At 62.2% G+C, this 57,320-nt stretch carries 52 protein-coding genes (2 of these 52 only partly in view); 22 read left to right on the forward strand and 30 right to left on the reverse strand.

All coding sequences use genetic code 11. The features are described 5' to 3' along the window. Together CKW35_RS09810 and CKW35_RS09815 are read left to right on the forward strand one after the other, a co-directional pair. A protein-coding gene (locus tag CKW35_RS09810; RefSeq protein ID WP_095115795.1) for a septal ring lytic transglycosylase RlpA family protein crosses the window boundary here: on the forward strand, positions 1–198 show its 3' portion. Its footprint begins 177 nt before the window's first position; 198 of the gene's 375 nt are visible here — the last part of the coding sequence; its start codon lies off the left edge, out of view; the stop codon is at positions 196–198. 60 nt (positions 199–258) lie between these two features. Then, positions 259–1,302 (forward strand): calcium/sodium antiporter, encoded by a 1,044-nt coding sequence (locus tag CKW35_RS09815; protein WP_024717620.1) that lies wholly within the window; start codon positions 259–261, stop codon positions 1,300–1,302. 95 nt (positions 1,303–1,397) lie between these two features. On the opposite strand, the gene CKW35_RS09820 is transcribed toward CKW35_RS09815, so the two are convergent. The 4 genes from CKW35_RS09820 to CKW35_RS09835 all read right to left on the reverse strand — a co-directional run bounded on the left by CKW35_RS09820 (position 1,398) and on the right by CKW35_RS09835 (position 5,779). After that, the gene (locus CKW35_RS09820) at positions 1,398–2,759 is read right to left on the reverse strand and encodes an amino acid permease (protein WP_023048012.1); all 1,362 of its coding nucleotides are present in this window, start codon (positions 2,757–2,759) and stop codon (positions 1,398–1,400) included. A 53-nt stretch (positions 2,760–2,812) separates the two neighbouring features. Next, positions 2,813–3,754: an AEC family transporter gene (locus tag CKW35_RS09825; protein ID WP_016485013.1), complete on the reverse strand. Its 942-nt coding sequence runs from the start codon at positions 3,752–3,754 to the stop codon at positions 2,813–2,815. A gap of 208 nt (positions 3,755–3,962) precedes the next feature. Continuing rightward, positions 3,963–4,523 carry a response regulator transcription factor gene (locus CKW35_RS09830; protein ID WP_095115797.1) on the reverse strand — a complete coding sequence of 187 codons (561 nt, stop codon included), beginning with the start codon at positions 4,521–4,523 and terminating at the stop codon, positions 3,963–3,965. Continuing rightward, the gene (locus CKW35_RS09835; RefSeq protein ID WP_016485012.1) at positions 4,523–5,779 is read right to left on the reverse strand and encodes an ATP-binding protein; all 1,257 of its coding nucleotides are present in this window, start codon (positions 5,777–5,779) and stop codon (positions 4,523–4,525) included. The genes CKW35_RS09830 and CKW35_RS09835 overlap by 1 nt, the downstream gene beginning before the upstream one ends. Positions 5,780–5,979: 200 nt before the next feature. On the opposite strand from CKW35_RS09835, the gene CKW35_RS09840 reads away from it, so the two are divergent. The 9 genes from CKW35_RS09840 (at position 5,980) to CKW35_RS09880 (ending at position 17,691) form a co-directional block, all read left to right on the forward strand. Then, entirely contained in the window at positions 5,980–6,696 is a 717-nt protein-coding gene (locus tag CKW35_RS09840; RefSeq protein WP_016485011.1) for an SIMPL domain-containing protein, read from the forward strand. 346 nt (positions 6,697–7,042) lie between these two features. Next, complete coding sequence (locus CKW35_RS09845) at positions 7,043–8,668, forward strand: ABC transporter substrate-binding protein (RefSeq protein WP_095115799.1); 1,626 nt, start codon at positions 7,043–7,045, stop codon at positions 8,666–8,668. A 145-nt stretch (positions 8,669–8,813) separates the two neighbouring features. Continuing rightward, positions 8,814–10,406, forward strand: a complete 1,593-nt coding sequence (locus CKW35_RS09850) for an ABC transporter substrate-binding protein (protein WP_060517620.1) — start codon at positions 8,814–8,816, stop codon at positions 10,404–10,406. A 228-nt stretch (positions 10,407–10,634) separates the two neighbouring features. Further along, positions 10,635–12,014 (forward strand): OprD family porin, encoded by a 1,380-nt coding sequence (locus CKW35_RS09855; RefSeq protein ID WP_060517632.1) that lies wholly within the window; start codon positions 10,635–10,637, stop codon positions 12,012–12,014. Between the two features lie 80 nt (positions 12,015–12,094). Continuing rightward, positions 12,095–13,705 (forward strand): ABC transporter substrate-binding protein, encoded by a 1,611-nt coding sequence (locus CKW35_RS09860; RefSeq protein ID WP_095115801.1) that lies wholly within the window; start codon positions 12,095–12,097, stop codon positions 13,703–13,705. Between the two features lie 91 nt (positions 13,706–13,796). Further along, a complete protein-coding gene (locus CKW35_RS09865) occupies positions 13,797–14,807 on the forward strand; it encodes an ABC transporter permease subunit (protein WP_016485006.1) in 1,011 nt (336 codons plus the stop codon). Between the two features lie 10 nt (positions 14,808–14,817). Beyond that, positions 14,818–15,744 carry an ABC transporter permease subunit gene (locus CKW35_RS09870; RefSeq protein ID WP_016485005.1) on the forward strand — a complete coding sequence of 309 codons (927 nt, stop codon included), beginning with the start codon at positions 14,818–14,820 and terminating at the stop codon, positions 15,742–15,744. A 10-nt stretch (positions 15,745–15,754) separates the two neighbouring features. Next, the gene (locus tag CKW35_RS09875; protein WP_070086796.1) at positions 15,755–16,723 is read left to right on the forward strand and encodes an ABC transporter ATP-binding protein; all 969 of its coding nucleotides are present in this window, start codon (positions 15,755–15,757) and stop codon (positions 16,721–16,723) included. After that, positions 16,723–17,691, forward strand: coding sequence for a peptide ABC transporter ATP-binding protein (locus tag CKW35_RS09880; RefSeq protein WP_095115803.1), 969 nt, complete (start codon positions 16,723–16,725; stop codon positions 17,689–17,691). The genes CKW35_RS09875 and CKW35_RS09880 overlap by 1 nt, the downstream gene beginning before the upstream one ends. A 223-nt stretch (positions 17,692–17,914) precedes the next feature. Here the strand turns inward: CKW35_RS09880 and CKW35_RS09885 are convergent, their stop codons facing one another. Continuing rightward, positions 17,915–18,814 carry a hypothetical protein gene (locus tag CKW35_RS09885; protein ID WP_016485002.1) on the reverse strand — a complete coding sequence of 300 codons (900 nt, stop codon included), beginning with the start codon at positions 18,812–18,814 and terminating at the stop codon, positions 17,915–17,917. Positions 18,815–19,025: 211 nt separating this feature from the next. On the opposite strand from CKW35_RS09885, the gene CKW35_RS09890 reads away from it, so the two are divergent. From CKW35_RS09890 to CKW35_RS09905, 4 genes are all read left to right on the forward strand, one after another. After that, a complete protein-coding gene (locus CKW35_RS09890; RefSeq protein WP_095115805.1) occupies positions 19,026–19,826 on the forward strand; it encodes an AraC family transcriptional regulator in 801 nt (266 codons plus the stop codon). Positions 19,827–19,890: 64 nt separating this feature from the next. Next, the gene (locus tag CKW35_RS09895) at positions 19,891–21,297 is read left to right on the forward strand and encodes an FAD-binding oxidoreductase (protein ID WP_024717617.1); all 1,407 of its coding nucleotides are present in this window, start codon (positions 19,891–19,893) and stop codon (positions 21,295–21,297) included. A 33-nt stretch (positions 21,298–21,330) separates the two neighbouring features. Then, positions 21,331–21,672: a cupin domain-containing protein gene (locus CKW35_RS09900; RefSeq protein WP_016484999.1), complete on the forward strand. Its 342-nt coding sequence runs from the start codon at positions 21,331–21,333 to the stop codon at positions 21,670–21,672. Between the two features lie 52 nt (positions 21,673–21,724). Beyond that, on the forward strand, positions 21,725–22,804 hold the full coding sequence (locus tag CKW35_RS09905; RefSeq protein WP_060517629.1) for a polyamine ABC transporter substrate-binding protein: 1,080 nt from the start codon (positions 21,725–21,727) through the stop codon (positions 22,802–22,804). 131 nt (positions 22,805–22,935) lie between these two features. Here CKW35_RS09905 and CKW35_RS09910 read toward each other — a convergent pair whose 3' ends face one another. Continuing rightward, complete coding sequence (locus CKW35_RS09910) at positions 22,936–24,519, reverse strand: peptide chain release factor 3 (RefSeq protein WP_060517631.1); 1,584 nt, start codon at positions 24,517–24,519, stop codon at positions 22,936–22,938. Between the two features lie 557 nt (positions 24,520–25,076). Here CKW35_RS09910 and CKW35_RS09915 point away from each other — a divergent pair. The 4 genes from CKW35_RS09915 to CKW35_RS09930 are packed head-to-tail and all read left to right on the forward strand — an operon-like array spanning position 25,077 to position 28,522. Beyond that, the gene (locus CKW35_RS09915; RefSeq protein WP_016484996.1) at positions 25,077–25,796 is read left to right on the forward strand and encodes an ABC transporter permease; all 720 of its coding nucleotides are present in this window, start codon (positions 25,077–25,079) and stop codon (positions 25,794–25,796) included. 7 nt (positions 25,797–25,803) lie between these two features. After that, positions 25,804–26,718 carry a glycine betaine ABC transporter substrate-binding protein gene (locus CKW35_RS09920; protein WP_016484995.1) on the forward strand — a complete coding sequence of 305 codons (915 nt, stop codon included), beginning with the start codon at positions 25,804–25,806 and terminating at the stop codon, positions 26,716–26,718. Then, positions 26,715–27,368: an ABC transporter permease gene (locus CKW35_RS09925; protein ID WP_016484994.1), complete on the forward strand. Its 654-nt coding sequence runs from the start codon at positions 26,715–26,717 to the stop codon at positions 27,366–27,368. Before CKW35_RS09920 ends, CKW35_RS09925 begins: the two co-directional genes overlap by 4 nt. Further along, the gene (locus CKW35_RS09930) at positions 27,365–28,522 is read left to right on the forward strand and encodes a betaine/proline/choline family ABC transporter ATP-binding protein (RefSeq protein WP_095115807.1); all 1,158 of its coding nucleotides are present in this window, start codon (positions 27,365–27,367) and stop codon (positions 28,520–28,522) included. Before CKW35_RS09925 ends, CKW35_RS09930 begins: the two co-directional genes overlap by 4 nt. Positions 28,523–28,663: 141 nt before the next feature. Here the strand turns inward: CKW35_RS09930 and CKW35_RS09935 are convergent, their stop codons facing one another. The 3 genes from CKW35_RS09935 to CKW35_RS09945 all read right to left on the reverse strand — a co-directional run bounded on the left by CKW35_RS09935 (position 28,664) and on the right by CKW35_RS09945 (position 32,681). Continuing rightward, the gene (locus tag CKW35_RS09935; protein ID WP_095115809.1) at positions 28,664–31,093 is read right to left on the reverse strand and encodes a TonB-dependent receptor; all 2,430 of its coding nucleotides are present in this window, start codon (positions 31,091–31,093) and stop codon (positions 28,664–28,666) included. A gap of 107 nt (positions 31,094–31,200) precedes the next feature. Further along, positions 31,201–32,163 carry a FecR family protein gene (locus tag CKW35_RS09940; RefSeq protein ID WP_095115946.1) on the reverse strand — a complete coding sequence of 321 codons (963 nt, stop codon included), beginning with the start codon at positions 32,161–32,163 and terminating at the stop codon, positions 31,201–31,203. A gap of 20 nt (positions 32,164–32,183) precedes the next feature. After that, on the reverse strand, positions 32,184–32,681 hold the full coding sequence (locus CKW35_RS09945) for a sigma-70 family RNA polymerase sigma factor (protein WP_016484990.1): 498 nt from the start codon (positions 32,679–32,681) through the stop codon (positions 32,184–32,186). Positions 32,682–33,175: 494 nt separating this feature from the next. Here CKW35_RS09945 and CKW35_RS09950 point away from each other — a divergent pair, with 494 nt between their 5' ends. Then, the gene (locus tag CKW35_RS09950) at positions 33,176–34,339 is read left to right on the forward strand and encodes a type III PLP-dependent enzyme (protein WP_012270610.1); all 1,164 of its coding nucleotides are present in this window, start codon (positions 33,176–33,178) and stop codon (positions 34,337–34,339) included. 51 nt (positions 34,340–34,390) lie between these two features. Here the strand turns inward: CKW35_RS09950 and CKW35_RS09955 are convergent, their stop codons facing one another. The 3 genes from CKW35_RS09955 to CKW35_RS09965 all read right to left on the reverse strand — a co-directional run bounded on the left by CKW35_RS09955 (position 34,391) and on the right by CKW35_RS09965 (position 36,428). Next, positions 34,391–34,807 (reverse strand): hypothetical protein, encoded by a 417-nt coding sequence (locus CKW35_RS09955; protein ID WP_054833427.1) that lies wholly within the window; start codon positions 34,805–34,807, stop codon positions 34,391–34,393. Between the two features lie 169 nt (positions 34,808–34,976). After that, positions 34,977–35,744 (reverse strand): tetratricopeptide repeat protein, encoded by a 768-nt coding sequence (locus tag CKW35_RS09960; protein ID WP_016484988.1) that lies wholly within the window; start codon positions 35,742–35,744, stop codon positions 34,977–34,979. Positions 35,745–35,747: 3 nt separating this feature from the next. Then, positions 35,748–36,428 carry a Fe2+-dependent dioxygenase gene (locus CKW35_RS09965; RefSeq protein ID WP_060517636.1) on the reverse strand — a complete coding sequence of 227 codons (681 nt, stop codon included), beginning with the start codon at positions 36,426–36,428 and terminating at the stop codon, positions 35,748–35,750. A gap of 221 nt (positions 36,429–36,649) precedes the next feature. Here CKW35_RS09965 and CKW35_RS09970 point away from each other — a divergent pair, with 221 nt between their 5' ends. Together CKW35_RS09970 and CKW35_RS09975 are read left to right on the forward strand one after the other, a co-directional pair. After that, complete coding sequence (locus tag CKW35_RS09970; protein WP_095115811.1) at positions 36,650–38,941, forward strand: TonB-dependent siderophore receptor; 2,292 nt, start codon at positions 36,650–36,652, stop codon at positions 38,939–38,941. 97 nt (positions 38,942–39,038) lie between these two features. Next, positions 39,039–41,594 (forward strand): sulfite reductase flavoprotein subunit alpha, encoded by a 2,556-nt coding sequence (locus CKW35_RS09975; RefSeq protein WP_016484985.1) that lies wholly within the window; start codon positions 39,039–39,041, stop codon positions 41,592–41,594. A gap of 128 nt (positions 41,595–41,722) precedes the next feature. Here the strand turns inward: CKW35_RS09975 and CKW35_RS09980 are convergent, their stop codons facing one another. The 18 genes from CKW35_RS09980 to CKW35_RS10065 all read right to left on the reverse strand — a co-directional run. Next, positions 41,723–42,514 (reverse strand): amidohydrolase, encoded by a 792-nt coding sequence (locus CKW35_RS09980; RefSeq protein WP_095115813.1) that lies wholly within the window; start codon positions 42,512–42,514, stop codon positions 41,723–41,725. Next, complete coding sequence (locus CKW35_RS09985) at positions 42,502–43,650, reverse strand: pyridoxal phosphate-dependent aminotransferase (RefSeq protein ID WP_095115815.1); 1,149 nt, start codon at positions 43,648–43,650, stop codon at positions 42,502–42,504. The genes CKW35_RS09980 and CKW35_RS09985 overlap by 13 nt, the downstream gene beginning before the upstream one ends. 210 nt (positions 43,651–43,860) lie before the next feature. Beyond that, entirely contained in the window at positions 43,861–45,324 is a 1,464-nt protein-coding gene (gene der / locus CKW35_RS09990) for a ribosome biogenesis GTPase Der (RefSeq protein ID WP_095115817.1), read from the reverse strand. 116 nt (positions 45,325–45,440) lie between these two features. After that, positions 45,441–46,583, reverse strand: coding sequence for an outer membrane protein assembly factor BamB (gene bamB, locus CKW35_RS09995; protein WP_003248513.1), 1,143 nt, complete (start codon positions 46,581–46,583; stop codon positions 45,441–45,443). Continuing rightward, positions 46,584–47,225 carry a tetratricopeptide repeat protein gene (locus tag CKW35_RS10000; RefSeq protein ID WP_016484981.1) on the reverse strand — a complete coding sequence of 214 codons (642 nt, stop codon included), beginning with the start codon at positions 47,223–47,225 and terminating at the stop codon, positions 46,584–46,586. 39 nt (positions 47,226–47,264) lie between these two features. Continuing rightward, on the reverse strand, positions 47,265–48,554 hold the full coding sequence (gene hisS / locus CKW35_RS10005) for a histidine--tRNA ligase (protein WP_016484980.1): 1,290 nt from the start codon (positions 48,552–48,554) through the stop codon (positions 47,265–47,267). Positions 48,555–48,579: 25 nt separating this feature from the next. Continuing rightward, positions 48,580–49,689 carry a flavodoxin-dependent (E)-4-hydroxy-3-methylbut-2-enyl-diphosphate synthase gene (gene ispG, locus CKW35_RS10010; RefSeq protein ID WP_016484979.1) on the reverse strand — a complete coding sequence of 370 codons (1,110 nt, stop codon included), beginning with the start codon at positions 49,687–49,689 and terminating at the stop codon, positions 48,580–48,582. A 3-nt stretch (positions 49,690–49,692) separates the two neighbouring features. After that, entirely contained in the window at positions 49,693–50,709 is a 1,017-nt protein-coding gene (locus CKW35_RS10015; RefSeq protein ID WP_060517642.1) for a RodZ domain-containing protein, read from the reverse strand. After that, complete coding sequence (gene pilW, locus CKW35_RS10020; protein WP_016484977.1) at positions 50,706–51,467, reverse strand: type IV pilus biogenesis/stability protein PilW; 762 nt, start codon at positions 51,465–51,467, stop codon at positions 50,706–50,708. Before pilW ends, CKW35_RS10015 begins: the two co-directional genes overlap by 4 nt. A gap of 14 nt (positions 51,468–51,481) precedes the next feature. Further along, positions 51,482–52,627, reverse strand: coding sequence for a 23S rRNA (adenine(2503)-C(2))-methyltransferase RlmN (rlmN, locus tag CKW35_RS10025; RefSeq protein WP_016484976.1), 1,146 nt, complete (start codon positions 52,625–52,627; stop codon positions 51,482–51,484). Between the two features lie 28 nt (positions 52,628–52,655). Further along, positions 52,656–53,081, reverse strand: coding sequence for a nucleoside-diphosphate kinase (gene ndk, locus CKW35_RS10030; RefSeq protein WP_012316140.1), 426 nt, complete (start codon positions 53,079–53,081; stop codon positions 52,656–52,658). Positions 53,082–53,169: 88 nt separating this feature from the next. Then, positions 53,170–53,370, reverse strand: a complete 201-nt coding sequence (gene iscX, locus CKW35_RS10035) for a Fe-S cluster assembly protein IscX (protein ID WP_016484975.1) — start codon at positions 53,368–53,370, stop codon at positions 53,170–53,172. A 10-nt stretch (positions 53,371–53,380) separates the two neighbouring features. Beyond that, entirely contained in the window at positions 53,381–53,722 is a 342-nt protein-coding gene (gene fdx / locus CKW35_RS10040; protein WP_016484974.1) for an ISC system 2Fe-2S type ferredoxin, read from the reverse strand. Positions 53,723–53,725: 3 nt separating this feature from the next. Next, positions 53,726–55,588 (reverse strand): Fe-S protein assembly chaperone HscA, encoded by a 1,863-nt coding sequence (gene hscA, locus CKW35_RS10045; protein WP_016484973.1) that lies wholly within the window; start codon positions 55,586–55,588, stop codon positions 53,726–53,728. Between the two features lie 42 nt (positions 55,589–55,630). Beyond that, positions 55,631–56,152, reverse strand: coding sequence for a co-chaperone HscB (hscB, locus tag CKW35_RS10050; RefSeq protein ID WP_016484972.1), 522 nt, complete (start codon positions 56,150–56,152; stop codon positions 55,631–55,633). Between the two features lie 8 nt (positions 56,153–56,160). Next, entirely contained in the window at positions 56,161–56,484 is a 324-nt protein-coding gene (iscA, locus tag CKW35_RS10055; RefSeq protein WP_003248536.1) for an iron-sulfur cluster assembly protein IscA, read from the reverse strand. Positions 56,485–56,512: 28 nt separating this feature from the next. After that, positions 56,513–56,899: a Fe-S cluster assembly scaffold IscU gene (gene iscU / locus CKW35_RS10060; RefSeq protein ID WP_003248539.1), complete on the reverse strand. Its 387-nt coding sequence runs from the start codon at positions 56,897–56,899 to the stop codon at positions 56,513–56,515. Positions 56,900–56,945: 46 nt separating this feature from the next. Further along, a protein-coding gene (locus tag CKW35_RS10065; RefSeq protein ID WP_016484971.1) for an IscS subfamily cysteine desulfurase crosses the window boundary here: on the reverse strand, positions 56,946–57,320 show its end. It continues 840 nt past the right edge of the window; only the last 375 of its 1,215 coding nucleotides appear in the window; the start codon falls outside the window, past its right edge; the stop codon is at positions 56,946–56,948.

Genomic DNA, 57,320 nt, shown 5'->3' on the forward strand with positions numbered 1-57,320 from the left:
GCCCACCGCAACCTGCCGTTCGGCACCCGCGTACGGGTCACCAACACGGCCAACCAGCGCAGTGTGGTGGTGCGCATCAACGACCGTGGCCCGCACACCCGCGGCCGCCTGATCGACCTGTCTCGCGCCGCTGCAGAAAAAATCGGCATGCTCCGTAGCGGAACGGCACGCGTGCGAGTACAAGGGCTTAGCGACTGACGCGACAGGAGTCCGACCATTTTCGACTTGGCCACCCTTCCCACCTTCAGCCTGTTGCAACTGGGCATTGCCCTGCTGCTGCTGGTCGGCGGCGCCGAATTGCTGGTGCGCGCAGCGCTGCGCCTGGCTCAGCGCCTTCATGTTCGCCCGTTGATCATCGGCCTGAGCCTGGTGGCCTTCGGCAGTACAGCACCACAACTGACCGTGAGCCTGCAGGCGGCCTATCAGGGCGCGCCGGATGTGGCGGTCGGCAGCGTGATCGGCAGCAACATCTTCAACGTACTGGTCATTCTTGGCCTGGCCGCGCTGATCATCCCGCTGCGTGTGTCGCGCCAGCTGGTGCGCCTGGACATTCCGCTGATGATCCTCGCCAGCGGCCTGGTCTATGCCTTGTCCGCCAACGGTTACCTGGGCCGGGTGGAAGGGGGGCTGCTGCTGCTTGGCCTGGCCGGCTACCTGGCAATGCTCTGGCACCAATCGCGCCACTACGCACGCACTTACCCCGCGCCGGACACGGCAAAATCCAGCGCCAGGCGCTTCTGGTCAGGCACGCTGCTGCAGGTGCTGGCCGGCTTTGGCCTGCTGAGCCTGGGGGGCCACCTGCTGCTGGAGGCCGCCGTGGAGGTTGCCACAGACCTGGGGCTGTCCGAGCGCATCATCGGCCTGACCGTCGTCGCCATCTGCACATCCTTGCCAGAGCTCGCCGCCGCGCTGATCGCGGCCCTGCGTGGTGAACGGGAAATCGCCGTGGGCACCGTGATCGGCAGCAACCTGTTCAACCTGCTGGCAGTGCTGGGCCTGACCGCGCTGATCACCCCTGTGCCGCTGTCGATCTCGCCCAACGCCCTGGCCTTCGACCTGCCGGTTATGCTCGGCGTCGCCGCGCTAAGCCTGCCGGTGTTCTATTCCGGCTACCGCATCACCCGCGCCGAAGGCCTGGTGTTCCTTTGCCTGTACCTGGCCTACGGCCTGCACGTGGCGGCGTTCACCATGGGCATGCCGCTGGCCGGGCGCCTGGAGCGGTTGATGCTGTTCTATGTGCTGCCTGTGCTCGCGGTGGTGCTGCTGTATACCACCGTGCGCGCCTGGCGCCGGCAGCATTGATCGGGCCATGTCATCTGGCGCATGCCTTAAGCCTTGTGTCGCCCTTACGATCGAGCGCCGCGCGGGCGGCGCTCGATCTCACAGGCGATACAAATCTAACGGCGAACCTGCCGAGCCTTCTTCAGCTTGAAGGCCACCCACAGCACGGCAATCCATGCCGGGATCAGCATCACCGAGATGCGAATCGGCGGAGTCAGGTACATCACCACCAGAATCAGCACAATGAACGCCAGGCACAGGTAGTTGGTCAGCGGGTGCCCCAGGCTCTTGTAGAACGGGGTAATACCGGCCGCCAGCTTGGCCTTGCGGAACTTCAAGTGGGTAATGCTGATGCTCGCCCAGTTGATCACCAGCGCCGACACCGCCAGGGCCATCAGCAAGCCAAAGGCCTCGCCCGGCATGAGGTAGTTGATCACCACGCACAGCCCGGTCGCGAAGGCGGACACGCCCAGTGCAGTCAGCGGCACGCCGCTGCGGCTGACTTTCAGCAACTGGCGCGGTGCGTCACCCTGGCTGGCCAGACCAAACAGCATGCGGCTGTTGGCGTACACGCAGCTGTTGTAAACCGACAGCGCAGCCGTCAGCACCACGATGTTGAGGATGGTTGCCACCAGGTCGCTGTCCAGCTCGTGGAAAATCATCACGAACGGGCTGCCACCCTGCACGACCTTCTGCCACGGGTACAGGGACAGCAGCACCGCCAGGGCACCGATGTAGAAGATCAGGATGCGGTACACCACCTGGTTGGTGGCCTTGGGGATACTCTGGCGCGGGTTGTCGGCCTCGGCAGCAGTGATACCCACCAGCTCCAGCCCACCGAACGAGAACATGATCACCGCCAGCGCCATCACCAAGCCGCTGACACCGTTAGGGAAGAAGCCGCCGTACTGCCACAGGTTGGCCACGCTGGCATCCGGGCCGCCATGGCCGCTGCTCAGCAACCAGGCGCCGAAGCCGATCATGCTGACGATGGCCACTACCTTGATCAGGGCGAACCAGAATTCCATTTCGCCGTAGACCTTCACCTGGGTCAGGTTGATCAGGTTGATCACCACAAAAAATATCGCCGCCGTGGCCCAGGTGGGGAATTCCGGCCACCAGTACTGCACGTAGATACCCACGGCCGTCAGCTCGGCCATGCCAACCAGTACATACACCACCCAGTAGTTCCAGCCCGACACGAAGCCTGCAAACTCGCTCCAGTACTGGTGGGCAAAGTGGCTGAAGCTACCGGCCACCGGCTCTTCCACCACCATTTCACCCAGCTGGCGCATGATCAGGAAGGCCATCAGGCCAGCGATGGCATACCCCAGCAGTACGGAGGGCCCGGCCAGCTGGATGGTCTGGGCGATGCCCAGGAACAAGCCGGTACCGATGGCCCCGCCCAGCGCGATCAGCTGGATATGGCGATTCTTCAGCCCGCGCTGTAACTGCTCGGGCTTGCTCTGGTCTTGCATGAAGTGTCCTTTAGCTCAGTGAGGCTGTTTTTGTGTTGTTTGCAGTCAAGGATCTAGATCCATCCGCCCCACTGCAAGATGAAAATGCCGATATTGGTGGTGATTGCCGCCATTAAGGTGGTGATCACGATGATCGACGCAGCCAGCTCATGGTTGCCGTTGGCCGCCCGCGCCATGACGTAACTGGCAGCTGCGGTCGGGCTGCCGATGTACAGGAACAGGATACCCAGTTCGGCCCCGCGAAAGCCGCACAGCCAGGCACCGAGGGTGCCGGCCAGCGGCAGCCAGACCATCTTTACCAGGCTGGCGTCGATGGCCAGCCGGCCGCTGTCGCGCAGCGCCGCCAGCGACAGGGTGCCGCCAATACACATCAATGCCAGCGGCAGGGTCATCTGTGCCAGGTAATCACCTGAAGTAAGCAGCCAGTTAGGGAGCGGCACCTGGCCGTAAGCCATGGGTGTCGCGACCAGCACGCTGATGATCAGCGGGTTGCTTAAAATGCTCTTGCAGATGCTCCACGGGTCGGACTTGAGGTCCGGGCTGTACACCGCCAGCACCACTGCCGACAGCGAGTTGTACATCAGGATGACCAGGCCGGCGAGCACTGCACCCAGCGAAATACCGTAGTCGCCGTAAAGGCTGGCAGCCAGGGCCAGGCCGATCACGCCGTTGTTGCCGCGGAACGCGCCCTGGGTATAGATGCCCCGGTCGGCCTGCGGGCTACGCCAGATGGCCATGCCCCAAGCGACGCCGAAGCCCACCAGAGTGGCGACGATGAAGTAAAGGATGACACCGGGCTTCACCGCAGCAGCCAGGTCGGCGTGGTAAATGCCGAGGAACAACAGCGCAGGCATGCAGACGTTGAACACCAACTGCGAGGCAACGCGGTTGAAATTATCGTCGATCAGACGGATGCGTTTGAGCAGCACGCCCATGAACAGCATGGCGAAGACAGGTGCCGTGATGTTCAGCGTCTGGATAAGAAGGGCGAGCATGCGCAAGCGATCCTGGAGAGGTTGCCGTTAGGTGGCTAATGATACGCCAACGGCTGGTATTTGCGGGGATCGCGGGCTTGTAGAAAAATTTCTGTCAGTGCCGGCCTCTTCGCGGGACAAGCCCGCTCCCACAGGTATCGCACAAATCTTCAGACCTGTTCAGGACCTGTGGGGAGCGGGCTTGCCCCGCGAAGAGGGCAACGCGGACTCAGCGCCGGACCGGGCGCTTCTGCAGCTTGCGCTGCAAGGTCCGGCGGTGCATGCCCAGCGCACGTGCGGTGGCCGAGATGTTGCCCTCGTGCTCGTTCAGCACGCGCTGGATGTGTTCCCACTGCAGGCGGTCGACCGACATCGGGTTTTCCGGCACCAGGGTATCCAGGTCGGTGTGCTCCGACAGCAATGCTGCCAGCACATCATCGGCGTCAGCCGGTTTGCACAGGTAATTGCAGGCGCCGCGCTTGACCGCTTCCACCGCCGTGGCAATGCTCGAGTAACCGGTCAGGATCACCACGCGCATTTCAGGGTCCAGCTCCAGCAGCTTGGGCAGCAGCACAAGGCCGGAGTCACCGTCCATCTTCAGGTCCAGCGTGGCGTAATCTGGCAGGTCCTGCTGGGCCAGAATCAAGCCTTCCTCGGCCGAACTGGCGGTGCTCACGCGGAAACCGCGACGGCTCATTGCCCGGGCCATGACCCGGATGAAGGTGGCATCGTCATCCACCAACAGCAGGTGCGGCAGCTCTTCGCTTTCGACCTGGTTTTCTTCGCTCATCATTCATCTCCTCGCTTGCCATAGGGCAGGCGCAATTCGGTCAGGGTGCCACCCTGTTCATGACTATAGAGTTTCACCGAACCGCCCGCACGGGTCACGCTGGCCTTGCTCAAGAACAGGCCCAGGCCGAAGCCTTTGCCTTTGGTGGTAATGAAGGGTTTGCCGATGGCTTCGGCAATGGCCGGCGGCACGCCAGGGCCATGGTCACGGATACTGATGACGATGTCCTGAGCGTCCCAGTCCAGGCGCACTTCCAAGTCATCGGGGCAGGCATCGGCTGCATTGTTCAACAGGTTCAGCAGCGCCTGGGTCAGGTCTGGTGGTGGCGTCAGGCGCGGCACTTTGCCATCGCGCAACCGCTGGAAGCGGTAGCTGGCTTCCGGGCGCATCAGGTGCCAGCGGTTCAGCGCCTCGTCCAGCCAGGCGGTCACCTCCTGCTCCACGATCGCCAGGCGGCGGTTGGCTTCGGCGGCGCGCACCAGCTGTTGCAAGGTCTCTTTGCACAGCTTTACCTGGTCCTGCAGGATCTGCAGGTCTTCCTGCAGCAGCGGGTCGGTGTGGTCCTGACGCATTTCGTTGATCAGCACGCTCATGGTCGCCAGTGGCGTGCCCAGCTCATGGGCAGCACCGGCGGCCTGGGTAGCCACGGCCAGCAGTTGCTCATCGCGCAGGCTTTCTTCACGCCGCTCGGACCGCAGTTGCTCCTGGCGGCGCAGCTCTTCGGCCATGCGTGCGGCAAAGAAAGTGATCACCGCCGCAGCCAGGGCAATGCTCAGCCACATGCCGTAGACCTGCATCTTGTCCCGCGCCATGGGCAGGCCCTCAAGCGGGTAGAACTGCACCAGCAGCAGGCTGTAGGCGGTCAGGGCGATACCCGACAGAATCAGCGAATACAGCCACGGCAAGGTCACTGCGGCAATCGCCAGCGGTACCAGGTAATACGACACGAACGGGTTGGTCGAGCCGCCGGAGTAATACAGCAAGGCACTGTGGATCAACAGGTCACAGGCCAACTGCAGGGCGTACTCCATTTCGGTGACGGGCAGCGACAGGCGCAAGCGCAGCGCGGTGAAGGCACACAGCAGCGACGACAAAGCCAAGGTGCCCGCCAGCGACAGCCACGGCAAGGGTAGCAATTCGGTCCAGTAGGCGACGCCCACGGAGCCAGCCTGGGCAGCCAGGACCAGGACCCGGATGACGGTCAGGCGCCAAAGGTTCTGGCGGGTAGCAGATAGCGGTTGTACGGCGGCGAGCATGAGCTCTCCTGATGAGTGCTCCAGAAAATCGGCTGGAGTATACCGAAGCCGGGCGCCTCGCTGCAGCGCTGCGGCAAAGCGCCACAGTTTGTCACAGGTTCATGATGGCACTTTTGAACCCACTACACTGTTGCCGGTCTGATGGGCCATGCGTGGAATGATGGCCAAACCCCACGCCTTTTATTGCCAAGGAGTACCACATGCAAATCCCACGTCGCGGCGCCGCCCTGATTCTGTCCTGCGGCTTGCTCGCCAGCCTGCCTGCGCTGGCTGCCGATGAGCCACGTTACAACCAGGTATCGCTGCGCGCTGAAGTGAGCAAGGAAGTGCCGCGCGACCTGATGGTCGTGACCCTGTACAGCGAAGCGCAGAACAGCGACCCGGGCAAGCTGGCCAAGCAGATCACCGAAACCATGAACAAGGCCGTGCAGCAGTCGCGACAGGTCAAGGACGTGAAGATCAGCCAAGGCAGCCGCAACAGCTACCCGGTGTATGACAGCAAGGGCCAGAAGATTACCGGCTGGCGCGAGCGCGCCGAGCTGCGCCTGGAAAGCGACAACTTCCCGGCCCTGTCCCAGCTCACAGCCGACCTGCTGCAAGAGCTGAAAATGGGCGGCATGGACTTCTCCATCGCACCGGCCACACGCAAGGCCAGTGAGGATGCATTGCTCAAGGACGCCGTCGATGCCTTCAAGGCGCGTGCTCAACTGGCCACCGAGGCGCTGGGCGGCAAGGGCTACAAAGTGGTCAGCCTGAACCTCAACAGCAGCGGTTACCCGCGCCCGTACCTGCGCAGTGCGCCAATGGCGATGAAAGCCATGGGGGCCGACGAAGCAGCGCCAGCGCCGGATATCGAGGCGGGCACCAGCGAAGTGAGCATGAATGCTGATGGCCTGATCGAAGTGCAAATGCCCTGACAGCCACGAGCTTCAAGCGGCAAGCTTCAAGTTGACTGTGAACCCGGTCTGCTGTGGCTTGCTGCTTGCCGCTTGAATCTGCTTTTCAGACATTTCCTACGCAACACCCAGGTGCGTCCTACGTTTATCACCGCCTAGAAACATCGCGCAAAATGCCATCATTTTGCCTGCGCAAACGTTTAACTTCGCCTAAAGTTATACTGATGCGACATCCATGTACGCCCGTACCACTTTTCCGGCGCCAACTATCCTTATACCTGTTGCATTGGGAACACCCCCTGCATAAGTATCCTCAGGTCGGCTCACGAGGCCACCTCATCCAAAAAATGACAACAATGAGGCCACCATGCTCAAACACGCAGTCATTCCGTTCCTGCTTGGCGCAGGCTTGCTCACCGGCGCGCCGTCGGTCCTGGCCGCGTCCAACCTGGTGTTTTGCTCAGAGGGCAGCCCGGCCGGTTTTGACCCGGGCCAGTACACCACCGGGACCGACTTCGACGCCTCGGCAGAGACCGTGTTCAACCGCTTGACCCAGTTCGAACGAGGCGGTACTGCAGTTATCCCGGGCCTGGCGACCAAGTGGGAAGTGTCCGACGACGGCAAGACCTACACCTTCCACCTGCGCGAAGGCGTCAAGTTCCATACCACCGACTACTTCAAGCCCAGCCGGCCCTTCAACGCCGACGATGTGCTGTTCACCTTCAACCGCATGCTCGACAAGGATCAGCCGTTCCGCAAGGCCTACCCTACCGAGTTCCCGTATTTCACCGACATGGGCATGGACAAGAACATCGCCAAGGTGGAAAAGCTGGACGAGCACACGGTGAAGTTCACCCTTAACGAGGTCGACGCTGCGTTCATCCAGAACCTGGCCATGAGCTTCGCTTCCATCCAGTCCGCCGAGTACGCCGACCAATTGCTCAAGAACGGCAAGGCCGCCGACATCAACCAGAAGCCGATCGGCACCGGCCCGTTCGTGTTCAGCAAGTACCAGAAGGACGCGCAGATTCGCTTCAAGGGCAACAAGGACTACTGGCAGCCCGAGGACGTGAAGATCGATAACCTGATCTTCGCCATCACCACCGATGCCTCGGTACGCATGCAAAAACTGAAGAAGAACGAGTGCCAGGTCACCCTGTTCCCGCGGCCGGCCGACATCGAGCCGCTAAAGGCCGACAAGCACCTGCAGATGCCCCAGCAAGCCGGGTTCAACCTGGGCTACATCGCCTACAACGTGATGGACAAGATCAAGGGCAGCAACGAGCCCAACCCCATGGCTCAGCTGAAAGTGCGCCAGGCGCTGGACATGGCGGTGGACAAGAAGAAGATCATCGAGTCGGTCTACCAGGGCGCCGGCCAGTTGGCAGTCAATGCCATGCCGCCGACCCAGTGGTCGTATGACGACAGCATAAAGGACGCCCCCTTCGACCCCGAAAAAGCTAAACAGCTGCTCAAGGAAGCCGGCATCAAGGAAGGCACCGAGATCACCCTGTGGGCCATGCCCGTGCAACGCCCATACAACCCCAATGCCAAGCTGATGGCCGAAATGCTGCAATCCGACTGGGCCAAGATCGGCATCAAGGCCAAAATCGTCAGCTATGAATGGGGCGAGTACATCAAACGCTCCAAAGGTGGCGAACAAGGCGCCATGCTGATTGGCTGGAGCGGCGACAACGGTGACCCGGACAACTGGCTGGGCACCCTTTACGGCTGCGATGCCGTCGACGGCAACAACTTCTCCAAGTGGTGCTACAAGCCCTACGACGACCTGATCAAGCAGGCCAAGGCCACCTCCGACCAGGCCAAGCGCACCGAGCTGTACCAGCAGGCGCAGCACATTCTCAAGGAGCAGGTGCCGATTACCCCGATCGCCCACTCCACCGTGTATCAGCCCATGAGCGCCAAAGTGAAGGACTTCAAGATCAGCCCGTTTGCGCTGAACGCCTTCTATGGCGTAAGCGTGGACAAATAGGGTAACTCCAGCACCCGCCGTCTGGCGGGTGCCTTGCCCCCTTCCCCCTCTTCATGTCGTCCCGCGGCTATCCGCTGCGGGGTGGGCGAACTGTTGCCGCCATTCGCACCCCGAGGCGGCGCAAACAGCTGAAAAAGGACTTGCCATGCGTCACGCGACCCGTCTTTCAACCTTGCTGGCCCTGGGCCTGATGAGCCAATCCCCGGCCCTGTTGGCGAACAACCTGGTGTTTTGCTCCGAGGGCAGCCCCGCCGGCTTCGACACCGCCCAGTACACCAGCGCCACCGACAACGATGCCGCCGAGCCGATCTACAACCGCCTGGTCGAGTTCGAGCGTGGTGGTACTGCCGTGCACCCTGCCCTGGCAACCCGCTGGGAAGTATCCGACGATGGCTTGCGCTATACCTTCCACCTGCGTGAAGGGGTGAAGTTCCACAGCAACAAGGCCTTCTCCCCAAGCCGCGATTTCAACGCCGACGATGTGCTGTTCACCTTCAACCGCATGCTCGACAAAGGCCACCCGTTCCGCCAGGCCTACCCTACCGAATTTCCTTACTTCATCAGCATGGGCCTGGACAAGAACATCGCCCATGTCGAGAAGATCGACCCGCTGACTGTGGCATTCACCCTGAACACGGTCGATGCCGCGTTCATCCAGAACCTGGCCATGAGCTTCGCCTCCATCCTCTCCGCCGAATACGCCGGGCAACTGATGGCCAGCGCAAGACCGAGCGACATCAACCAGCAGCCCATCGGCACCGGGCCGTTCGTGTTCCAGCGTTATCAGAAGGATTCGCAGATCCGCTACAAAGGCAACAAGGAGTACTGGGCGCCGGATGAGGTGAAAATCGACAACCTGGTGTTCTCGATCAACATCGACCCTTCGGTACGCATCCAGAAACTGCGCCGCAACGAATGCCAGGTCACCCTGCACCCTCGCCCGGCCGACCTGCCAGCGCTCAAGGCCGACAGCTCGCTGCGGGTATTGCAGCAACCAGGCTTCAACCTCGGCTACATCGCCTACAACACCCAGCACCCACCGTTCGACCGGCTGGAGGTGCGCCAGGCGATGGACATGGCTGTGAACAAGAAGGCCATACTCCAGGCGGTGTATCAGGATTCCGGCCAACTGGCAGTCAACGCCATGCCACCGACCCAGTGGTCCTATGACGAAAGCCTCAAAGACGCGCCCTACGACCCGCAAAAGGCCAGGCAGCTGCTGCAGCAGGCCGGCGTCAAACCTGGCACCGAAGTCACCCTTTGGGCCATGCCGGTGCAACGCCCTTACAACCCCAACGCCAAGCTGATGGCCGAAATGCTCCAGGCAGACTGGAACAAACTCGGGTTCAAGGTGCGCATCGTCAGTTACGAATGGGGCGAGTACCTCAAGCGCATGAAAAGCGGCGAGCACGACATCGCCCTGATTGGCTGGACCGGCGACAACGGTGACCCGGACAACTGGCTAGGCACCCTCTACAGCTGCGATGCCATCGGCAGCAACAACTACTCGCTGTGGTGCGACCCGCAGTACGACAGCCTGGTCAAGCAGGCCAAGCAGGTCACAGACCAACCGCAGCGCAGTGCGCTGTACCGGCAGGCCCAGCAACGGCTCAAACAGCAGGTGCCGATTACGCCGGTGGCGCATTCCACAGTTAACCAGCCGCTCAGCATCAAGGTTTCTGAGTTCAAGGTCAGCCCGTTTGGGCGCAATGATTTTTCCGGTGTGAGTGTTGATTAAGCGTTAGCCAATACCGGCCTCTTCGCGGGCAAGCCCGCTCCCGCAGGATCTCTACAGGTTCGGACCTTGCGCCCTATCTGTGGGAGCGGGCTTGCCCGCCAAAAGGCCAGCACAGGCAACACAACGCCCCCTTTTAGCCCGGCGACCCCGGGCAACTCTGGCAACACCGCAGCAAAAAACCCGGCCCACAAGGCCGGCAATAACTAGAAAGCAATGGGAGCTTCAACCTTGAAAGTACCAACCCTGAGCGCACTGGCCTTATCCATCAGTGCATTTTCCACCGTGGCCCAGGCCGATCCGCAAAGCCAGGACTACATTCCGCTCACCCTCAAAGGCAGCAGCGCGCAGGCGCAAGCCAGCGGCTTCATCGACGGCCAGAGCCTGTCCGGCAGCACCCGCAACTGGTACGCCCGCGAACGCGCTGCACGCGCCCCGCTGTGGAAGTACTACAAGAGCGACGGCACCCGCCACCCCACCCACAGCCGGGAAAACTGGCTGCAGGGCACCATCCTCAACTACAGCTCCGGTTTCACCCAAGGCACCGTGGGTTTCGCTGTCGAGGCCGCTGGCTATAACGCCATCGCCCTGCAGCAGAGCCGCGAAGCGATTGCCGGCCCCAACAACCGCACCCTCACCCACAGCGATGGCGACCCCGTCGGCCAGTGGAGCAAACTGGGCCTGGGCAACATCAAGGCGCGCGTGTCCAACACCACCCTTACCCTTGGCCGCCAGTCGGTGGACACGCCCATGATCGCCTACATCGGCAACCGCGCCCTGCCATCGAGCTTCCAGGGCGCGTTCCTGCACAGCGCCGAGTTCGACAACCTGAGCCTCGATCTGGGCACTTTCGACCGCGTTTCGCCACGCACCGAACAAAGCCTTAGCAAGTTTCGCAGCGAATACGGCGCCACCGGCGTGGAAACCGACCGCGCCAGCACTGCCGGCATCAATTACCAGCCGTTCAAAAGCCTGAGTACCAGCCTGTATGCCACCCAGGTAGACGACTTCTGGAACCAGTACTACTTCGGCGCCAACCACGTGCTCGGCGACAGCGCAGTGCTCAGCCTGAGCACCGGCCTTAACTACTACAAGACCGTCGATGCCGGCAGCCGGAAAATGGGCAAGATCGACAACGACACCTACAGCCTGTCGCTCGGCCTGACCCACCAGGCCCATACCCTCAGCGCCTCGTGGCAGCAGGTGAACGGCAACGAATACTTCGACTACCTGCACGAAACCAACGGCATCTACCTGGCCAACTCGTTGTTGTCGGACTTCAACGGCCCCAACGAGAAGTCGCTGCAGCTTTCCTATGTATTGAACATGGCGCCCTACGGCGTGCCAGGGCTGAAGTTCAACCTGTACAACGCACGCGGCTGGGGCATTGACGGGACTCACTACCGCGGCACCGCCTACGACGTGAATGGCCTGAACGGCGAAACCCACTACGAGTGGGGCATCGGCACCAGCTACGCGGTGCAGAGCGGGCCGCTGAGAGACACCAGCATCCGCGCGACCTACACCACCCACCGCGCCAGCAAGGCACAGGGTGACGGCAGCCTGGACGAGTTCCGGGTAGTTACCACCATTCCATTCAACATTCTTTGACCGCTGGCGCCACGGTCCCCTTCGCAGCGGGCCGTGGCGGCTACGCTGGAATCAATGCAAAAGCAGGGAGTGTTCAACCCATGCAGAGAGCTTTCATCAAATCGCTACCGTTACGCCTTGCCCTCGCCACGCTGGTGCTAGGCAGCGCAACGCAGCTGGCAGCCAAACCGCTGGTGGTCTGTACCGAGGCCAGCCCGGAAGGGTTCGACGTTGTCCAGTACACCACCGCGGTCACACTTGATGCGACGTCCGAGACACTGTTCAACCGCCTGGTCGACTTCAAACCAGGCACCACCGACGTCCAGCCGGCACTGGCCGAGCGCTGGGACATATCGCCAGACGGGCTGACCTACACCTTCCATCTGCGCCAAGGGGTGAAGTTCCACACCACCGACTACTTCGAGCCGACCCGCGACTTCAACGCCGACGATGTGTTGTGGAGCCTCAACCGCCAGCTTGACCCGCACCACCCATGGCACGACAAAACCAGCGTCGGCTACCCGTATTTTGAAAGCATGGCCTTCAAGCAGCTGCTCAAATCGGTGATCAAGACCGACGACCACACCGTGGTGATCACCCTGGCCCGGCCGGAAGCACCGTTCCTGCATGACATGGCCATGGGCTTCACCTCGATCTACTCCGCCGAGTACGGTGACCAGTTGCTCAGGGCCGGTAAAACCGCCGAGCTGAACAGCAAGCCGGTCGGCACCGGCCCGTTCATCTTCCAGCGTTACAACAAGGATGCGCAGGTCCGCTTCAAACCCAACCCAGACTACTTCCGCGGCAAACCGCCGGCCGACGCGCTGGTGTTCGCCATCGCCACCGACAGCAACGTGCGCCTGCAGAAGCTGCGCGCCAACGAATGCCAGGTCGCGTTGTACCCCAAGCCGGATGACGTGCCATCGATCAAGGCCGACCCGAAACTCAAGGTCGCCGAAATCGAAGCGCTTGTCACCGGCTACATCGCCATGAATACCGAGCACAAATACCTCAGCGATGTACGCGTGCGCAAAGCCATCAATATGGCGTTCGATCGGCAGACTCATGTCGACCAGCTGTTCGGCAAAGGCAACGCGCTGGTGGGTGTGAACCCCTACCCACCGACCATGCCTGGCTTCAACACCGCCAACCAGAACCCGCCCCGCGACCTCGCAAAGGCACGCGCCCTGCTCAAGGAAGCTGGCGTACCGGAAGGCACGGTGATCACACTGTTTACCCGCAACGGCGGTGGCATGACCAACCCTAACCCGCGCCTGTCGGCCGAGATGCTGCAGGCCGACCTGAAGCAGATCGGCCTGCAGCTGGATATCCGCGTGATGGAATGGGCCGAAATGCTGCGCCGTGCAAAAAATGGCGAGGCCGACCTCGTGTCCACCGGCTGGGCTGGCGACAACGGCGACCCCGACAACTTCCTCACCCCGCTGCTCAGTTGCGACGCCGCCAAAACCGGCGAGAACTACGCCCGCTGGTGCAACTCGAAATTCCAGGAGCTGATCACCCGTGCCCGCGAGGTGGTCGACAACGACGAGCGCGCAAGGCTCTATAGCGAGGCATTGAAGGTGTACGATGACGACCAACCCTGGATCAGCATGGCCCATCCAAAGATGTTCACCGCCATGCGTGACAACGTGGAGGGCTACGTGATCAGCCCTCTGACCAACAATAACTTCGCCACCACCAAGGTGAAGTAGAACAACAACGACCGCCGGCAACCCACACGGGGACCGGCGGCATTGCCGTACCGGGCTGATCGCCCCGCGGCCTGATGAGGTAACCCCGACAATGTTGAGTTTTATTGCCCGGCGCCTTGGCCTGCTGATACCGACCTTTTTCGGCATCACCTTGCTGACCTTTGCGCTCATACGCCTGATCCCCGGCGACCCGGTGGAAGTCATGATGGGCGAGCGCAGGGTCGATCCCGAAATGCACGCCCAGGCCATGGAGCGCCTGGGCCTGAACAAGCCACTGCCGGTCCAGTACCTGGACTATGTCGGCAAGCTGGCCCAGGGTGACCTCGGCGAATCGCTGCGCACCCGCGAAAGCGTGTGGACCGAGTTTCTCACCCTGTTCCCGGCCACCCTGGAGCTGGCCTTCGCCGCCCTGCTGTTCGCCGGTATCGTCGGCCTGCTGGCCGGGGTGATCGCCGCGCTCAAGCGCGGTTCATTGTTCGACCACGGGGTGATGGGCATTTCCCTGGCCGGCTACTCGATGCCGATCTTCTGGTGGGGCCTGATCCTGATCATGTTCTTCTCGGTGAGCCTGGGCTGGACCCCAGTGTCCGGGCGCATCGACCTGCTCTACGACATTGAGCCGAAAACCGGCTTCATGCTCATCGATACCCTGCTCAGCGACGAAGAAGGCGCCTTCAAGGACGCGGTGATGCACCTGATCCTGCCGGCCATCGTGCTGGGTACCATCCCGCTGGCAGTCATCGCCCGCATGACCCGTTCGTCGATGCTTGAAGTACTGCGCGAAGACTACATCCGCACCGCCCGCGCCAAAGGCCTGTCGCCGGCCCGCGTGGTGTTCGTGCACGGCCTGCGCAATGCCTTGATTCCGGTGCTGACCGTGTTCGGCCTGCAGGTCGGCACGCTGCTGGCCGGTGCGGTGCTGACCGAAACCATCTTTTCCTGGCCGGGCATCGGCAAGTGGCTGATCGAAGCCATCGGTGCCCGTGACTACCCCGTGGTCCAGAACGGCATCCTGTTGATCGCCTGCCTGGTAATCCTGGTCAACTTCGTCGTGGACATCCTCTACGGCCTGGCCAACCCACGCATCCGTCATCAGCGCTGAGGCCTTCGCCATGACTAGCCCGATTGCAAAATCCGTGTCGCCGGCCAGCCCGGTGGACCAGAGCCTGCTCTACCCCTCGCCGTACAAAGAATTCTGGCAAGCCTTTGCGCGCAACAAAGGCGCAGTGATGGGCCTGGCCTTCATGTGCCTGGTGGTGTTCTGTGCACTGTTCGCGCCGTGGGTCGCCCCGCATGACCCGAGCGAGCAGTACCGCGACTTCCTGCTGACCCCGCCGGTATGGCTGGAAGGCGGCACCTGGCAGTTCATCCTCGGCACCGACGAACTGGGCCGCGACCTGCTTTCGCGCCTGATACAGGGGGCGCGGCTGTCGCTGCTGATCGGCCTGTCGTCGGTGGTGATGTCGCTGATCCCGGGCATCCTGCTGGGCCTGCTGGCCGGCTTCTTCCCGCACATCCTCGGCCCATCGATCATGCGCCTGATGGATGTGATGCTGGCCCTGCCCTCCCTGCTGCTGGCCGTGGCCATCGTCGCCATCCTCGGCCCAGGCCTGATCAACACGGTAATCGCCATCGCCATCGTCTCACTGCCCTCCTACGTGCGCCTGACCCGGGCTGCGGTAATGGTTGAACTGAACCGCGACTACGTCACCGCCGCACGCCTGGCGGGTGCCGGGCTGCCACGGCTGATGTTCGTCACCGTGCTGCCCAACTGCATGGCGCCACTGATCGTGCAGGCTACCCTCAGCTTCTCTTCAGCGATCCTCGATGCTGCCGCGTTGGGCTTCTTGGGCCTGGGCGTGCAACCACCCACCCCGGAGTGGGGCACCATGCTGGCTTCGGCCCGTGACTATATCGAGCGCGCCTGGTGGGTGGTGAGCCTGCCCGGCCTGACCATTCTGCTTAGTGTGCTGGCAATCAACCTGATGGGCGACGGCCTGCGCGATGCGCTGGACCCGAAACTCAAGAACGCCGCCTGAGGAGAACGCCATGTCACTGTTGCAGATCAACAACCTGAACGTGCGCTTCGGCGACGCCAATGCCGTACCTGTCGTCGATGGCCTGGACCTGTCGGTGGAGGCTGGCGAGATCCTGGCCATCGTCGGCGAATCCGGCTCGGGCAAATCCGTGACCATGATGGCCTTGATGGGCCTGATCGACGCCCCCGGGCGCATCACCGCCGATGCCCTCCGTTTCGACGGCACCGACATGCTCAAGCTCAGCGGCCGCCAGCGGCGCAAGGTGGTGGGCAAGGACATCGCCATGGTCTTCCAGGACCCGATGACCGCCCTCAACCCCAGCTATACCGTGGGCTACCAGATCGAAGAAGTGCTGCGCCAGCACCTGGGCCTGACGGGCAAGGCCGCGCGCCAGCGTGCCCTTGAGCTGTTGAAAAAGGTCGAGATCCCAGCTGCGCAAAGCCGCCTGGATGCCTATCCGCATCAGCTGTCTGGCGGCATGAGCCAGCGTGTGGCGATTGCCATGGCCATTGCCGGCGAGCCCAAGCTGCTGATCGCCGACGAGCCGACCACCGCACTGGACGTGACCATCCAGGCGCAGATCATGGAGCTGCTGGTCAACCTGCAGAAGGAGCGCAACATGGCGCTCATCCTGATCACCCACGACCTCGCCGTGGTCGCCGAAACGGCCAAGCGGGTATGCGTGATGTACGCAGGCGAAGCCGTCGAGGTGGGCCAGGTGCCGACGCTGTTCGACGTGCCCGCCCACCCCTACAGCGAAGCCCTGCTGGCGGCGATCCCCGAGCACAGCATCGGCGCCGAGCGCCTGGCCACCCTGCCTGGCATCGTCCCTGGCCGCTACGACCGCCCCGTCGGCTGCCTGTTGTCGCCGCGCTGCCCCTATGTGCAGGACAACTGTCGGCGCCAGCGCCCTCCCCTCGATCCCCAGGCTCACAGCCTGGTGCGTTGTTTCTACCCGTTGAACCAGGAGGTGGCGTGATGGCCGTCGTTCTATCTGCGCGCGAGCTTACCCGGCATTACGAAGTCTCCCGCGGCCTGTTCAAAGGGCACGCCCTGGTCCGTGCGCTGAATGGCGTATCGTTCGAACTGGAAGCCGGCAAGACCCTGGCGGTGGTCGGCGAGTCGGGCTGCGGCAAGTCCACCCTGGCCCGCGCCCTGACCCTGATCGAAGAGCCGTCGTCCGGCTCGCTGCAAATTGCCGGCACCGAGGTGAACGGCGCCAGCAAGGCTGAGCGCAAGCAACTGCGGCGCGACGTGCAGATGGTGTTCCAGAGCCCCTACGCCTCGCTCAACCCACGGCAGAAAATTGGTGACCAGCTGGCCGAGCCGCTGCTGATCAACACCTCGCTGAGCAAAGCCGAACGGCGCGAGAAAGTGCAAAAAATGATGGAGCAGGTGGGCCTGCGCCCCGAGCATTACCAGCGCTATCCACATATGTTCTCTGGTGGCCAGCGCCAGCGTATCGCCTTGGCCCGAGCGATGATGCTGCAGCCAAAAGTGCTGGTGGCGGACGAGCCGACCTCGGCATTGGATGTGTCGATCCAGGCGCAGGTACTGAACCTGTTCATGGATTTGCAGAAGGAGTTCAACACCGCCTACGTGTTCATCTCGCACAACCTGGCGGTGGTGCGGCATGTGGCCGATCACGTACTGGTGATGTACCTGGGGCGACCGGCAGAGATGGGGCCGAAAATGGATATTTACGAGCGGCCGCTGCATCCCTATACCCAGGCGCTGCTGTCGGCAACACCTGCCATTCACCCGGATCCGCTGAAGCCGAAGATCCGCATTGTCGGGGAGCTGCCCAACCCGTTGAACCCGCCAGATGGGTGTGCGTTTCACAAGCGCTGCCCGTATGCGACGGAACGCTGTGCCAAGGAGGTGCCGGCGTTGCGGCAGGTGAGTAGCCGGCAGGTGGCTTGCCACTATGCCGAGCAGTTCCTGTAGATGACCGGGGGCGCTCTGCGCCCCATTCGCAGCACAAGGCTGCACCTACAAGGGACCGCGATAACAGGGGATATCGCGGTCGTCTGTAGGAGCAGCCTTGTGCTGCGAATGGGCCGCAAAGCGGCCCTCTCGGTCAATGCATGAAAATGGCAATCAGGATGATGACCGGGATCGGTACACCAAGCATCCAGAGCAGTATCGAGCGCATGTCAGTTCTCCTTGCTTAACGTTGAATGGTGCGATGGGCTACGTATTCGCCTTCCAGCCACTGCACCTGGTCACGGCGGCGACCACCGTAGAGCGCTGCAAGGCTGGCGAAGAAGGCGCCACACAGCAGCGCGACGAAGGTCCACAGCGCTGTCCAGGCAGCGACCTTGGCGGCGGTATCAGCGGCTTGTTTGGCCTTCAGCTTCAGCTGTTGCACCTGGCCCATCACCTGATCGACACGGGCTTCGGCTTCGGCCTGGGTCAAGCGCGTACGCTGGGCCACCAGCTGCGCCAGGTAGGTACGGTCTTCGGCAGGCAGCGCACCATCGCTGGCAATGCCTTTGGCCAGGATGCGTGCGGCCACGCCATTGGCTGCATCCTCGCTGACCGGCGCCGGGCCATCCCCACGGAACAGGCTATCGACGAAATAGCCCATCGAATCGTTGTTGTCACCGGACGCCGCGGCACCACCGGCAGCGGCCGATACGGTAGCCGCCTGCGAAGCTGCACTGGCACCAGCGCCCACCAGGTTGCCCGCAGCACCCAGCACCAACATGGCAGCCACCAGAGTTGCTACGGCCCAGGACAGGAAACCATGCGCGGTATCGCGGAAATACACTTCATCGCCATGCAGGTTGGCCCATTTCACCCGCAGCCGGCCGGCAATGTAGCCGCCCAGGCCCGAAGCGATGATCTGCGTCAGCAGCAGCCATACGATGGTGGAAATGCCCAAGGCTTTTGCACTCGCCCCCTCGTCTGCCCAAGGTGAAGTGGCTGCAAAGCCAAGCCCTGCACCAAGGACCACCAGGATCAGAGACAAGGCAGCTGCAGTAGCGGCGCCAGCGAAGATCGCAGCCCAGGAAACACCTGAGCGGCTTTGTGAATCGACAGCGGGATAGTCGGCAGGGGTGATCATGATGTTTTCGCCTTAAGTGGTTAGCGACAAGTCCATTCGCGCAGTAACCTTTGCAGCGGCTGTGCCAGTTGTGACAAAAAATTAACCCATTGAAAAACAGTAAGTTGGAAAAACGGATTAATTTTGAATCGTGCAAATTGCGCGACTGGGCCCTGTGCATCAGGTGTTCTGCATTCTTGTCGCAAACTTGGCAACGAGGCATCATTCACCCATGACGCTCCCTGATGGCCCTGCCCACACCCCGATTACCGCAGACACGGTGCTGCGCTATCACCTGTGCTGGAAGCACCGCGATCTAGACGGCGTGATGGCGCTCTACCACCCTGACATCCAGTACCACGACTTCTTCCAGAACCGCGTGCTCGGCTACCAGGAGCTGCGCGACTACGTCCGCGCCTGCCTGCCCCATGAGGCCGGCGAAGACATCGTCCACAGCGACCGCATCCGCGTCGACGGCTGCACAGCGTTCATCCAGTACCAGGTCACGGTCCAGGGCGGTGACGGCCTGGTAGCGTTCAAGTCCAGCGAAGCGATCACCGTCAAGGACGGGCTTATCTGGCAGGTCAACGAATACGCCACGCTGGTCCGCCACAACGGCACCCGCCACGCCAGCGCAGGCCCGCGCCCGGCAACCAGTCGCCTGGGCCTGTCACCCCGGCAGTTGTCGACCATGGCCCAGGACCTGGAGCACTACTTCCAGCGCAAGCGCCCCTACCTGAACGCAGAACTGAACCTGCAGCAAGTCGCCGACGCCAGTGGCTACAGCCGCAACCAGATTTCCTACCTGCTGAACCAGGTGCTGGGGCAAAGCTTCTACCGCTACGTCAACCAGGCCCGCCTGCAGCACCTGATGGCCAGCCTTGACGATGACAGCGTCGAAGCGACGATCGATGAGCTGGCCTTCAGCGCCGGCTTCAACTCGCTGTCGGCGTTCTACAAGTGCTTCCGTGAACACACCGGGTTCACACCCAAGGCTTACCTGAAGCAATTTTCCCTGCGTGCACGCACGTAAGACAGCGGCCGGCCCACATCACTAGGATCGCCCACAGACCTTGACGGATGTGGAGTCGAACCCGATGCAACCCCTGCGCACGATAAGCCTGTGGATGGACCAGCTCGACGAGCCACTGTGCGCCCGCCCGGCCCTGCGCGAAGACCTGCACGCGGATGTGTGCATTATCGGCGCCGGCTACACAGGCCTGTGGACCGCCTACTACCTCAAGCGCCAGGCGCCACAGCTGAACATCGTGGTCATCGACGCCAACATTGCCGGTTTCGGCGCCTCTGGGCGCAATGGCGGCTGGCTGATGGGCAACCTGTTGGGCGAAGACCGCCTGCTGGCCACCCTGTCGCCCCAACAGCGCCGCGCCAGCATCGACCTGCTACACGGCATACCCGATGAAGTACACGCAGTGCTGCAGCGCGAAGGCATCGACTGCGACTACCGCAAAGGGGGTGTGCTGTACTGCGCGGCACGCTACCCGGAGCAGGAGCGCAGCCTGCGCGCCTACCTCGACGACCTGTATCGCCAAGGCATGACCGAGGATGACTACCGCTGGCTACGCCCCGAGCAGTTGGGCAGCCAGCTGCGGGTCAGCAATGCGTTTGGCGCCATCTACAGCCCGCACACCGCAACCATCCAGCCGGCCAAGCTGGTGCGCGGCCTGGCGCGCGCGGTCGAAGCGCTGGGTGTGCCGATCTACGAAAACACCCCTGCAATCGATTGGCAGCCCGGCGAAGTGCGCACCCCGCTGGCGCGCATTCGCTGCCAGTGGATGGTGCCCGCTGTTGAAGGCTATGCGGCCAGCCTGCCGCCGCTGGGCAAGCACCAGTTGCCTGTGCAGAGCTTGCTGGTGGCCACCGAACCGCTGCCGGAGGCCACCTGGGAGCAGATCGGCCTGAGCCAGGGCCAAGCCTTCAGCGAGAGCAGCAGGCAGGTCACCTACGGCCAGCGTACTGCCGATAACCGCCTGGTATTCGGCGCACGCGGTGGTTACCGTTTCGGTGGCCGCCTGCGCGAAAACTTCAACCTCCAAGCGCACGAAATCGAACTGCGCCGCTACCTGTTCAGCGAGCTGTTCCCCCCGCTCAAGCATGTGCGCATCACTCACTCCTGGGGCGGCAACCTGGGCATGGCGCGGCGCTTCCGCCCGCACATGCTCTGCGACCGCCAGCGCGGCATTGCCCTGGCCGGTGGCTACGGTGGCGAAGGCGTCGGTGCCACCAACCTGGGCGGGCGCACCCTGGCCGCGCTGATCCTTAACCAGCACAACGAACTGACGGCACAACCTTGGGTACTGGACAACCGCCCGGTTTCGAGCCTGGCCAGCTGGCCGCCCGAGCCCTGCCGCTGGCTGGGCTACAACGCGATCATCCAAAGCTTCGTCCACGAGGACCGCACCCTCGCCAATCCCGCCAGCGCGCCGTGGAGGCGGCGCCTGGCCAGCTCGCTTGCGGACTTCATGGAAGGCTTCATGCACTGACTTCCCTTATCAACTGCACAGGATCCACCGGTCATGAGCATCACCCAGTTCAAGAACACCGACAGCGCTGTGCTCGACAGCTCCAACCCGGTCGCGGTGCCACTTGGCGACCCCGTGGCTGTAACGTCTGTCACCTGCGTGGAACGCAGTGATGGCGTCGAGACCGGCATCTGGGAGTGCACCCCCGGGCGCTGGCGGCGGCAGATCGTGCAACAGGAGTTCTGCCATTTCATCAAGGGCCGCTGCACCTTCACCCCTGACGGTGGCGAACCCCTGGTCATAGAAGCCGGAGACGCATTGATGCTACCGGCCAACAGCACAGGCACCTGGGACATCCAGGAGACCGTGCGCAAGACCTACGTACTTATCTTCTGATCCGCTGATCGCCTGCCTTCGATAACAACAGACAAAGCAAGGTAAACCCGACATGCGCACGCTCCTTCTCGCTCCTCTGATGCTGGCCGCCAGTGTGGCCAACGCCGCCGAAACGGTGAAAATCTACAACTGGTCCAGCTACGTCGCCCCCGACACGCTGAAGAACTTCCAGCAAGCCAGTGGCATCGTGCCCACCTACGATGTGTACGACAGCAACGAAACCCTCGACGGCAAGCTGATGACCGGCAACTCCGGCTACGATGTGGTGTTCCCCTCCAACCACTTCATGGCACGGCAGATCCAGGGCAAGGCCCTGAAGAAGCTGGACAAGTCGCAGCTGCCCAACTGGCAAAACCTCAACCCGGTGCTGCTCAAGGCACTGGAGGTAAACGACCCCGGCAACCAGTACGGCTTCCCGTACCTGTGGGGCAGTACCGGCATTGGCTACAACATCGACAAGGTCAAGGCGGTGCTCGGCGACAACGCGCCGGTGGATTCGTGGGACCTGATCTTCAAGCCCGAGTACATGAGCAAGCTGAAAAGCTGTGGCGTCGCCGTGCTGGACAACGGCCCCGAACTGCTGCCGATTGCCCTGCACTACCTGGGCCTGCCGCACCACAGCCAGAACCCGGCGGACTACGACAAGGCCAAGGCGCTGTTGATGCAGGTGCGGCCTTACATCAGCTACTTCCATTCATCGAAGTACACCGGCGACCTGGCCAATGGCGATATCTGTGTGGTGGTGGGCTTCTCGGGGGATGTGCTGCAAGCGAAAAACCGTGCCGAAGAAGCGAAGAACGGGGTGAAGGTGGGCTACTCGATACCCAAGGAAGGCGCGCCCATGTGGTTTGACATGGTGGCCATGCCGGCCGATGCACCGGACGAAAAAGCCGGGTATGCCTACATGAACTACCTGCTGCAGCCAGAGGTCATGGCCAACATCAGCAACCATGTGCAGTACGCCAACGGCAACCTGAAGGCGGACGGGCTGGTGGAGCCGGCCATGAAGGGCAATACGATGATTTACCCGAGCGAAGACATGATGGGCAAGTTGTATGCGCTGGAGGCGATGCCAGCGAAGATCGACCGCATTCGCACCCGGATCTGGACCAGTATCAAAGCCGGAAATTGAAATGGGGCCGCCTAGCGGCCCTTCGCGGGCACGCCCGCTCCCACAGGTATCCCATGACCTCCAGGTTTGGTGATTCCCTGTGGGAGCGGGCGTGCCCGCGAAGGGCTGCAAAGCAGCCCCGATTTCAGGCCTTAATGGTGTTCGCGGGTCGCGCGGAATTTCACATCCGGCCAGCGCTCTTCCATCAGCGCCAGGTTGACCCGGGTCGGCGCCAGGTAGGTCAGGTGCCCGCCACCGTCGATAGCCAGGTTTTCCATGGCCTTGGTCTGGAATTCCTCGAGCTTCTTCTTGTCGTCACAGCTGATCCAGCGCGCCGACCACACGGTGATCGGCTCGTAGGCGCATTCGACTTTGTACTCTTCCTTCAGGCGGCTGGCGACCACATCGAACTGCAGCACACCCACCGCACCGAGGATGATGTCGTTGCTGCGCTCGGGGAAGAACACCTGGGTCGCGCCTTCTTCGGCCAGCTGCTGCAGGCCCTGGCGAAGCTGCTTGGACTTGAGCGGGTCCTTCAGGCGCACGCGGCGGAACAGTTCCGGGGCAAAGTGCGGAATCCCCGTGAAGCCCAGCGCCTCACCTTCGGTGAAGGTGTCGCCAATCTGGATGGTACCGTGGTTGTGCAGGCCGATGATGTCGCCGGCAAAGGCCTCATCCAGCTGCTCGCGCTCTGAGGAGAAGAAGGTCAGCGCATCACCGATGCGCAGGTCCTTGCCGGTACGCACGTGGCGCATCTTCATGCCCTTTTCGTACTTGCCCGAACAGATGCGCATGAAGGCGATACGGTCACGGTGTTTCGGGTCCATGTTCGCCTGGATCTTGAACACGAAACCTGTGAACTTTTCTTCCACCGGCTCCACGGTACGCTCGTGGGCGACCCGGGCCAGCGGGCGTGGCGCCCAGTCGACTACGGCATCGAGCACATGGTCGACACCGAAGTTGCCCAGCGCCGTACCAAAGAACACGGGCGTCAATTGGCCGTTGATGAATTCGTCCTGGTCGAACTCATGGCATGCACCCTGTACCAGCTCAAGCTGCTCGAGGAAGCGACCATATTCGTCACCCAGGTGCGCGCGGGCTTCATCGGAGTCGAGCTTCTCGATGATCTTCACCTCGGTACGCTCATGGCCGTGGCCCGGGGTGTAGACAATGATGTAGTCACCGCGCAGGTGGTACACGCCCTTGAAGTCGCGGTAGCAACCAATCGGCCAGGTGATCGGCGCAGCCTTGATCTTCAGAACGGCTTCGATCTCGTCGAGCAGTTCGATCGGGTCGCGGATGTCACGGTCGAGTTTGTTGATAAAGCTGACAATGGGCGTATCACGCAGGCGGCAGACGTCCATCAGGGCGATGGTACGCGGCTCTACACCTTTACCGCCGTCGAGCACCATCAGCGCCGAGTCCACCGCGGTCAGGGTGCGGTAGGTGTCTTCCGAGAAGTCTTCGTGGCCGGGGGTGTCGAGCAGGTTGATCATGTGCTCGCGGTACGGGAACTGCATCACCGAGGTGGTAATCGAGATGCCGCGCTGCTTCTCCATTTCCATCCAGTCGGAAGTGGCGTGGCGGTCGGACTTGCGCGACTTCACGGTACCGGCGACGGCAATGGCCTTACCCATCAGCAGCAGCTTCTCGGTGATGGTGGTCTTACCGGCGTCGGGGTGGGAAATGATTGCGAAAGTGCGGCGCTTCGCGACTTCGGCGGCCTGGTTGGTCATGGGAAATCGCCTGACTGGGGGATTCAAAAAGGGGCGATATCATACCTGAAGTTGGGCTGGGACCAAAATCTGCTGAATCAGCGGCAGTTGCGCCGGCGTCTCGCGGGTGAACCCGCTCCCACAATGACCTGCGCTGTTTTCAAGCCTTGCGCAGACCTGTGGGAGCGGGCTTGCCGGCGACAGGGCCAGCCCAATGGCAAAAAAAACATCTGGCAATCGCTTTATCGCGACAAATGGCCAAAGCGCAGTTATTTCAACGCCTGCAGCGCATTAAGCTGCTGTTTTTTCTCGCCAAAATTCCTGACATCCAGTGATTAACGCTGGCCAAATGCCGCCTCAAATGGGAACCTTTACGCCCACGGAGACGTCCATTCCCCTGCAACCCGCTTCGGTTGGGGACTGGTTTCATCAGCATTTTCGGGCCCGACGGGGTTCGGCTCATGGCCTGATCGCAGCCTTCGGCGTGCGTCACGCTGCTACTCGCGAACACACCAACCGCCGCCAGGACTGGCCGGCAAAAAAGAAGTGTGCTCGCCGACAACACAAGGAGTCCGCCTGTGGCTAAACGCTACGGTAAAGGGCTGTTGGGATGCGCCACCGTGCTCGTCATCCTGGCCCTGCTGGTCCACTGGATCGGCATCGACACGATCGCGCGTTACCGCGACGATCTTGGGTTCTACCTGCAAGCGCACCTGGTTCTGGTGCTGGCTTCGATGGCGGCGGCGCTGGCCGTGGGCATCCCGGCTGGCATTGCCCTCAGTCGACCGCACCGGGTCGACAAAGCCGAACGCTTCATGCAGTTTTTCAACGTTGGCAACACCATCCCTCCCCTGGCCGTTCTGGCCATCGCGCTCAGTATCCTGGGCATAGGCGCCGGGCCTGCGATCTTCGCGCTGTTCCTCGCCTCCCTCCTGCCCATCGTGCGCAACACCTACGAGGGCCTGAAAAACGTCCCCGCCTCGCTCAAGGAAGCCGCCACCGGCATCGGCATGACCCCGCGCCAGCAACTCTGGCAGGTGGAGCTACCGAATGCCGTGCCGATCATCGTCGGGGGTGTACGTGTGGCCCTGGCATTGAACGTGGGCACCGCGCCACTGGCATTCCTGATCGGCGCCAACAGCCTGGGCAGCCTGATCTTCCCCGGCATCGCCCTGAACAACCAGCCACAGCTGCTGCTGGGTGCCGCCTGCACCGCACTGCTGGCGCTGGTGCTGGACGCGGCGGTGAGTTTCTCCAGCAAGCGCTGGCTGGAACGTGGCCTGGCCCAACAAGGATAGGGAACCTATGAACAAGAGAATCGCCTTGCTGCTGGGCGCGGCCCTGCTGTTCGCAGGATTTGCCCAGGCAGCGGAAAAACCGCTGGTGCGCATCGGCGCGCGGGTGTTCACCGAGCAGACTGTGCTCGCCGAAATCACTGCGCAATACCTGCGCGCCAATGGCTTTGACGTGCGCGTCACCACCGGCCTTGGCAGTAACATCGCGCGCCAGGCCCAGGAAACCGGCCAGCTTGATCTGATGTGGGAATACACCGGTGTTTCGCTGGTGTCGTACAACCACATCGACGAGCGCATGCCCAGTGCCGAAGCCACCTTCGCCAGGGTCAAAGAGCTGGATGCAAAGAAGGACCTGATCTGGCTGACCCCGTCGAAGTTCAGCAACACCTACGCACTGGGCCTGCCCAAGCAAGTGGCCGACGCCTACCCGCAGGTCAACACCATCAGCGACCTCAACCAGGTACTGCGTGACGAAAGCCCGCGCAACCACCTGGTGGCGCTGGACACCGAGTTCGCCAACCGCCCCGACGGCCTGGTTGGCCTGCGCGAGATGTACGGCTTGCCGCTGGACCGGCGCAACATCCGCCAGATGGACGGTGGCCTGGTGTACACCGCCATGCGCAATAACCAGGTGTTCGCCGGTTTGGTGTACACCACCGATGGCCGCCTGAGTGCGTTCAACCTCAAGCTGCTGGAAGACGACAAGCACTACTTCCCCGACTACACCGCCGCGCCTGTGGTGCGCAAAGCCGTGCTCGACGCCAACCCGCAACTGGCCGCCCTGCTCAAGCCACTGGCCGAGCAACTGGACGACGAAACCATGCGCCAGCTCAACGCCAAGGTTGACGTCCAGCACCAGAACCCGAGCACCGTGGCCGCCACCTTCCTGCGCGAGCACCCACTGAACAGCGAGGGCCAGCCATGAACCTGATCGATACCTTCAGCCACCTGGACTGGGCCCAGGTGCTGCAACTGACCTGGCAGCACATCATGCTGGTGGGCGTTGCAGTGAGCCTGGCCATCCTCGTCGGCGTACCGTTGGGCATCTTGATGACCCGCTTCCCGGCTGTTGCCGGGCCGCTGCAAGCCAGCGCCACGGTGCTGCTTACCATCCCGTCGATTGCCCTGTTCGGCCTGCTGCTGCCGTTCTACTCCAAGTTCGGCCAAGGCCTGGGTCCACTACCCGCGATCACTGCAGTGTTCCTGTACTCGCTGCTGCCGATCATGCGAAATACCTACCTGGCCCTGACCAATGTCGAGCCCGGTATCCGGGAAGCCGCACGCGGCATTGGCATGACCTTCGGCCAACGCCTGCGCATGGTCGAGCTGCCTATCGCGGTACCGGTAATCCTCGCCGGTGTACGCACTGCCGTAGTCATGAACATCGGCGTCATGACCATTGCCGCCACCATCGGCGCCGGCGGCCTGGGCGTACTCATTCTTACCTCCATCAGCCGCAGCGACATGTCGATGCTGCTGGTCGGCGCCGTACTGGTCAGCCTGCTGGCGATCATCGCCGACCTGCTGCTGCAAACCCTGCAACGTGCCCTGACTCCAGAAGGACTGCGCTCATGATCGAACTGAAGAACCTCAGCAAAACCTTCAACGTCAACGGCAAGGACGTCAAAGCCGTCGACTCGGTGAACCTCACCGTCAATGAAGGCGAAATCTGCGTGTTCCTCGGCCCCTCGGGCTGCGGCAAGAGCACCACGCTGAAAATGATCAACCGCCTGATCACCCCTACCTCCGGCCAGGTGTTCATCAACGGCGAAGACACTACCGGGCTGGACGAGGTCACCCTGCGCCGCCGCATTGGTTACGTGATCCAGCAGATTGGCCTGTTCCCCAACATGACCATCGAGGAGAACATCACCGTGGTCCCGCGCCTGCTCGGCTGGGACAAGCAAAAGTGCCACGAGCGGGCGCGTGAGCTGATGCACATGATCAAGCTCGAACCCAAGCAGTACCTGCAGCGCTACCCGCGCGAGCTGTCCGGTGGCCAGCAGCAGCGGATCGGCGTGATCCGTGCCTTGGCGGCCGAAGCACCGGTATTGCTGATGGACGAGCCGTTCGGCGCGGTCGACCCGATCAACCGCGAAATGATCCAGAACGAGTTCTTCGAGATGCAGCGGGCGCTGAACAAGACCGTGATCATGGTCAGCCACGACATTGACGAGGCCATGAAGCTGGGCGACAAGATTGCCATCTTCCGCGCCGGCAAACTGTTGCAGCTGGACCACCCCGACACCTTGCTGGCGCACCCGGCGGACGACTTCGTGAGCAACTTCGTTGGCCAGGACAGCACCCTCAAACGCCTGCTGCTGGTACGCGCCGAGGATGCAGCGGACAACGCGCCATCGGTGAGCCCGGAAACGCCCGTGAGCGATGCGCTCGAGCTGCTGGATGAGCACGACCGCCGCTATGTCGTGGTGACCGATGCACAGAACAAGGCACTGGGCTATGTGCGCCGACGTGACATGCACCGCCAGCAAGGGACGTGTGGCGACTTCCTGCGTTCGTTCAATGCCACGGCGTCGCACGATGAACATTTGCGCATCCTGCTGTCGCGCATGTACGAGTTCAACCGGGCGTGGTTGCCGGTGCTGGATGCCGAGCAGGTGTTTTTGGGCGAGGTGACGCAGGAGTCGATTGCGGCGTACCTGAGTTCGGGCAGATCGCGCGGGGCCAAGACCAGCATCGTCTCGCCAGCCGAAGCGGTGGTTTCGTAGAAAGCCGGGGGCCGCGTTGCGCCCCATTCGCGGGACAAGCCCGCTCCCACAGGTACGGCGCAAGCCTTGAGACTGACACTGTACCTGTGGGAGCGGGCTTGTCCCGCGAATGGGGCGCAACGCGGCCCCAGCAATCTCCAGTCAGAACCCTACGCTGGCCTGCACATAAAAGGTCCGCGGCTCACCTACATAGAGGCCGGCGTTGTTGTCGCTGGAGCGGGTGAAATACTGCTTGTCGAACAGGTTCTTCACCCCCGCCGCCAGCTTCAGGTTGGACATCTCTGGCCCGAACTCATACCCGCCACGGGCATGCCAGGTCACGTAACCCGGGATATCACCATACTGCCCATCCGCACTCGGCTCGGTGATGTAGTCGCCGTTGAAGCTGCCATCGGCATTGATCCCGGTCCCCGGTGCGCGCTGCCTGGATTGGGCATAGGCGTCCAGGTTCCAGGTCCAGCGGTTAACCGCGTAACGCACGCCGGCGGTGGCCACCTGACGTGAATAGAACGGTAGGTCACGGCCCTTGAAGCCCGGGATTTCACCTTCATACGTGGCCCGGGTAAAGGTGTAACCACCATTCACCGAAAGCCCTTCCAGGCGCGGGTCCAGCCCAGCCAGGTCATAACGCACCGAAGCCTCGATACCCTGGTGCTTGGTCGCCCCGAGGTTGGTCCAGCCTACGTCGTTGCTGATGTACTGCAGTTCGTCATCAAAGTCGATGTAGAACGCGGTCAGTTCACCCGCGAAACCGCCATTTTCATAACGCGTGCCGATTTCGTAGGTCTTGGCCTTTTCCGGCTCCAGGCCATTGGCCGTGCTGTTGCCAGTACCGCCTTGGCCCAGCTGGAAGTACTGCAAACTCCCGAACGAGGTTTCGTAGTTGGCGAACACTTTCCACGCGTCGGAGATGTGGTACATCACGCTCAGGGCCGGCAGTGGCTCGTTACTGGTGATGCTGCGCTTCTTCTCCGCCACCGGGCGGTTGTTGGCATCCAGCACCGGGCGGTCGCGCCAGTCAGTATTGATGTGCTCGAAGCGGATGCCCGGCGTGATGGTCCAGTTGCCCACATCGATCTTGTCGTCGATGTAGTACGCGCTGGCCTCCGTGCCGCCGCTGCGGTCCTGGAACACATGGCCGTCAGAGGTCGGAGTCACGGTCGGCACGTTGTCGATCAGCGCCAGGCGGGTCGACTGTTCGCGCATCGCTTCCTTCAGGTAGCGATAGCCCACGCTGACTTCCTGAGTGGTGGGGCCGGCAAAGAAGATGCGCGACACCCGTGGCTCGATGGCGAAGGTGTGGTAGTTGCGCGGGTAAGAGGACAGGGTCTTCATGTCACGCGAGGCGATGGCGCTGCCGCGGAAGCTGTCGGTGTAATACGTCAGTACTTCGAACTGGGTGGCATCGTCGAGCTGGCGTTGCCACTTGAACGACACATCCTTGCGCCTGCCGGCGAAGTAGTCGTAGTCGCGCAGCGACTGATAAGGGTTGCTGTCGTACTGCGCCTGGGTCAGGCCGCCGGGCATGTCGGCACGGCCATCGTAATAATGGAAGTTGAGCCAGAACTCATCGACATCGGTGGGCGCCCAGTGGGTCTTGAGGATGACGTCGTCGATGTCGTTGCCATTATTGCTTTCACGGTAACCGTTGCCGTTCACCCCGGTGTACAGCAGCGCCACGCCCATGCCGTTGTCCGCCGTGCCGCCGACGAAGGCCGACTCGGTGTGCTTCCAGCCGCCGTGTTGGGAGGTTTCAAGGGTGGTGGACAGTTCCGCCGAGGCCTTTTCCGGAATCGCCCGGGTGACGAAATTGATCACCCCACCCACGTTCTGCGGGCCATAGCGCACCGAACCGGCACCACGCACCACATCGATGCTGTCCAGGTTGCCTGAGGAAATCGGCGCCATCGACAGCTGTGGCTGGCCATACGGCGCGAAGGCGGCCGGGATGCCGTCGATCAATACGGTGGAGCGTGGCGACAGGCGCGAGGTGAGGCCGCGTACGCCCACGTTCAGCGACAGGTCGCTGCCGCCGGTACCGTTGGAGTCCTGCACCTGTACACCCGGGATGCCACGCAGTACGTCGCGCACGCTCATCGCGCCCTGCTCAACCATTGCCTCGCGGCGCACCACGGTGCGGGCACCGGGGTGGTTCTGCACCACGCTTTGCTGGGCATCGCCCAACCAGTCACCGACCACCTTGATGTCGGTGGGCGCCAGCTCCAGGCTGCCGCTGCCCAGGTCGAGGGCCGTCGGCAGCGGCTTTACCACCACGGTGTCCTGGGACATCTCGAAGGTCAGCCCGCTGCCTTGCAGCAACTGTTGCAACGCCTGCACCGGCGCCAGGTTGCCGGACACCGCCGGGGCCTGTTTGCCCGCCACCAGCTCGGGGCTGAAGAACAGCTGCAGGTTGGTTTGCTGGCCGAGCTGGTTCAGTGCCGAACCCAGCGGTTGGGCCTGGATCTGGAGGGTTTTGCCCGCCTCTGCGGCCTGGCTGTTGACGGTCACGGCGCTGACCGCCAAGGCCAGCGACAGGGCGCGCAAGCGTAATAAAGGCTTGTTGTTGTTCACGTCGTCGAAACTTCCTGAATGCGGAATAAACGCCAACTGCATGCAAATGGAAATGCTTGGCAGTTGCAGCTGGCGAGGAAGACGAACGAGCGAAAAAAAACCTGAATCTATTTCGCGATTATTTCGCGGGAGCCATCTTCATGGGCCTTGATGGCCACCGGCAGGATGCTCGGCAAGGCCCGCAACAGTGCGTCGGTGTCGTCGGTGCTGAAGGTACTAGAAAGGCGCATCTGGGCGACTTTACCGGGGGCAACGCGCAACGGCTGGCTACGGTAGCGCGATGCTTCGGCCACCACTTCGGCGAGGGTGGCGTTGTCGAACACCAGCTTGCCCTGGCGCCACGCTGTGACGGCAGCCGTATTGACTGCGTAGGCGGCGGTCACCGCGCCTTGTGCATCTATGTGCGAACCCTGGCCAGCCGCAAGCTGCGCCAGGGCGGCGCCCTTGCCCTGCACACGCACCGAACCCTGCTCTACCGCGACACGGGTACTGGCCGGGTCCAGACGCACATCAAAGCGGGTACCGGTCACGGTCACACGGCCTTGAGCTGTGTCCACCACAAACGGCCTGGCACTGTCGTGGGCGACGCTGAACATCACCTCGCCGGCATTCAGGCGGATATGCCGCTGGCCAGCGCTGAACTCGACCTGCAACTGTGTACTGCCATTGAGCTCCAGTTGCGAGCCATCCGGCAATTCGACCTGGCGGCGCTCATTGAAGGCAGTCTGCACGCTGGCTTGGTGATTCAGTTGTTGATAGTGCCAGCCGCCCCAGCCCAGCCCCAGTGCCAACACCGCCACACTGGCGGCCAGGGCCTGACGCATGAAGCGCCGACGTGGCAACTGCTGCACCCGGTCCGGTTGGCACAACGCTTCAAGGCGTTGGCGTGGAATGAAGTTGGCGGCCTGCCACACACGGCTGAGGTGCTGGTACTCCTGACGGTGGCGCTCGTCGCTGGCCAACCAGGCGCGCAACTGGTTTTGCAGCCCGGCATCCCGAGGCGCATCCTGCACGCGGGCAAACCATGCGGCCGCCTGCTCGCGGACGGTATCAGTACCGTGCTGTTTCATCGAAAAGGTCTCCTGACGCTTCATGCCGACACATCCAGGTGCTCACGCAAATGCCGGAGCGTGCGGATCATATACTTTTCGACCATGTTCTTGCTCAACCCCATGCGCTCGGCGATCTCGGCCTGGGTCAGGCCTTCGAGCTTCTGCCAGATGAACACCTGGCGGCAGTTCAGCGGTAACTCGGCCAGCGCCCGCTCGACGCTGTCGGCCAGTTCCAGCGCATGCACATAGGCCTCCGGGTCATCGCTGCCGGTGGTGCCATTGTCGATGGCTTCCAGCGCCAGCGCCTGGCGGCGGTCTTCGCGGCGCAAGCCATCTACGGCCAGGTTGCGTGCGGTCTGGTGCAGGTAGGCGCGCGGCTGCTCGACCTGCTCGCGCGGGTTTTCCAATACCCGGACAAAGGCATCGTGGGCGAGGTCCTCGGCCTGCTGACGACTGCGCAGTTTGCGCGTCCAGGTGCCGATCAGCTCATGATAATGATCGAGGAAGCCTTTGTGTCCGGACACGGTCTGGGTCATCAGGGAGGCGGATAAGGGTGCGAATAGTAATGTTTCGCATCAAAACCAGCAAATCCGCCAGTCGGTAACAAAAAATTTATGGAGGATTTCCTGTACGTGGGTACCAGGAAAATGTGGCCATAAATATGAACACCTGAGGCCCATTGGCAGGTGAACCCGCGCCTGCAGGCATTCCACAATCCCTATGGAAGCGGCTTCACCCGCCAAAGCGCCAATACGGTGTATTCCACAATATTTAACGCTTGAAACATCGCAGGGAACATCAGCCGGTCACACGAGTCGGTTATTCACATGGCTGGTCGTCGAGCCAGGTCGATCACGCCCGGATTGCCTGTTGATTCTGCATTCTTCACGCCCTAAAGTGCGCGCCGAACGTCCATGCTGGAAACGATCCATCCGGCTCAAGTACTGAGTAGGCGAACCAAAGTGGGGATACGGAGGACGTTCAGTTTGCAGCCACTTAAATTTTCAGTTTGCCCATGGAGTCCCTGAGCATGTCGATCCAGGTCGAAGATTATTTCGCGCGTGACACCTTCCAGAAAATGAAGGCGTTCGCCGACAAGCAGGAAACCCCGTTCGTACTCATCGATACCCAGATGATCAGCCAGGCCTATGACGACCTGCGTGCGGGCTTCGAGTTCGCCAAGGTCTACTACGCCGTCAAGGCCAACCCTGCCGTCGAAATCATCGACCTGCTCAAAGAGAAAGGTTCGAGCTTCGACATCGCCTCGATCTACGAGCTGGACAAGGTGATGGACCGCGGCGTCAGCGCTGACCGCATCAGCTACGGCAACACCATCAAGAAGTCCAAGGACATCCGCTACTTCTACGAGAAGGGCGTGCGCCTGTACGCCACCGACTCGGAAGCCGACCTGCGCAATATTGCCAAGGCCGCACCGGGTTCGAAAGTGTACGTGCGTATCCTGACTGAAGGCTCCACCACTGCCGACTGGCCACTGTCCCGTAAATTCGGCTGCCAGACCGACATGGCCATGGACCTGCTGATCCTCGCGCGTGACCTGGGCCTGGTGCCTTATGGCATCTCCTTCCACGTGGGCTCGCAGCAGCGCGACATCAGCGTGTGGGACGCCGCCATCGCCAAGGTCAAAGTGATCTTCGAGCGCCTGAAGGAAGAAGACGGCATCGAGCTGAAGCTGATCAACATGGGTGGCGGCTTCCCGGCCAACTACATCACCCGTACCAACAGCCTGGAAACCTACGCCGAAGAAATCATCCGCTTCCTCAAGGAAGACTTTGGTGACGAGCTGCCGGAAATCATCCTGGAGCCAGGCCGTTCGCTGATTGCCAACGCCGGTATCCTGGTCAGCGAAGTGGTGCTGGTGGCGCGCAAATCGCGCACTGCCGTCGAGCGCTGGATCTACACCGACGTGGGCAAGTTTTCTGGCCTGATCGAAACCATGGACGAAGCCATCAAGTTCCCGATCTGGACCGAAAAGAAAGGCGAAGCCGAAGAAGTCGTCATCGCCGGCCCGACCTGCGACAGTGCCGACATCATGTACGAAAACTACAAATACGGCCTGCCGCTGAACCTGGCCATCGGTGACCGCCTGTACTGGCTGTCGACCGGTGCCTACACCACCAGCTACAGCGCGGTGGAATTCAACGGCTTCCCGCCGCTGAAGGCTTACTACCTGTAATGCACAACGGGGCCGCAAGGCCCCGTTCTATCTGCAGCGATACCCCGTACATCACAGAGGCTTGTAATCGGCCAACGTAAAGTGCACCTCATCGCTCGTGACACTATGAGTGCTCAGATAGGCAATGAGGCTGAGCCCCGGGCCGTGGGTTTTGATCTTCACGGTATACCCCAGGCGATCTCGCAAAATGAATGCGGGACGAGCGTTCTCCCCTTCCCCATGCACACCAATCTCCTCGATCTTCCAGAACACATCGTCGGACACTGATCGGTAGAAACCAAGAAATCGATTGAGACTGGAATCCATTTGCCGCCCGAAGTAGTGCGAGCCCTCTGTAACGCAGGTAACCCGATAATGCCGACGGTTATCCCGTCGCTCGATGAAATCGAAGCGCAGCGTCACCGGCGTCGTATTTACTGTATCGAAGGATTCAGGCAGGCACAGCCAGCCAGAATCGGCCATGTCCATGAACGCACTCTCGATGATCATTACGGGCTTGATCGACGTGCCCCAATTAAGACAGTCCAGCTGGGCTGTAAAAGAAGTGTCCAAGTTTATTGCTGTCATACCTTTCATCCCCCCGCCCGCACTACGTTTTGATTGAGGGCGAGGAGATTATCGAAGCGCAGGCATGTCTCTAAGCTGTGGACGTTTCCTCGGCAACTCGTTGCTGCAGTTCTTCGGCATAGGCTTGCACATAGGCTGCCATCGGTGCCCCGCCAGTCTGCAGTGTGGCCAGTGCGCTCTTGAGGAAGTTCACATTGCCCTCCTTTCGTGCACGCGCCAGCCAAGGCTCGGCCTCAGCAGCCTGCCCTCGCTCGAGCAGCACCGTCGCGAGGCTGAACATCCCACGAAAGTCTCCCGCCTGCGCCGAGCGCCGATACCAGCGCACGGCCCGCGCGGGGCCCGCCGCCGTGGCAATGCCGAGCTCAAGATAGCGCCCGTACAGGTTCATCGACTTGGCATGGCCCATCTGCGCGGCCTTCTCGTAACAGAGCAGGGCCTGGGCCTGGTTGGCCGGCACCCCACGCCCCGTGGCCAACAGGTTGCCTAAGTTGTAAAGGCCCCAGTCCAGACCGACATCGGCCGCGCGCGCATAGTGAATGGCTGCCTGGGCCACATCCTGATCGCCACCCCAACCATGTTCCAGGCACCGGCCAAGCATGTTGTGCGCCATGGCACTGCCGCCCTGGGCGGCGATACCGAACCAGCGCCGCGCCACGGCCTCATCCGCCTCGATGCCACGCCCGTCGAGCAGGATCTGCCCGAGCAGCAACTGCGCCTCGACCACGCCCTGCCCGGCGGCCGCCAGGATCGCCTGGGCGGCTTGGCCGGGGCTGTGTTCGAGCATGGCCTTGAGGCCGGCGACATCCACCGCTTCTTCACGCCGCAATTGGTAAGACACGGCTCAGACCTCGGCCCAGCGGCGTAGCAGGTTGTGATAGGTGCCGGTCAGTTGTAGCAACGAAGGGTGCTCCGGTACATCGGCAGTCAGTTGCTGTATGGCATTGTCCATCTCGAACAACAGCGCCCGCTGGCTGTCCTCGCGCACCAGGCTTTGAGTCCAGAAGAACGCTGCATAACGCTGGCCCCGGGTCACCGGGTTGACCTTGTGCAGGCTGGTGCCGGGGTACAGCACCAGGTCACCGGCAGCCAGTTTGACCTGCTGCACGCCATAGGTGTCCTGGATCACCAGCTCACCACCGTCGTAGCTGTCCGGGTCGCTGAGGAACAGCGTGGAAGACAGGTCGGTGCGTACCCGCTCCGGGCTGCCCTTGGGCTGACGCAGGGCGTTATCGATATGAAAGCCGAAATTGCCACCCTCGCGGTAGCAGTTGATCAACGGCGGAAACACCTTGTGCGGCAGGGCCGCCGACATGAAGCGCGGGGTGTTCCACAGGCGGTCGATCAGCGCAGTGCCGATTTCCTTGGCCAACGGGTGCCCTTCCGGCAACTGCAGGTTGTGTTTGGCCTTGGCCGACTGGTAACCGGCAGTCACCTTGCCATCGGCCCAGTCGGCCTGCTCCAGCGCCTCGCGGATACGGGCCAGTTCGTCAGCGTCAAACAGGCCTGGGATGTGAAGCAGCATGGCGGCAGCACCGTTAGGAAATGTAAAGGCGCCAATGATATTGATTCCCTTTTGCGCTACACAAGCCCTTTCGCCGCTTAAGACGTTTCAGCTTGATGAAACCGTAAAGGCTAATTGTAAAGATTGTAAATTCTTCACGAATGGTAACGAATCTCAATTGTGAGTCACAATTGCTTACATTAAGATCCGCCGCCTCAACACCTTGGGGAAGGTCCTTAGCAATGCGCCAGTACGTACCATCTGCAGTGAGTTCGCCACGCCTGATCGTATCCGCCATCGGCGTCGCGCTTAGCGCCTCGTCGGTGTATGCCGCCGACCCGGCCGCCAGCAGTGCCATCACCCTCGATGCCACCAGCGTCAACGGCAAGGCTGAACAAGCCAGCACCGATTACAAGGTCGAAAAAGCCGCTTCGCAGAAGTACACCGCGCCGCTGGTGGACACCCCGCGCTCGGTTACCGTGATCCCGCAGCAAGTGATCAAGGACACCAATGCCCTGACCCTGCAGGACGCCCTGCGTACCGTGCCAGGCATCACGTTTGGCGCCGGTGAAGGTGGCAACCCTCAAGGCGATCGCCCGTTCATCCGTGGCTTCGACGCTCAGGGCGATACGTACCTGGACGGCGTGCGTGACACTGGCGCGCAAACCCGCGAAATCTTCGCCATCGAGTCGGTGGAAGTGGCCAAGGGCCCGAACTCGGCCATCGGTGGCCGTGGCGCCGCCGGCGGTACCATCAACCTGGTCAGCAAGCGCGCGCACCTGGGCAACTCGCTGGACGGTGCCTGGACCTGGGGCAGCGACCAGACCCAGCGCTACACCTTCGATGGCAACTACCAGTTCAGCGATACCGTTGCCGGCCGCCTGAACCTGATGACCCACGAAAGCAACGTCGCCGGCCGCGACAAGGTCAATTACGACCGCTGGGGTATCGCCCCGTCGCTGGCCTTCGGCCTGGGCACGCCGACCCGCGTCAACCTCGACTACTACCACCTGGAGAGCGATGACCTGCCGGATTCGGGCATTCCGTACACCATTCCGACCAACGGCAGCGCCGGGCGCACCTCGGCCCACCCGAGCAAGCCGAATGACGGCGGCGACAGCGACAATTTCTACGGCCTGACCGGTCGCGACTTCCGCAAGAGCCGTGTAGACATCGCCACCTTCGCGGTCGAGCACGACCTGACCGACTCGCTGACCATCAAGAACACCCTGCGTCACGGCAACAGCATGCAGGACTACATCCTGACCCAGCCTGACGACAGCAAGGGCAACGTCAACAACGGCAGCGTCTGGCGCCGTGCCAATACCCGCGTGGGCAACACCGCCACGACCACCAACCAGACCGACCTGTTCGGCGAGTTCTACGTCGGTGGCATGAAAAACAGCTTCTCGACCGGTATCGAACTGAGCCGCGAAGAGAGCGACCGTTCGTCCTACACCGTCGACACCGACACGGTCCCTGGCGGCGCTGCCAATACCAACTGCACCCCCGGCATGATCGGTGCCACCAGCGGCTACAACTGCACCTCGCTGAGCAACCCGAACCCGGATGACCCGTGGAACGGTGCCATTTCGCGCAACTACGCCGGCACCACCACCAACAGCAAGACCCGTGCACTGTACGTGTTCGACACCCTGGAGCTGACCCCCGAGTGGCTGGTCAACATGGGCCTGCGCTACGACCACTTCGACACCGACTACAAGACCTACAACGCTGCTGGCACCACCACCGCCAAAGGCAAGGATGTCAGCGAGTTCGTGACCGGCCAACTGGGCCTGGTGTGGAAACCGGCGGAAAACGGCAGTATCTACGTGTCCTACGCCACTTCTGCAACGCCACCAGGCTCGATGCTCGGCGAAGGTACAGAAGGCAACCCGCTGGGTGGCACCCCGGACCGTACCGGTAACCTGTTGGCCAGTGACATGGAGCCAGAGGAAACCACCAACTACGAAATCGGTACCAAATGGGACCTGCTCGACCAGCGCCTGGCGCTGACCGCGGCGCTGTTCCGCACCGAGAAGGAAAACGCCCGCGTCCAGGTGGACACCACCACCTACGAAAACGTCGGCGAAACCCGCGTACAAGGCATCGAACTGTCGGCCAGCGGCAAGATCACCGACAAGTGGCAGGTATTCGCCGGCTACACCTACATGCAGGCTCGCCAGATCGACGGCGGCCCACTGGGCAAGGCCAACGATGGCAACCAGTTGCCGAACACCCCGAACAACAGCGCCAGCCTGTGGACGACCTACTCGATCACGCCAAAGCTGACCGTGGGTGGCGGTGCGTTCTACGTGGATGACGTGTACGGCAGCGTGGCCAACACCACCATGGTTGACAGCTACGTCCGCTACGACGCCATGGCCGCCTACAAGCTGACCAAGAACGTCGACTTGCAGTTGAACGTGCAGAACCTGACCAACGAGGTGTACTACGACAAGGCCTTCTCTACCCACTTCGCCAACCAGGCGGCCGGGCGGACTGCACTGCTGACCACCAGCGTGCACTTCTAAAGCAACAACCAAGGGCCCCGTTCATTGAGCGGGGCTTTTGCGTATCAAGGCATAATGCACGCCGCGCAGTCTGCGGTAGCAACACAAGGTGATCGATGTGGTGAAGAAGACGCTGTTCCAATTGCACTGGTTCTTTGGCATCACCGCTGGCCTGGTGCTGGCCCTGATGGGCATCACCGGGGCCCTGTACTCGTTCCAGGAAGAACTGCTGCGTGCGTTCAATGCCGATGTACTCAAAGTAGAAGTGCGCGCCGAAGGCGTGCTGCCTCCGGCCGAGCTGGTGCAACGGGTCGAAGCCCAGCAGCATGACAAGGTGTCGATGCTGTGGGTGGATGTGCGTGAAGGCAACGCCGCACGTATCTTCTTCACGCCAGCACCGGGCGAGCGCCGAGGCGAGCTGCGCTATGCCGACCCGTATACGGGCGAACTCAAAGGTGAAGTGGCCGGGCAAGGCTTCTTCAACCTCATGCTCAACCTGCACCGCTTCCTGGCCATGGGCGACACCGGCCGGCAGATCACCGGTGCCTGTACCCTGATGCTGGTGTTCTTCTGCCTGTCCGGCCTTTACCTGCGCTGGCCGCGCAAGGCGCTGGACTGGCGCACCTGGCTGACCTTCGACTGGGCCAAGAAAGGCCGTGCCTTCAACTGGGACCTGCACGCCGTGGCAGGCACCTGGTGCCTGCTGTTCTATCTTCTGTTCGCCCTTACCGGCCTGTTCTGGTCCTATGAGTGGTACCGCGAAGGCCTGAACAAGCTGCTGGCCGACGCCCCGGCAGCCGGCCAGCAACAAAAACGCGGTGAAGGCCGTGGCCGCCACGGCCCGCAGAAAGTCGACAAGAACGCCCCGCCGCTGGTGGTCGACTATGACGCCATCTGGGCCAACCTCAAGGACGCCGCAGGCCCAGGCCTTGCCACGTACAACCTGCGCCTGCCACCGGTTGGCGGCCAGCCAGCCAACCTGTTCTACCTGCTGGACAGCGCCGACCACCCACGCGCCTTCAACACCCTGATGCTGGACCCGGCCACCGGCCAGGTAAAAAAACACGACCGCTACGCCGACAAATCCTTCAAGGCCCAACTGCTGCAGAGCGTCTACGCCCTGCACGTTGGCGAATACTTCGGCCTGCCAGGGCGCATCATCGTCACCCTCGCCAGCCTGACCATGCCGCTGTTCTTCGTCACGGGCTGGCTGCTGTACCTCGACCGCCGCCGCAAGAAGCGCCAGGTACGCGCAGCCCGTGGCAACGTTGCCAGCAGCAATGGCAGCGACGACAGCTGGTTGATCGGCTTCGCCAGCCAAAGCGGCTTTGCCGAGCAACTGGCCTGGCAAAGTGCCGGCCAGTTGCAGGCAGCTGGCTTGCCAGTGCAGGTACGTGCACTGGCCGAACTGCGTGAAGACGACTTGCGCCAGGCCCGCCGTGCGCTGTTCGTGGTCAGTACTTTTGGCGACGGCGAAGCACCCGACAGCGCCCGCGCGTTCGAGCGCAAGGTGCTCGGCCAGCCTTGGGCGCTGAACAACCTCAACTACGCCCTGCTCGCCCTCGGCGACCGTCAGTACCCGCACTTCTGCGGCTTCGCCCGCCGCCTGCAGGCCTGGCTGGGAGAGCGCGGAGCCAGCAGTGCATTCAGCCCAGTGGAGGTGGACAACGCCGACCAGGCCGCCCTGCAGCAATGGCAGCAGGAACTGGCACAACTGACGGGCGCCCAGCCGGTGGCCGCCTGGCAGCCGCCAAGCTTTGGCAACTGGTCACTGGTGCGTCGCGAACTGCTCAACCCGGGCAGCCAAGGCCAGCCGGTGTACTTGCTCGGCCTGCTGGCTGAAGAGCCTGCAAGTTGGGACGCTGGCGACCTGGTGGAGATATTGCCACTCAATGGGCAACCAAGGATCGACGCGTTCCTCAAAGGCATGGCGCTGGACGCCAGTGCACGGGTACACGTGAACGGTCTGGACGAAACCCTTGCCCAAGCCCTCGCTGGCCGCCAGTTGCCCGCGCGCCGTGATCACCTGATCGGCTTGCAGCCGCAAGCGCTGGTCGACGCTCTGGTGCCAATCGGCAGCCGCGAATACTCCATCGCCTCCATCGCCAGTGATGGCGTGCTGGAGCTGATCGTACGCCAGGAGCGCCATAGCGATGGCAACCTGGGCCTGGGCTCTGGCTGGCTCACCGAATACCTGCCACTAAACGGTACGCTGAGCCTGCGCCTGCGGCGCAACAGCGGCTTCCACCTGCCGGAGGCAGCTGCACCGATGATCCTGATCGGTAACGGCACGGGCCTGGCCGGCCTGCGCAGCCTGATCCGGGCCCGGGTGAACGCTGGCGAACAGCGCAACTGGCTGCTGTTTGGCGAGCGTAATCAGGCGCATGACCTGCTGTGTGGTGACGAGCTGCAAGGGTGGCTGCAAAGCGGCGACCTGGCACGCCTGGACCTTGCGTTTTCGCGGGATCAGGCCGAGAAAGTGTATGTGCAGGATGTGTTGCTGCAGCAGGCCGACGAATTCAAGCGCTGGGTGGCGGATGGCGCCTGTGTGTATGTCTGCGGCAGCCTGCAAGGGATGGCTGCGGGGGTAGATGCGGCGCTCAACGGCATGCTTGGTGAGGCCGCTGTGCAGCAGTTGATCGAGGATGGGCGGTATCGGCGAGATGTTTACTGATCATTCATTGATGTAGCCGGTACTGGCCTATCGCCGGCTAGCCAGCTCCCACAGGTACAGCACCGGGCCCGAGGGCAGTGGGTTACCTGTGGGAGCTGGCTTGCCGGCGATAGGGCCGGTACAGGCTGTCAGTGTAAATCGAAGGTATCGGCATCCAGGTTGGCCGGGAATTTGGCCCGGTACGCCGCCAGTTCCGCAGCGCTCAACACGGCGGTAAATACCCCGTCTGCCTCACCGGCACTGAGCAGGCTCTCGCCCTGGAAGTCCAGCACCTGGCTGTCGCCCGAATAAGCAAAGCCCTTGCCGTCCGTGCCCACCCGGTTCACGGCCGCCACATAGCACAGGTTCTCGATGCCCCGCGCCGGCAGCAGACGATTCCAGTGCTGGCGGCGCGCCGCCGGCCAGTTGGCGGTATACAGCAGCAGGTCCGTGTCCTGAGCGTCACGGCTCCACACCGGGAAGCGCAGGTCGTAGCAAATCAGCGGGCGGATCCGCCAGCCCTTGAGCTCGAACTGCACCTGGCGTTCACCGGGGGTGTAGTGCTTGTGCTCACCGGCCATGCGGAACAGGTGGCGCTTGTCGTAGTGCAGAATTTCGCCGTCCGGCCGGGCCCACAGCAGGCGATTGCGGTGGCTGCCATCGGCGGCCTGGATGATCACGCTGCCGGTAATCACCGCGTTGTACTTCTTCGCCTGGGCCCTCAGCCACTTATAGGTCGGCCCATTTTCCGGCTCGGCCAGGCTTTCGGACTGCATCGAGAAACCCGTGGTGAACATCTCAGGCAAGATCACCAGATCCACCTCCCCGACCTGTTCCAGCAGCACCTCGAAGTGCGCATAGTTGGCCTCGCGGTCGTGCCAGGCCAGGGTCGTTTGCACCAGGGCGACTTTCAGGTTGGGCAGTGTGCTCAGATCGCGCATAGTCGTTCCGCTGCCTGACGCAGCGTCTCCTCACGTTTGGCAAAGCACAGGCGTACCAGGCGTTGCTCGGGGATGGGTTGCTGGTAGAACACCGATACCGGGATGGTCGCCACACCGTGCTCGCGGGTGAGCCACAGCGACATGTCGACATCGTTCAGGTCCGGGCGGATCTGCGAGTAATCCACCAGCTGGAAATAAGTGCCCGCCGTGCGGGTAAAGTTGAAGCGTGAGCCCTCCAGCAAGCCGCAGAACAGATCGCGCTTGGCCTGATAGAAAGCCGGCAGTTCATCGATATGCTCAGGGTGCTCGGCCATGAAGTCGGCCAGGGCGCACTGCAGCGGCGTCACGCCACAGAAGTTGACGTACTGGTGCACCTTGCGCAGCTCTGCACTCAACGCCGGGGGCGCAATCACATAGCCGGTCTTCCAGCCGGTCACGTGATAGGTCTTACCGAACGAGCTGACCACAAAGGCACGTTGATACAGCTGCTCGTGCGCCAGTACGCTGGCGTGGTGGACGCCGTCGTACACCAGATGCTCGTAGACCTCATCGCTGACCAGGTAGATATCGCGGTCGGCAATCAGCATTGCCAACTGTTCAAGGTCTTCGCGGGTGATCAGGGCGCCACTGGGGTTGTGCGGCGAATTGAGGATGACCATGCGGGTGCGCGGGCTCAGGGCCTCGCTGAACTTCTGCCAGTCGATACGGAAGTCGCCGTCGCTCAGTTGCACATGCACGCAGCGACCACCGGCCAGTTCCACCGAAGGTTCGTAGCTGTCGTAGCACGGGTCGAAGACAATGACCTCGTCACCGGCATGGACCACCGCCTGGATGGCACAGAAGATCGCCTCGGTGGCACCAGGGGTGATGGTCACTTCCTGGTCGGCATCCACCTGTGCGCCATACAGCCGCGCCACCTTGGCCGCCACCTGCTGGCGCAAGGCCGGCAGGCCGGTCATTGGCGAATACTGGTTGTGCCCGGCAGCCACATGCCGGCCCACTGCATCGAGCAGGGCCTGCGGGCCGTTGAAATCAGGGAAACCCTGGGACAGGTTGAGCGCGCCAGTCTGCACGGCGAGCTGGGACATGGTGGTGAAGATGGTCGTGCCGACATTCGGCAGTTTGCTGCGGATCATGGAGCCCTCTTTCCTGGGGTGTATCCGGCACGGGGTGGAGTCCGAGCATAGCGGATCAAGCAGTCAGGAAAAAGGTTGAAACAATAGGGGGATTGCTCTGGATCAAAGGGCCTCTTCGGGGTGAACCCGCTCCCACAGGTGCTGCACAATATTCAAAATCTGTGGAGGACCTGTGGGAGCGGGCAAGCCTGCGAAGAAGCTGACGCGGAATCAGCGCTTGTCGCGGCGCTTCTTCTCGGCCTTCTTGTGGTGCGACATCAAGCGGCGCTTCTTGTTGACCTGGCGGTCGGTGAGGGTGTTCTTCTTGCCCTCGAACGGGTTCTCACCGCCCTTGTACTCGATGCGGATCGGTGTGCCGACCAGTTTCAGCACGCGGCGGTAAGTGTTTTCCAGGTAACGGGAGTAGGACTTGGGAATGCTCTCGGTCTGGTTACCGTGGATCACGATCAGCGGCGGGTTGGCACCACCCAGGTGGGCATAGCGCAGCTTGATGCGGCGGCCGTTGACCAGCGGCGGCTGGTGCTCGCTGACCGCATCTTCAAGGATCTGTGTCAGGCGGCTGGTTGGCCAGCGGGTCACAGCCGAGGTGAACGCGGCCTGCACCGACTTGTACAGGTTGCCCACGCCGGTGCCGTGCAAGGCGGAGATGAAGTGGATGTCGGCGAAGTCGACGAAGAACAGCCGGCGCTCCAGCTCGGTCTTCACGTAGGCACGCTCACCCGGCTCCATGCCATCCCACTTGTTCAGCGCGATGACGATGGCGCGGCCGGCTTCGAGGGCGAAGCCCAGCAGGTTCAGGTCATGATCAACCACCCCTTCACGGGCGTCCATGACGAAGATGACGACGTTGGCGTCCTTGATCGCCTGCAGCGTCTTGACCACCGAGAACTTCTCGACTTCCTCGTGGATCTTGCCGCGCTTGCGCACCCCGGCGGTGTCGATGAAGGTGTACTTGTCACCATCACGCTCGAACGGGATGTAGATACTGTCTCGGGTAGTACCCGGCTCATCGTAGACCACCACACGTTCTTCGCCGAGCATGCGGTTGACCAGGGTCGACTTGCCGACGTTCGGGCGGCCGATGATGGCGATCTTGATGCCATCCTTCTCGCTTGGGCCAGGAATGCGCACGGCCTCCTCGCCTTCTGCGACGTCCTGGTCGAGGGCTTCTTCCTCGGCATCACGCGGCAGGTGGCCGAGCACAGCTTCCATCAGGACGCTGATACCACGACCTTGGGAGCCCGCCACCGGAATGGCGTTGCCCATACCCATCGGCGAGAACTCGGCGCGAGCCACGTCGGGGTCGATGTTGTCGATCTTGTTGGCGACCAGAATCGCCGACTTGTTGCGCTTGCGCAGGTGCTCGGCAATCATCTGGTCGGCGGCGGTCATACCGGCGCGGGCATCGACCAGGAACAGCACGTAGTCGGCTTCTTCAATGGCCATGAGCGACTGCTCGGCCATTTTTTCATCCATGCCCACTTCGTCACCGGTAATACCGCCGGTGTCGATCAGGATGAAGGAACGACCCTGCCAGCTGGCATCACCATACTGGCGGTCACGGGTCAGGCCTGACAGGTCACCCACGATTGCATCGCGGGTTTTGGTCAGGCGGTTGAACATGGTGGATTTGCCGACGTTCGGGCGGCCCACCAGGGCAATTACGGGAACCATCGGCTCTCCACTCTCGAATTCTTGAAAATGCAAAGGCCGCTGCAAGGCAGCGGCCGGAGTTTGGGCGGCGTGTCCTACGCCGCAGCTTGAAACCCGCCAAGGTTTCAAGCATAGCTTCAGCGGATGGTCAGTGCCTCGAGCTTGCCGCTGTTGCCGAAGACATAGATGGTGTCGCCGACCACAAGTGGGCGGGCGCGCAGGCCATCGCTGTCGATACGTTCACGACCAACGAAGCGGCCATCCACCTGGCTCAGCAGGTGCAGATAACCTTCAAAGTCACCCACAGCCACGTAGCTGCTGAACACTTCAGGAGCGGTCAACTGGCGGCGAGCCATGCTGTCGTTGCTCCAAAGGGCGCTGGAAGAGCGCTCATCCACGCCTTCCACGGTACCCGAGGCTTCGCTGACGTAGACGTTACCGAAGCCCTGTGCGACACCTACATAGCTGGAAGCATCGCGCTGCCACAGCTCGCGGCCGCTTTCCAGGTCCAGCCCAGCTACACGGCCCTGGTAGGTGCTGACGTACAGGGTACCACCAGACAGCAGCAAGCCGCCGTCGATATCAACCACACGGTCCAGCTCGGAACGGCCCTTGGGGATGGCCACGCGGCTTTCCCACACCGGCACGCCGTTGTTGATGTCCACCGCGACCACCTTGCCGGTGGACAGGCCGGCGACGGCCAGGCGATTGGTGGCAATCGGTGCACCGGTGCCACGCAGGGTCAGCACGGCCGGGGAGTTCTCATAGATCCAGCGGCGGTCACCCGTGGCGGCATCCAGGCCGATCAGGCGGTCGTCCTGGGTCTGCACCACGACCACGTCACCGTTGTTGGCAGGCGGGGCCAGCACTTCGCTGGTCACGCGCGAGCGCCAACGCTCTTCACCGGTGCTGGAGTCCAGGGCGATGACTTCACCCTTGAGGGTACCGAGCATGACCAGGCCATAGCCCACGCCAACCGCGCCGGAAACCTGCAGCTCCAAGTCCTTCTTCCACACCACATCACCGGTGATGCGGTCGAGGGCGAAGACTTCGCCGTTGACGTCGGAAGCGTAGATACGGTCGTTCTCGATGGCCGGTACCAGGGTGTTGTAGGTCTCACCCTGGCCGTCACCGATCGAACGGCTCCACTGCTTCTTCAGCACCACTTCCTCGGTGAACTTGGTCAGCTCGGCCGGGGGCAGTTCCTTCTTGCTGTTGCTGCTGCAACCGGCGGCCAGTACGGCCAGGGTCAGCACTGCTGCATGTTTCCAACCGATCACTTACGCGTCCCCTTTAGCCAGGTCATCCAGCTTCAATTGCAGGCCACCGACCGCCGCCTCATCCGACAGCGCAGCCTTGGCTTTCTCGTAAGCGCTGTGCGCGTCGTCGGCGCGACCCAGCTGCACCAGCAGGTCACCCTTCAATTCTTCACGGCTGGCCAGGAAAGCCTTGTCGGCGTCGCCGTCCAGCAGCTTGAGGGCATCCTCGGCCTTGTTCTGGGCTGCCAGCACGCGAGCCAGGCGCTGGCGCGAAATCTCGCCCAGGGTCACATCGGCCGGCTTGTCCAGCACGCCTTTGAGCTCGGCAGCGGCGTCGTCGAGCTTGCCGCTCTCGACCGCGACCTTGGCTACGAACAGGCTACCGTACTGGGCGTAAGCGGTGCCGCCAAACTCGCTCTTGAGCTTGCTGGCCAGTTCCGCGACCTTGGTGGCGTCTGGCTGGCCAGTCGGCGTCAGGCTGGTTTCAATCAACGCCTGATACAGCTGCGAGGCACCTTGGGACTGGTTGTTCTGGTACTTGTGCCAGGTATTCCAGCCCAACACCACCACGCCTGCCAGCAACGCGCCAGTCAGCAGCGGCTTGCCGTTGCGGTTCCACCAGTCCTTGACCCCTGCCAGGTCATCATCATCGGTACTCGACACCCCAATACTCCTTTTCGCCTATTCGCTTGTTGAACCGCGTTACGCTTGCGCGATCGCGGTTTCCAGGTGCTCTGCCAGAGCATCCCAGGCAATGTTCTGTTGTTCGCCCTGGCCACGCAGGGGCTTGAAGCCGATTTCTTGCCTGGCCAGTTCCTCGTCACCGAGGATCAGGGCGAACAGCGCCCCGCTCTTGTCGGCTTTCTTGAACTGGCTCTTGAAGCTGCCACCGCCTGCGTTCACCGCCAGGCGCAGGCCCGGCAAGCGGTCGCGCAGGGTTTCGGACAGGCGCAGGCCTGCCAGCTCGGCCTGCTCACCGAAGGCGCACAGGTAGACGTCGATCTGGCGGCTGATGGATTCCGGTACCTTGCCCAGGGTTTCCAGCAGCAGGATCAGCCGCTCGATACCCATGGCGAAACCGACGCCGGTGGTCGGCTTGCCGCCCATCTGCTCGACCAGGCCGTCATAGCGGCCGCCGGCACACACGGTACCCTGGGCGCCCAGCTTGTCGGTGACCCACTCGAATACGGTCTTGCTGTAGTAGTCCAGGCCGCGCACCAGCTTGGTATTGATCACGAACGGAATGCCGGCGGCGTCCAGGCGGGCCTTGAGGCCTTCAAAGTGCACGCGCGACGCTTCGTCCAGGTAATCTTCAAGCTTCGGCGCACCCACCAGCACCGCCTGGGTGTTCTGGTCCTTGCTGTCGAGGATACGCAGCGGGTTGCTCTTCAGGCGGCGCTGGCTGTCTTCATCCAGTTGCTCCAGGCGCGCCGAGAGGAACTCGACCAGCGCGTCACGGTAGCGCGCGCGGGCTTCGCTGGTACCCAGGCTGTTAAGCTCCAGCTTGACCGCGTCCTGGATGCCCAGCAGGCCCCAAAGGCGCCAGGTCAGCATGATCAGCTCGGCGTCGATGTCCGGACCGTCCAGGTTGAACACTTCCACGCCAATCTGGTGGAACTGGCGGTAACGGCCCTTCTGCGGGCGCTCATGGCGGAACATCTGGCCGATGTACCACAGTTTCTGCACCTGGCCGTTGCCGGTGATGCCATGTTCCAGCACGGCACGGACGCAAGCGGCGGTGCCTTCGGGACGCAGGGTCAGCGAATCGCCGTTACGGTCTTCGAAGGTGTACATCTCTTTTTCGACGATGTCGGTCACTTCACCGATCGAGCGCTTGAACAGCTCGGTGAACTCGACGATCGGCGTGCGGATCTGGCTGTACCCGTAGGTGTCCAGCAGACCGGCCACGGTGCCTTCGAAGTAGCGCCACAGTGGCGACTGTTCTGGCAGGATGTCGTTCATGCCACGGATGGCTTGCAGCGATTTGCTCACGAAAAGTCCTTACGAATTCTGTGTGTCAGCCACGGGCGATCAGCGCCGCGTCGGCTTCGACCTTTTCGGCCGCTTTCTGACGGATGAGCCTTTCCAGCTCATCGACCAGGTTGTCATTGGTCAGTTTCTGCGCCGGCTTGCCGTCGATGTAGATCAGGTTCGGCGTGCCGCCGGTCAACCCTACATGGGCTTCCTTGGCTTCACCGGGGCCGTTGACCACACAACCGATCACCGCCACGTCCAGCGGCACCAGCAGGTCTTCCAGGCGCCCTTCCAGCTCGTTCATGGTCTTGACCACATCGAAGTTCTGCCGCGAGCAGCTCGGGCAGGCGATGAAGTTGATGCCACGCGAACGCAGGTGCAGCGACTTGAGGATGTCGTAGCCGACTTTCACTTCTTCGACCGGGTCGGCCGCCAGCGAGATACGGATGGTATCGCCGATGCCCTCGGCCAGCAGCATACCGAGGCCGACGGCGGATTTCACCGTCCCCGAACGCAGGCCACCGGCTTCGGTGATGCCCAGGTGCAGTGGCTGCACGATCTGCTTGGCCAACAGGCGGTAGGCTTCGACGGCCATGAACACGTCGGAGGCCTTGACGCTGACCTTGAAGTCCTGGAAGTTCAGGCGGTCCAGATGTTCGACATGGCGCAGGGCCGACTCGACCAGCGCCGCCGGGGTGGGTTCGCCGTACTTCTTCTGCAGATCCTTTTCCAGAGAACCGGCGTTGACACCGATACGGATGGGGATACCACGGTCGCGGGCAGCGTCGACCACGGCGCGTACACGGTCTTCGCGGCCGATATTGCCCGGGTTGATCCGCAGGCAATCGACGCCCAGTTCGGCCACGCGCAGGGCGATCTTGTAGTCGAAGTGGATGTCGGCAACCAGCGGTACGCTGACCTGTTGCTTGATCTTGCCAAACGCCTCGGCCGCGTCCATGTCCGGCACCGAAACCCGCACGATATCCACGCCGGCATCGACCAGGCGCTGGATTTGCGCCACGGTGGCGGCGACATCGTTGGTATCGGTGTTGGTCATGCTCTGCACCGCGATAGGTGCATCACCACCCACCGGCACATTGCCGACCCAGATTTTGCGGGATTCGCGACGTTTGATCGGAGATTCGCCGTGCATGACTTACTGTCCCAACTTCAGGCGAGCAGTCTCGCCACTGGTGAACGGGGCAACATCGACGGCCTGGCCGTTGTAGCTGACCTGGGCGCCCCGGGCAAAGCCCAGGCGTACCGCGAACGGCGGTTTGCCGGTCAGCTCGAGGTTGTCCCCCTTGCGCTTGACGGCGCTGAACAGCACCTTGCCGTTGCCATCGGACACCTGGGTCCAGCAATCGGCGGTGAACTGGATGGCGACCTTGGCGCTGCCTGCCGGTACTGCGGCGGGCTCGGCAGCGGCCACGGCAGCTGCAGGTGCTACAGGCGCAGCGGCGGCCGGTGCAGCTGGTGCTACCGGCGCAGGCGCTACGTTGGCTGCAGATTGCGCAGGCGCCTGCCGGGCGGGTGCGGCAGCAGACAATTGCGCCGGGCTTGCCGGCGCCTGTTCGGCGGCAGCGGCAGGCTGCTCGGCAGTGCCCTGCTCCAGTGCCAGCGGCGCGCTCTCGGGCTGCTGGCCTGCGGTAACCGCCTGATCTTCAGGTTCGTCGAGCGGGTGAATCTGGGTGGTGCCGTCGGCACTTTCGACTTCGACGTGCTCCAGGGCGATCTTGGCCAGGTCCTTGCCACGCAGGCTGCCCTGGTCCTGCCACCAGACGAAGCCACCGCCGACCACGACCACCAACAACAGCAGGCTGACGCCGCGCAGAATATTGTGCGACAGGCGTACTGGCTCTTCGATACGCCCCAGCGAGTGCACATCGCTGCCTTTGGCGTGGGTACCGGTGTAGCGGTCGAAGGCCTCTACCAGGGTGGCCTGGTCAAGGTCCATCAATTTGGCATAGGCGCGAATATAACCACGGGCGAATGTATGACCGGGCAGCTTGTCGAAGGCGCCGGTTTCCACATGGTTCAACGAACTGACAGTGAGGTTGAGCTTGCGGGCCACCTCGGCTTGAGACCAGTCCCGCTTCTCACGGGCCAGGCGCAAAAGCTCACCGGGGTTCTGGCCAGGCGCTACTGCTACTTCGGGATGCGCGGCGTTCATCGTTGCTCCGACAGGTATTGCTGATATTCCGGCGTACCGGGATAAAGTCGTTGTAATTGCTGGCCCAGCTCGGCCAGTGTGCCCTGCTCGTCGAACACCCTGGCAAGGCGGCTACCCAGCAGCAGGCTACGGGCATCGTGGTCGCTCAACTGGCTGAAACGATCGTAGTAGTCCCGGGCCGGCACATAATGCCTGTTTTCGTAGGACAACTCAGCCATTTCCAGCAACGCTTTTGGTTGCCGCTGGTTGAGTTGCAACGCTTTGAGCAGATACGCGTGCGCCTGGTCGCGGCGTTCGAGCTTCAGGGCAGTCAGGCCCAGGTTCTCGTACACGCGTGAGCGCTCAGGATACAGGGTATCGCTACTGGCGAGGCGAAACATCTGCTGGGCCTCGGCAAATCGCCCCTGAGCATAAAGGAAACTGCCGTAATTGTTGCGAATTCGCGTATCGCCAGCGCGGGCCAACAAGGCCTTGTGAAAGTGCGCTTCGGCCAACAACGGCTCGCCTTCGGCCTGGAACACCATCGCCAGGGCGGCGTGCGCGTCGGCATCACGGCTGTCGAGGGCCAGGGCCTTGCCCAGCGGCGCCTTGGCCTGCCCGGTCAAACCCTGTTGCAAATAACCCAGACCTAGCTGCACATAAGCCCGCCCCGCTTCCACCCTGCCCTGGCGGCTGGCCAAGGGGTCGCCCGCGCCGCCCGACACGCAGCCGGCCAGCAGCGAAAGCGCAAGGATCGACAGCGCAGCGCGCAGGCTCATGGGCAAGGTCCCGGTCAGTGGCTGGCGGCGCTGTCTTGCAGCTCGACGTCCGCGGAAAGCTGGCGTACGGCGATGTAGCGCTCACTGCGACGGGTACGGTCGTTGACCTGGCCGACCAGCTGGCCACAGGCGGCATCGATGTCCTCACCACGGGTGGTGCGGGTGGTGACGTTGAAACCACCGTGGTGCAGCAGGTCCTGGAAGCGACGAATGGCGTTGTTGCTCGGCCGCTCGTAGCCCGAATGCGGGAACGGGTTGAACGGGATCAGGTTGATCTTGCACGGCACATCGCGCAGCAACTCGATCATTTGCGCGGCATGCTCAGGCTGGTCGTTGACGTCCTTGAGCAGGGTGTACTCGACGGTGAGCACGCGCTTGCCACCCAAGGTGGACATGTAGCCCATGCACGATTCCAGCAGCACTTTCAGCGGGTACTTCTTGTTGATCGGTACCAGCTTGTTGCGCAGCTCGTCATTCGGCGCGTGCAGCGACAGGGCCAGCGACACGTCGATGTGCTTGGCCAGTTCGTCGATCATCGGCACCACGCCCGAGGTGGACAGGGTGACGCGACGCTTGGAAATGCCATAGCCCAGGTCATCCATCATGATTTTCATGGCGGCAATGACGTTGTCGAAGTTCAGCAAGGGCTCGCCCATGCCCATCATGACCACGTTGGTGATCGCGCGGTCGACTTTGGCAGGGACGGTCCCGAAGGATTTGTTGGCAAGCCACACCTGGCCGATGACTTCAGCGGCAGTGAGGTTGCTGTTGAAGCCCTGTTTGCCGGTGGAGCAGAAGCTGCAGTCCAGGGCACAGCCGGCTTGCGACGATACGCACAGGGTGCCGCGATCGTCGGTAGGAATATAGACGGTCTCGACGCAGCTGCCGGAGGCAACGCGGATCACCCATTTGCGGGTGCCGTCGGCGGAAATGTCTTCACTGACCACTTCCGGTGGGCGAATCTCGGCAACGGCCTCGAGCTTTTCGCGCAAGGCCTTGCCTACGTTGGTCATGGCCGCAAAGTCGGACACGCCAAAATGGTGAATCCATTTCATCACCTGGCCGGCACGGAAGCGCTTTTCCCCGATCGAGTCGAAGAATTGTTCCATTTCCGGCTGGGTCAGACCCAACAGGTTGATTTTGCCAGTAGATGTCGTCATGGATTCACCCTCACCCGTAAGCTTTCGCTTAGCGAGTGGTTACCTCGGTAGCAGCGAAGAAGTAAGCGATTTCGCGAGCAGCAGCAGCTTCGGAGTCCGAACCGTGAACGGCGTTGGCGTCGATCGACTCGGCGAAGTCAGCACGGATGGTGCCGGCAGCAGCTTCTTTAGGGTTGGTAGCGCCCATCAGCTCACGGTTCAGAGCGATGGCGTTTTCGCCTTCCAGAACCTGTACAACGACCGGGCCGGAAGTCATGAAGGCAACCAGGTCACCGAAGAAGCCGCGCTCGCTGTGCTCAGCGTAGAAGCCTTCGGCTTCGGCTTTGGACAGCTGTTTGATTTTCGAGGCAACGATTTTCAGGCCGGCTTCTTCGAAGCGAGTGGTGATCTTGCCGATGACGTTCTTGGCAACTGCGTCAGGCTTGATGATCGAGAAAGTACGTTGAACAGCCATGGAAAACTCCAGAATATGAGTGTTACGAAAAATTAAACCCGCGAATTATACGCGGGTTTCAGGGGATTGCCTAACCTGCAAGTGACGCTTAGTCGGCTTCGTCGATCCAGGCGCCCTGGATTGCCTCGAGCACTTTCTCACCGCCGCGTGACGGATCGTCGCTGAAGTCTGGCAATGCCAGCACCCAACGGTGCAGGTCCACGAAATTCACATAACGAGGATCGACCTCAGGCTTGCTTTCTGCAAGCTGGATTGCGATCTCAAGTACATCAACCCATTTCAGACTCATGTACAGGCCCTCAGTGCGGTGCTTCGGCAGCGTGGTTGAGCGAATACTTGGGTATCTCGATGGTCAGGTCTGCATCACCTACGACCACCTGGCAACCCAGGCGCGACTGCGCTTCCAGGCCCCATGCCTTGTCCAGCATGTCCTCTTCAAGCTCGTCGGCCTCTTTGAGGGAATCGAAGCCCTTGCGCACGATGCAGTGGCAAGTGGTGCAGGCCTTGACGCCGCCGCAGGCGCTTTCCATCTCGATGTGATGGTCGTGTGCCAGTTCCAGGATATTGGTCCCCGGCTCGACCTCCACGGTCAGCCCTTCAGGGCAGAACTTCTCATGCGGCAGGAATGTCACCAGCGGCATCGGTTACTCCTCGATCTCATTCAGGTTGCGCCCGGCCAGTGCGGCTTTGACCGTCGAATCAAGGCGACGGGCGGCAAATGCGTCGGTCACCTGCGACAGACGCTTGGTCTGTTGCTCGATGGCTGCGCCATCGGTGCCGCTCAGCAAATCACGTAGTTCTTGCATCTGGAATGCAATGGCATCGCGCTCGTCACTGCTGAGCAAGCGGTCACCGTCGGCGTCCAGGGCGCCCTGTACTGCTTCGAGCAGGCGCTCGGCGTCCACCTGGTGCTCGCGCAACTGACGGGCCTGCTTATCGGTACCTGCGTGTTCGAAGGAGTCCTTGAGCATGCGGGCGATTTCGCCGTCGGTCAGGCCGTAAGACGGCTTGACCTGGATGCTTGCTTCCACGCCCGAACCCAGTTCGCGGGCCGCAACGCTGAGCAGACCATCGGCATCCACCTGGAAGGTCACGCGAATTTTGGCAGCGCCGGCAACCATCGCCGGGATACCGCGCAGCTCGAACCGTGCCAGCGAGCGGCAGTCGCTGATCAGCTCGCGCTCACCTTGCAGGACGTGGATCATCATGGCCGACTGGCCATCTTTATACGTCGTGAACTCCTGTGCACGGGCCACCGGAATGGTGGTGTTGCGCGGGATCACCTTTTCCATCAGTCCACCCATGGTCTCAAGACCGAGCGACAGCGGAATGACATCAAGCAGCAACAGTTCGCCACCTTCGCGGCGGTTGCCGGCCAGGGTATCGGCCTGGATGGCGGCACCAATGGCCACAACCTGATCAGGGTCGATCGAAGTCATCGGGGCGCGACCAAACAGCGCGCCCACGGCTTCACGCACCCGCGGCACACGGGTCGAACCACCGACCATGACCACGGCACTGACTTCTTCGAGCTCGACGCCACTGTCGCGCACAGCGCGACGGCAAGCCTTGAGGCTGCGGGCAACCAATGGCTCTATCATGGCTTCGAAGGCCGTGCGGCTCAGTTCGCCCTGCCAGCTGCCATGGCTGACGCTGACCACGTCGGCGTCGGTCAGGGCTTCCTTGGCAGCGCAGGCGGTTTGCAGCAACTCACGCTGAGTGGCTGGGTCCAGGTCGGACGACAGGCCAGCCTGCTCGATGATCCAGCCGGCAATGGCGTGGTCGAAATCGTCACCGCCCAGGGCGGTATCGCCACCGGTAGCCAGCACTTCGAATACGCCAGCGGTCAGGCGCAGGATGGAAATATCGAAGGTACCACCACCCAGGTCATAGATGGCCACCACGCCTTCGGCGTTCTGGTCCAGACCATAGGCCACGGCGGCTGCGGTTGGTTCGTTGAGCAGGCGCAGCACGTTCAGGCCAGCCAGGCGCGCAGCGTCCTTGGTGGCCTGGCGCTGGGCATCGTCGAAATAGGCCGGCACGGTAATCACCGCACCAACCAGCTCGCCACCCAGGGTCGCTTCGGCGCGCTCGCGCAGCACTTTAAGGATATCAGCGGACACTTCCACCGGGCTTTTCGGCCCCTGCACGGTGTCGATGAACGGCATGTGCGACTCGCCGCCGACAAAGCGGTATGGCAGCTGCTCGCCCAATTGCTTGACATCGGCCAGACCGCGCCCCATCAGGCGCTTGACCGACAGCACGGTGTTCAGCGGGTCACTGGAAGCGGCATCACGCGCGGCCTGCCCCACTTCGTTGCGCCCTTCGAGGTAGCGCACCGCGGACGGCAGAATCACGTTACCCTGCGCGTCGGGCAGGGGCTCGCTACGGCCGCTGCGTAATGCGGCGACCAGAGAGTTGGTGGTACCCAGGTCGATCCCCACCGCCAGGCGGCGCTGGTGCGGCTGAGGGCTTTGACCGGGTTCGGCAATCTGCAGTAGGGCCATGCTTATCTGAATACCTTAGGTGCCATCACGGGCAGCACCGGGTTAATCGTCGAGGCGCTCTTCCAGCTGGCGCACTTCTTGGGCGAGCTTGTCGAGGAACTGCATGCGGCGCATCAGGCGCTCGGCCTTGTCGCGCTCGCCTGGGGCATCCCAGCAGGCGGCAAAGTCCTCGTTCAGCGTGTCCTGGGCGGCCTTCAGGCGCTTCTTGAACACGCCGACACCGTCAAGGTCGGCTTCGTCCTGCAACTCTTCGAGCTCTTCACGCCACTGCATTTGCTGCAACAGGAATTCCGGGTCATGGACCGTGACTTCCTGAGGCACTTCGTGGCCGCTGATGGCCAGCAAATAGCGGGCCCGACGCGGCGCACTGCGCAGGGTCTGGTAGGCGTCGTTGAGGGCTGCGGACTTTTCCAGCGCTACGCGCTGCTCACGCTCGGAGGCGTCGGCAAAGCGATCAGGATGGACTTCGCGGGCCAGCTCGCGATAGCGAGTGGCCAGCTTGTCCAGATCCAGGCGGAAGCTTGGCTGGAGGTCAAACAATGCGTAATGACAAGGAGTACCCACAGCCAGCCTCAAACGTTGAAGCTTTCGCCGCAGCCACACTCACCGCGCACGTTGGGGTTGTTGAACTTGAAGCCTTCGTTCAACCCTTCCTTGACGAAATCCAGCTCGGTGCCATCGAGGTAGACCAGGCTCTTGGGATCGATGATCACCTTTACGCCGTGGTTCTCGAACACCTGGTCTTCATCCGCCAGTTCGTCGACGAACTCCAGCACGTAGGCCAGGCCCGAGCAACCGGTGGTGCGCACGCCCAGGCGAATGCCCTCACCTTTGCCGCGCCCGTCAAGGGAACGGCGAATGTGGTTGGCGGCGGCTTCTGTCATGCTGATAGCCATCAGGACTCCTTACCTCGCAACAGGCGACTTAGATCAAGCCTTTCTTCTGCTTGTAATCGCGTACAGCTGCCTTGATGGCATCTTCGGCGAGTACCGAGCAGTGGATCTTGACCGGCGGCAACGCCAGTTCTTCAGCCAGCTGGGTGTTCTTGATGGTTTCGGCTTCGTCCAGGGTCTTGCCCTTCATCCACTCGGTGGCGAGGGAGCTGGAAGCGATGGCCGAACCGCAGCCGTAGGTCTTGAACTTGGCGTCTTCAATAACGCCCTGCTCGTTGACCTTGATCTGCAGGCGCATAACGTCGCCGCAAGCCGGGGCGCCGACCATGCCGGTGCCAACGTCCGGGTCTTCGGCATTCATCTTGCCGACGTTGCGCGGGTTTTCGTAGTGGTCGATGACCTTTTCACTGTATGCCATGGTGCAATTCCTTCCTCATCAGGGAGCCGCTCTTGCCGGCGACTGCTTAGTGGGCGGCCCACTCGATCTTGGAGATGTCAACGCCGTCTTTGTACATGTCCCACAGCGGCGACAGCTCACGCAGTTTGTTGACGGCCTCGCAGACTTTCTGCGCGGCATAGTCGACTTCTTCTTCGGTGGTGAAACGGCCGAAGGAGAAGCGGATCGAGCTGTGCGCCAGCTCGTCGTTGCGGCCCAGAGCGCGCAGTACGTAGGACGGTTCGAGCGATGCGGAGGTGCAGGCCGAACCGGACGATACGGCGATGTCCTTCAGCGACATCAGCAGCGATTCGCCTTCGACGTAGTTGAAGCTCAGGTTCAGGTTGTGCGGCACGCGGGCGGTCTTGCTGCCATTGACGTACAGCTCTTCAAGGTCCGAAAC

Source organism: Pseudomonas sp. Irchel 3F3 (assembly GCF_900187545.1).
In the GTDB taxonomy this organism is placed as follows: Bacteria; Pseudomonadota; Gammaproteobacteria; order Pseudomonadales; family Pseudomonadaceae; genus Aquipseudomonas; species Aquipseudomonas fortuita.

Excerpts from the sequence above, each read along its gene's own strand:
- CKW35_RS09985 (WP_095115815.1), bottom strand. The coding sequence starts at position 43,650 with ATGATCCGCAGCAAACTGCCGAATGTCGGCACGACCATCTTCACCACC.
- pilW (WP_016484977.1), bottom strand. The coding sequence starts at position 51,467 with ATGAGCCTGCGCGCTGCGCTGTCGATCCTTGCGCTTTCGCTGCTGGCC.
- CKW35_RS09820 (WP_023048012.1), bottom strand. The coding sequence starts at position 2,759 with ATGCAAGACCAGAGCAAGCCCGAGCAGTTACAGCGCGGGCTGAAGAAT.
- CKW35_RS09875 (WP_070086796.1), top strand. The coding sequence starts at position 15,755 with ATGTCACTGTTGCAGATCAACAACCTGAACGTGCGCTTCGGCGACGCC.
- rlmN (WP_016484976.1), bottom strand. The coding sequence starts at position 52,627 with ATGACGACATCTACTGGCAAAATCAACCTGTTGGGTCTGACCCAGCCG.
- hscA (WP_016484973.1), bottom strand. The coding sequence starts at position 55,588 with ATGGCCCTACTGCAGATTGCCGAACCCGGTCAAAGCCCTCAGCCGCAC.
- CKW35_RS09850 (WP_060517620.1), top strand. The coding sequence starts at position 8,814 with ATGCGTCACGCGACCCGTCTTTCAACCTTGCTGGCCCTGGGCCTGATG.
- iscX (WP_016484975.1), bottom strand. The coding sequence starts at position 53,370 with ATGAGTCTGAAATGGGTTGATGTACTTGAGATCGCAATCCAGCTTGCA.
- CKW35_RS09860 (WP_095115801.1), top strand. The coding sequence starts at position 12,095 with ATGCAGAGAGCTTTCATCAAATCGCTACCGTTACGCCTTGCCCTCGCC.
- CKW35_RS09955 (WP_054833427.1), bottom strand. The coding sequence starts at position 34,807 with ATGGACATGGCCGATTCTGGCTGGCTGTGCCTGCCTGAATCCTTCGAT.
- CKW35_RS09950 (WP_012270610.1), top strand. The coding sequence starts at position 33,176 with ATGTCGATCCAGGTCGAAGATTATTTCGCGCGTGACACCTTCCAGAAA.
- CKW35_RS09870 (WP_016485005.1), top strand. The coding sequence starts at position 14,818 with ATGACTAGCCCGATTGCAAAATCCGTGTCGCCGGCCAGCCCGGTGGAC.
- der (WP_095115817.1), bottom strand. The coding sequence starts at position 45,324 with ATGGTTCCCGTAATTGCCCTGGTGGGCCGCCCGAACGTCGGCAAATCC.
- CKW35_RS09940 (WP_095115946.1), bottom strand. The coding sequence starts at position 32,163 with ATGAAACAGCACGGTACTGATACCGTCCGCGAGCAGGCGGCCGCATGG.
- iscA (WP_003248536.1), bottom strand. The coding sequence starts at position 56,484 with ATGGCTATCAGCATGACAGAAGCCGCCGCCAACCACATTCGCCGTTCC.
- CKW35_RS09945 (WP_016484990.1), bottom strand. The coding sequence starts at position 32,681 with ATGACCCAGACCGTGTCCGGACACAAAGGCTTCCTCGATCATTATCAT.
- CKW35_RS09880 (WP_095115803.1), top strand. The coding sequence starts at position 16,723 with ATGGCCGTCGTTCTATCTGCGCGCGAGCTTACCCGGCATTACGAAGTC.
- CKW35_RS09970 (WP_095115811.1), top strand. The coding sequence starts at position 36,650 with ATGCGCCAGTACGTACCATCTGCAGTGAGTTCGCCACGCCTGATCGTA.
- iscU (WP_003248539.1), bottom strand. The coding sequence starts at position 56,899 with ATGGCATACAGTGAAAAGGTCATCGACCACTACGAAAACCCGCGCAAC.
- CKW35_RS09840 (WP_016485011.1), top strand. The coding sequence starts at position 5,980 with ATGCAAATCCCACGTCGCGGCGCCGCCCTGATTCTGTCCTGCGGCTTG.
- CKW35_RS09900 (WP_016484999.1), top strand. The coding sequence starts at position 21,331 with ATGAGCATCACCCAGTTCAAGAACACCGACAGCGCTGTGCTCGACAGC.
- CKW35_RS09890 (WP_095115805.1), top strand. The coding sequence starts at position 19,026 with ATGACGCTCCCTGATGGCCCTGCCCACACCCCGATTACCGCAGACACG.
- CKW35_RS09825 (WP_016485013.1), bottom strand. The coding sequence starts at position 3,754 with ATGCTCGCCCTTCTTATCCAGACGCTGAACATCACGGCACCTGTCTTC.
- ndk (WP_012316140.1), bottom strand. The coding sequence starts at position 53,081 with ATGGCTGTTCAACGTACTTTCTCGATCATCAAGCCTGACGCAGTTGCC.
- CKW35_RS09965 (WP_060517636.1), bottom strand. The coding sequence starts at position 36,428 with ATGCTGCTTCACATCCCAGGCCTGTTTGACGCTGACGAACTGGCCCGT.
- CKW35_RS09835 (WP_016485012.1), bottom strand. The coding sequence starts at position 5,779 with ATGCTCGCCGCCGTACAACCGCTATCTGCTACCCGCCAGAACCTTTGG.
- fdx (WP_016484974.1), bottom strand. The coding sequence starts at position 53,722 with ATGCCGCTGGTGACATTCCTGCCGCATGAGAAGTTCTGCCCTGAAGGG.
- ispG (WP_016484979.1), bottom strand. The coding sequence starts at position 49,689 with ATGCACGGCGAATCTCCGATCAAACGTCGCGAATCCCGCAAAATCTGG.
- CKW35_RS09930 (WP_095115807.1), top strand. The coding sequence starts at position 27,365 with ATGATCGAACTGAAGAACCTCAGCAAAACCTTCAACGTCAACGGCAAG.
- CKW35_RS09980 (WP_095115813.1), bottom strand. The coding sequence starts at position 42,514 with ATGCGCGATCTGAGCACACTGCCCAACCTGAAAGTCGCCCTGGTGCAA.
- CKW35_RS09845 (WP_095115799.1), top strand. The coding sequence starts at position 7,043 with ATGCTCAAACACGCAGTCATTCCGTTCCTGCTTGGCGCAGGCTTGCTC.
- CKW35_RS09830 (WP_095115797.1), bottom strand. The coding sequence starts at position 4,523 with ATGAGCGAAGAAAACCAGGTCGAAAGCGAAGAGCTGCCGCACCTGCTG.
- CKW35_RS09920 (WP_016484995.1), top strand. The coding sequence starts at position 25,804 with ATGAACAAGAGAATCGCCTTGCTGCTGGGCGCGGCCCTGCTGTTCGCA.
- CKW35_RS09885 (WP_016485002.1), bottom strand. The coding sequence starts at position 18,814 with ATGATCACCCCTGCCGACTATCCCGCTGTCGATTCACAAAGCCGCTCA.
- CKW35_RS09925 (WP_016484994.1), top strand. The coding sequence starts at position 26,715 with ATGAACCTGATCGATACCTTCAGCCACCTGGACTGGGCCCAGGTGCTG.
- CKW35_RS09905 (WP_060517629.1), top strand. The coding sequence starts at position 21,725 with ATGCGCACGCTCCTTCTCGCTCCTCTGATGCTGGCCGCCAGTGTGGCC.
- CKW35_RS10015 (WP_060517642.1), bottom strand. The coding sequence starts at position 50,709 with ATGAACGCCGCGCATCCCGAAGTAGCAGTAGCGCCTGGCCAGAACCCC.
- CKW35_RS09895 (WP_024717617.1), top strand. The coding sequence starts at position 19,891 with ATGCAACCCCTGCGCACGATAAGCCTGTGGATGGACCAGCTCGACGAG.
- CKW35_RS09865 (WP_016485006.1), top strand. The coding sequence starts at position 13,797 with ATGTTGAGTTTTATTGCCCGGCGCCTTGGCCTGCTGATACCGACCTTT.
- CKW35_RS09910 (WP_060517631.1), bottom strand. The coding sequence starts at position 24,519 with ATGACCAACCAGGCCGCCGAAGTCGCGAAGCGCCGCACTTTCGCAATC.